This window comes from Bradyrhizobium sp. LMTR 3 (assembly GCF_001693485.1).
Taxonomy (GTDB): Bacteria; Pseudomonadota; Alphaproteobacteria; order Rhizobiales; family Xanthobacteraceae; genus Bradyrhizobium.
Window position 1 is genome coordinate 512,663 of record NZ_MAXC01000023.1, and the last position, 55,143, is coordinate 567,805.

A 55,143-nucleotide genomic window follows, 5' to 3' on the forward strand; every position below is an offset into this window, starting at 1 on the left:
ATTGAGGCTTTGAAGTCACCTCGCCCCGCTCTTCGCGGGGAGAGGTTGAGACGCCGGCGCGCGTTGCGAAGATTAAGTGAGGGACGACGACTCTATCGCTCCCTCCCCCCTTGCGGGGGAGGGTCGGGGAGAGGGGTAAGCCACGAGCACCGCCGTTGCCGCCACCCCTCTCCCTAGCCCTCCCCCGCAAGGGGGGAGGGAACGCAGCGTCAATCGCTGTGGCACCATGCAAATGCAGCGAGCTGAATCATGTTGACTCTTCCCCGCTTCTGATTCGACTCCGTCGCCCTGATCTTTTTAAGAAATTAGTCCCGAAACCGTCGCTTGTGGAGCCGCCTTAAACTTGATCTAGTGCCGCCGGGTGCGCTTCAGCGCGAGATGTTGCGGTGAACGTATCGGGTCTCGGGAGGAGTCAGCGATTCGGACGCGATTCGTTCCAGACTCGTTCCAAAGCTTAAGCCGCGACCGCATCACCGTCGCAAAGTGAAACAGAATCGGCGCAATTGACGCCGAGCCAGCAGAAAGACGTCCGTCATTGCGAGTCAACGGGTCGGCGCAAGCGCCGCCCGATGATAAACTCCGCGAAGCAATCCATCGCGCAGCATAACGGATGGCTGGATTGCTTCGTTGCGTTGCTCCTCGCAATGACGGTGGAAGCGCCGGAACTTTAAAGAAACACCTGCACAGAATGGCTTTCTCTCCTTCCACGTTCGCGACTGATCGCGCGCCCGGCGCGGGCGTTACCGCTGTCCTCGGGCCGACCAATACCGGCAAGACGCATCTGGCCATCGAGCGGATGCTGGGGCATTCGTCGGGCGTGATCGGCCTGCCGCTGCGGCTTCTGGCGCGCGAGGTCTACAACAAGATCGCCGATCGCGCTGGGACTGAGGCGGTTGCGCTCGTCACCGGCGAAGAGAAGATCAAGCCGAAGAACCCGCGCTACTGGGTCTCCACCGTCGAGGCGATGCCCAGGGATCTCGACGTGTCGTTTCTCGCCGTCGACGAAATCCAGATCGCGGCCGATCTCGAGCGCGGGCATGTCTTCACTGACCGCATCCTGCATCGTCGCGGCCGCGACGAGACGCTGCTGCTCGGTGCCGCCACCATGCGCCCGATCATCGAGCGGCTGCTGCCGGGCGCTTCCATCGTCACGCGCCCCAGGCTCTCGCAGCTCGAATTCGCCGGCGACCGCAAGATCACGCGCCAGCCGCGGCGCACCGCGATCGTCGCGTTCTCGGCCGATGAAGTCTACGCCATCGCCGAGTTGATCCGCCGCCAGCATGGCGGCGCGGCCGTCGTGCTCGGCTCGCTCTCGCCGCGTACGCGAAACGCACAAGTCGCGATGTTCCAGAACGGCGACGTCGATTATCTCGTCGCCACCGACGCCGTCGGCATGGGGCTGAACCTCGACGTCGACCACGTCGCGTTTGCCTCCGACCGCAAGTATGACGGCTATCAGTTCCGCAGGCTCAATCCGGCCGAGTTCGCGCAGATCGCGGGCCGCGCCGGGCGCGCCACCCGCAACGGCACGTTCGGCACCACGGGGCGCTGCGCGCCGTTCGAGCCGGAACTGGTGAACGCGCTGCAGAACCACACGTTCGACAGCGTCAAAATGCTGCAATGGCGGAATTCGAAGCTGGATTTTTCCTCGCTCGGCGCGCTGCAGGTCTCGCTGGCGCTGCCGCCGGGGCATGAGGCCTTGACCCGCGCGCCTATTGCCGAAGATTTGCGCGTGCTCGATCACGCGGCGCGCGACGGCGAGGTGAGGGAGATGGCCCACGGCGCAGCAGCCGTGGAACGGCTGTGGGACGCCTGCCAGATCCCGGATTACCGCAAGATCGCGCCCGCTGCCCACGCCGAGCTCGTGACCACGCTTTATGCATTCCTGATGAAGAAAGGTCGGATACCCGACGCATGGTTCGCCGCCCAGGTCGACCAGGCCGACCGCGTTACCGGCGATATCGACACGCTGTCGGGCCGGATCGCGCAAATCCGCACCTGGACCTTCGTCGCCAACCGGCCGGACTGGCTGTCCGACCCCGACCACTGGCAGGGGATCACCCGTGAGGTGGAAAATAAATTATCCGATGCGCTGCATGAACGGCTTACGGAGCGTTTCGTTGACCGGCGGACCAGTGTATTGATGCGCCGCCTGCGGGAGAACTCAGTTTTGAATACGGAAATTGGCAAGACCGGCGAAGTGATTGTGGAAGGCCACGCGATCGGCCGGCTCGATGGATTTACCTTTGCACCCGATGCGGCGGAAGCCGGCTCGGACGCGAAAGCATTGCAGGCCGCCGCCCAGCAGGTGCTGGCGAGCGAGATCAACGCGCGTGCGGAAAAGCTTTCGGCCGCGCCGGACGACCAATTCGTGCTGACCTCCGACGGCACCATCCGCTGGACCGGCGATGCGGTGGCAAAACTCGTCGCGGCTGACGATGCGCTGCATCCCCGCATCCGCATCATTTCCGATGAGCGGCTCTCCGGCGCGCCGCGCGAGGCCGTGCAAACGCGGCTCGATCTGTGGCTGAAGACGCATATCGAAAAGCTGTTGGGGCCGCTGTTCGGGCTGTCGAAGGCCGAGGACATCACCGGCATTGCGCGCGGCATCGCGTTTCAGCTCGTCGAAGCGCTCGGCGTGCTGGAGCGTTCGAAGATCGCGAGCGAGATGAAGGATCTCGACCAGGCCTCGCGCGCGACGCTGCGAAAGTACGGCGTGCGGTTCGGCGCCTATCACATCTATTTCCCAGGGCTCTTGAAGCCCGCCGCACGTGCGCTGGCTTCGCTGCTCTGGGCCGAGAAGCAGGACAATGTCGACATGTCTGCACTCTCGGGTGCACAGCATCTGGCGAGCTCGGGGCGCACCTCGTTCCCGGTCGACAAGGCGTTGCCGCGCGATGCCTATCGCGTGCTCGGCTACCGCCAGTGCGGCGAGCGCGCGGTGCGCGTCGACATCCTGGAGCGTCTCGCCGATCTCATTCGTCCCGCTTTGGCGTGGCGCGAGACGTCGCCGGGCGAAAAGCCCGCCGGTGCGTTCGACGGCCGAGGCTTCGTGGTGACGCAGGCGATGACCTCGCTGACGGGATCGGCCGGCGAAGATTTCGCCTCGATCCTGCGCGCGCTCGGCTACCGCATGGATCGCCGCCCGCCGTTGCCGCCGAAGCCGGCGCCCGAGGCCGTCGTCGAGACGGTCTCCACTGAGACGCCGCCGGTCGAGGCGAGCGCCGAGACGACCGCGGATGCGCCGGCGGAAGAAGTCGCGGCCGAAGTGCCTGTCAGCGACGAGCCCGCGCCGTCATCGGCCTCGCTGTTGCCGGAGGTGACCCCGGTGACCGCCGAAGAACCCGCTGCTGCGGTGGAGGCTGCGCCCGCCGAGACCACCCCCGCGGAAGCCGCGATCGCGGATGCGCCCCCGGAACAGGAGGCGCCGGAAGCGGTCAGCGCCGCGGAAGCGGCGGCCGAACCCGAAACCGCGAGCGAAGCGCCTGCCGAAGCAGCCGAAGCGCCTGCAGAAGCCGCTCCCGTCGAAGCTCCGGCGGCCGAAGCCAAAGCCGAGACACCGGCTGAGCCTGCACTCGTCGAAGTCTGGCGGCCCGGCGGCCGTTCCGACGAGCGCCGTCCGCATCACGACCGCAGCCGCCAGCGCCATCGCGCGGGCGAAGGTGCGCAAGCGGCAAGCAGCGAAGGAGGCGAGGGGGCGCAGCGCGAGCAGCGCCATCGCCGTGGCCGTCGCCACGAGTTCAGAAAGCCGCGCGAGGGCGCACCGGCCGATGCTACGGCAGCGCCGGCCGCAGCAGAAGGCGCGCCCGCGGCAGAAGCGCGTCAGGACCGTCCGCCGCGCGAGCGTTTCGAGGGCAAGGGCCGCGACCGCGAGGAGCGCCGCGACAAATTCGATCGCAACAAGGGCGAGCGCAAGGGTGGCCGCGACAAGGGCGAGCGCGGCGGCCGTGATTTCGGCGGACGCGACAAAGGCGGCCGCGACAAGCGCGACTCTGGCCCTTCGCATCGTCAATGGGCGACGAGCGCGAGCCCGCGCGATCGCGACCGGCCGATCGATCCGAATTCACCGTTCGCAAAACTGGCGGCGCTGAAGGAACAGCTCGCCGGCCGTAAGGAATGATCAAGAGAAACTGATTGGAGCGGCAGCGTCTCGACAAATGGCTGTGGCATGCGCGGGTGGTGAAGGCCCGCACCTCGGCTGCCGCCCTCGTCGAGGCCGGTCACGTCCGCATCAACGGCGTGCGTGAAATGGCGCCGGGACATTCGGTGAAAGTCGGCGACGTCTTGACGATCGGGCTCGACCGCACCGTGCGCATCCTGAAAGTGGTGGGATTTTCCGAGCGGCGCGGCGACGCTGCAGCGGCGCGCGTGCTCTACGATGATTTGCAGAACGACAAACAATAACTATCTGGAAAGGGCACGCAGGGACGCCTGAAAAACGGCCGCTAAGGGCCCGCTGCTTCCCTTGCGGCAGCGCACCGCATGCGCTACGCAAACCCCGGAAAACTGATCCGTTTCGGAGCGTTGGATGACTTACGTCGTCACTGAAGCCTGCATCAAGTGCAAATATACCGACTGCGTTGAGGTCTGCCCCGTCGACTGCTTCTACGAGGGCGAGAACATGCTGGTCATCCATCCCGACGAATGCATCGACTGTGGCGTCTGCGAACCCGAATGTCCTGCTGATGCCATCAAGCCCGACACCGAGCCGGGCCTTGAGAAGTGGCTCGAGGTCAACACCGAGTACGCCAAGAGCTGGCCGAACATCACCCAGAAGAAGGACGCCCCGCCGGACGCGAAAGAATTCGAAGGTGTCGAGGGCAAGTTCGAGAAATATTTTTCCAAGGAACCCGGTAGCGGCGATTAAGCCTGTGGATAAGTTTGGGGACTCTTTGAGCCTGATTTTGGCCCCAATCTGAACCGAACGCGGTGAGCGGATTTAACCCTGTTAGCGGTCTTATGACGGAAACCGCCCCGTAAGGGCCCGGAACCCGGCGTAAATCATTGATTTTTGCGGAAAATGTGCTATATTGGGCACATTCTAAGCCGATCCCGGCCATGCGTATCCTGTGGCCCCGGTGGGTTTCGTAAAAACATCGAACAGGGGCGTGGCAGTTCCGCGCGCAGGCTGTGTCACAGAAAACGCGTAAAAAGAGTGCTTCCAAGACGACGAAAAAAGCCGCTCCGGCCAGCCGCAGCGCAACCAAAGGCCGTGCCAAGGCGCCCATGAAGGACGCCAAGAAGGTTTCGGCCACAAAGTCCTCAAAGAACAAAAGAAGCGCAATGCCAGAAAAGACTGCCAAGACCGCCGCGAAAGCGACGGGTTCGAAGACCACTGCGTCGAAAGTTGCCGCCAAGCATCCCGTCAAGGCCCCTGTGAAGGCTGCTCCTCCGAAAGCCGCCGCGCCGAAGGCTGCTGCCAAGCCGGTCGCCGCCGCGCCGCGCGCCGAGGAGCCGAAGAAGGTCGTGACCCAGCGTCAGGGCTTCAAGGCCAATGAATTCGTGGTCTATCCGGCTCACGGCGTCGGCCAGATCCTGGCCATCGAGGAACAGGAGATCGCGGGCGCCAAGCTCGAGCTGTTCGTGATCAATTTCATGAAGGACAAGATGACGCTCCGCGTGCCGACCGCCAAGGTCGCCAATGTCGGCATGCGCAAGCTGTCCGAGCCGGCGCTGGTCAAGAAGGCCCTCGAAACCCTGAAAGGCCGTGCGCGCGTAAAACGCACGATGTGGTCGCGCCGGGCGCAGGAGTACGAAGCGAAGATCAATTCGGGCGACATCGTCGCGATCGCCGAAGTGGTCCGCGACCTCTATCGCTCGGAATCGCAGCCCGAGCAGTCCTACTCCGAACGCCAGCTCTACGAAGCGGCGCTCGATCGGCTGTCGCGCGAAATCGCTGTCGTGCAGCATTCGACCGAGACCGAAGCGGTCAAGGAAATCGAGAGCCAGCTCGCCAAGAGCCCGCGCCGCGGCGCCAAGGCCGAAGCCACCGAAGCTGACGCTGAGGCCGACGAGGCGGATGTCGACGCCGACGGCGACGACACGGCCGTGGCGGATGAAGCTGCCTGAAAGAATCCCAAGGATTGAACGAAAAGCCCGGTCGAGAGACCGGGCTTTTTGTTTGGGGTGAGTTCTCCACGCGTCGCGCGTCCCCTTCTCCCCTTGCGGGAAGGTGGCATAGGCGGCCGTCGGCCGCCGTTCTTAGAAAGAACGCCGATGCTTTGCATCGGCTACGGACGCTTAGCGGCAGCGAGACGGATGAGGGGTCTGCCTCCGCGGAGAGAACCCCTCATCCGGCGCTTCGCGCCACCTTCTCCCACAAGGGAGAAGGAAGAAGCGGCAGGATTGGACAGCATTTGCAACCACTTACGCGGAAAGTGGCCCAATTTTCGACTTTTTGTGACCAGAATCGGGGAAGAACCTCCCGCCCACATCCAGATCTACCGCAAGGGGGATTCGATGAAAGGGCAGGTTCAGTCAGTCTTTCTCGCCATCGTCATGGCAGCTTTCTTGGCCGCGCTGCTTCCGATCAGCGCGCCGGCCGCGCAGGTCAGGGAATGCAGCGCCGCGATGCCGTCCCATCAGTCGGGGCATTGGTCCTGGCGCCTGATCGACGGGCGCAAATGCTGGTACGCCGGCAAGACCGTGATTTCGAAATCGTTGTTGCGGTGGCCGGCCGCGGCGCCGGCACCCGCGCAAGCGAAGGCGGAGGCCGAGCCGGTAAGCATCGTTACAGAGAAGCGCAGCGAGCCCATGGATGCGCAGGCGCGGATGTTCGACGATGATAATAGCTTTGAGTCGCGGTGGCGTTCGCGTGTGACTATCGAGTAGGTACGGCCAAGCGAGCTTGATGTTCGCTTCCCTTCTCCCAGAAGGGGAGAAGGAGGGCAGCGTCACTTCATGATATGCGGCTCAAGATCCCGGGTTCGCTTCGCGCCCTCAGATGCGCGATTGCGCATCGGAGATGACGCGCTTCGCGCCTCAATCCACCACGATCTTCACGCGATCGCGCGGCTTGACCTGGGCGTGCTGGTCGAGGCCGTTGAGGATGCGGAAGCGCTCGGTGGGGCGGTCGACGCCGGTCATTCGGTGGGACAGCGATTCCACGGTGTCGCCGGGCTGCACGGTGATGACCTTGATGCGCAAGGGGCGCGCGGCCTGGATTTCTTCCAGCGTCAGACGGCGGAACGAGTTGACGGTCTCGCGCGCATTGCGCTCGCTTTCGGTGTTGCGCTGCTTGGCGGCGAAGATGAATCGGTAGACGTCGCTGCCGTAGCGCAGCGCAAAGACCTTGAACTGCCACTGATCGCCATTCGCCGAGGCCGACGCCACCGGGAAACCGTTGATCATGAGGTCTTCGGTCGAGCCCTTGTCGACACCTTCCATCCAGCCGGAATTGAGGTAATCGGCGAGCGACTGTTCGGCCGGCACGCGCACCACGTCGAAGCGCATCGCCTGCGTGCCGCCCTCGCGCACCCCGATCACGGCCTGCGCAGTGTTGTCGAGCGTGAACGTCTCGGGCGCCTGGAAGGTGAAGCCGAGTTTCGGATGCAGGAAGCGGCGCCCGCGTACAAAGCCCTCGCTGGGGTCCTCGCCATAGACGATGTTGTCGATGGCGGCGAGATAGGTCTCGCGGTCGCGCTCGCCGCTCTGCGGCGAGGTGTATTGCCGCGCGCTGGCCTGCGCGTTCTGCACGCGCTCGGGCGTTGCCGGATGCGAGGACAAAAAGTCCTGCGCACGCGGATCGAGCGAGGTCTTGCCGGCCTTCAGCGCCGCATTGCGTTCCATCGCGGCGAGGAAGCGCGCCGCGCCATAGGGATCGAAACGGGCACGGGCCGAAATGCCTACGCCGATGCCATCGGCCTCGAATTCCTGCTGCCGCGAGAAGCTCGCCATCGTCAGCTTGGTCTTCGCCAGCGCCAGCGCGGTCAGATCCGGATCGTTGCTCATGTCGGTGACGACGCGCGTCACCACCGCCGCCTGCCGCGCCTGGTCTTCCCGGATCGAGGCGTGTTTTGCGATGACATGTGCCATCTCGTGGCTCAGCACCGAGGACAGTTCCGATGTGTCGCTGGCGAGCGCCACCAGCCCGCGCGTCACATAGAGCTGGCCGGTCGGCAGCGCGAAGGCGTTGACCGCGCCGGAATTGAGGATGGTCACCCGGTACGCCTGGTCCGGACGGTCGGACGCCGCCACCAGCCGGTCGACCGTCTTGCCGATCAGGGTTGCGAGCTTTGGATCGTCATAGGCGCCGCCATAGGAGGCCAGAATGCGCTCGTGCTCGCGCTCGCTCGCCGGTGTCTGCGCGACGGTGCGGCTCGGCTTCGGCGCGGCCACCGTCGGTGCGGCCGTCTCGATCTTCCCGAGATTTCCACAGGAAGAGAGCGTGAGCGCAGCGCACAACAGCGCCGGCGCGGCCAGAAGGCGGCGGCCCGTATTTCCTTCGCCCCGTTGTGCACGATGCGTCAAATCAGCCACTAAGATCACGATCCGACCGGGATCCTTGATCTCATCCCCTCTTCTTTGCGCGTGATCCAGGCGAAGACCGATGCCCAGCCTTCGAATCAAGCGCTATTTCCCGCCCAGCACCTCGATCTGCCCCACCCGAAGCAACTCAATTCGTGGTCCTCCCCGCGACGAGACGACGCCGCGGACACGAATCCGTCGATTTTCGAGCGACTTAGGTCCAAGGCCGGCGCTCTCGAACGCCGGTATGATGCGCCTTGAAATAGTCGCAGCAAAGTCCTCTGTCCAGTTCCGCCCGAAATTCAGGTAGGTCACTGCCCCTGCCTGCCGAACGGACAACACTCTGCCCTCGACCACCATAAAGTGCCCAATCGCGGCCAGAATATCGCCCGGACTTTCCGCGTTTTTTATGGCCGTGGTTTCAGCCCAGATGCCCAATTTGGCATTTCTCGCCACGCCCTCGGCGACGGATAGCGCTGCAGCGCAATTTTTGTCGGCTATATCGCTCGAAGCCAGCGCCTCGCCGCGGCGCAGCAGCTCGCTTTGCACCGATTGTTCCGAGCCGGCCACGAACACAATTGCCGACTGCCGGCCGTAGCGATCCGGCGTGTCGTCCTCGCCATGCAGGGTCACGTCGCGGCCGGTGATGATGGCGGACAATGCGGCCCTGTCGCTGGCCGGGTCGGTTCCCGCGCGCTCGATGCCGGCGAGGCGGATTTCCCGGCCGTCCTCGAGGCGAAAGCCGCGCGCATCGACCACGGCAGCGACGCGCCCTTCGCCCTGCCGCTCAGCTAAGCAATCGGCGGCATCGGCCTGTCCGGCGATGGACGCCGGCGCGAGAAACAATGCGGCGGATGCCGCAAGCGCAGCTCTGTAACGCAATGCCGGACCGGTCATAACGCTGCTCTCTGTCCCGCTCGTTCCTGTATGCTCGATCAATGACAGCAATACTACCTGAGATTGCCACGCAGGGGGAGACAATGGAAGTCAACGGCATCGCCCATATTTTCCTCACCGCCTCGAATTACGAACGCTCCCGCGATTTCTATCGCAAGCTGTTGCCGTTTCTTGGGCTGAAGCCGGTCATCGATACAGACACGACTTACTACTGCGTCGGCGGCCGCACCGCGATCGGCATCAGCGCGCCATCGCCAGAGCACGCAGGCGCCGCCTTCGAACAGCAGCGCGTCGGCCTGCACCACCTCTGCTTCCGCGCCCGCGAGCGCGCAGATGTCGATGAGCTGCACGGCTTCCTGCAGACGCTCGGCGCCAAGATCATCCGCGCGCCGCGCGAAGATCAATGGGCGCCGGGCTATTACTCCATCCTGTTCGAGGATCCCGACGGCATCCGGCTCGAGCTCAATCATGTGCCAGGGAAGGGCTTGTTGGCGTAGACCACGCGGCTCGTAGCTTCGTAGGATGGGTGGAGCGAAAGCGATACCCATCATGTTTCCGCGTCGGGATTGATGGGTTTCGCTTCGCTCTACCCATCCTACGAGATCATTCCGCTTAGCGGAAAACACGGCGGACTCCGTCTTCCTCTGCGCGCGCTTGCCGCTGCTGACCCCATGCGGCATGATCGCGCCGACAATTTCAAAGCCGCAGGCAATGCGGCGCGTGAACAGGGAGGCCTCCGTGAAGAGAGCAATAGCAAGCGTTTTCGCCGCCGCGTTGGCGATGTCGGCGAGCGCGGCAATGGCGCAGAGCAAGCCGCCGCTCAAGCTCGGCGGCATCCTCGATATGTCCGGGCTGTACGCCGATATCACCGGGCCGGGCTCGGAGACCGCGGCGAAGATGGCGGTGGAGGATTTTGGCGGCGAGGTGCTGGGGCGCAAGGTCGAGATCGTCGCGGCCGATCATCTCAACAAGGCCGACCTTGCCGCCAGCATCGCGCGCGACATGCTCGACAACCAGGGCGTCGAGATGCTGTACGACGTCGCAGCGTCCGCGACCGCACTGGCCGCCGGCGAGATCGCGAAGGCGCGCAACAAGATCGTGATGTATAGCGGCCCCGCCTCGATCCGGCTGAGCAACGAGGCCTGCGGCCCCTACACCGTGCATTATTCCTACGACACGTTTGCGCAGGCTAACGTCACCGGGCTCGCCACCGTCAAGAGCGGCTTCGAGACCTGGTTCTTTCTCACCGCCGACTATGCCTTCGGCCAGGACCTGGAAAAGGACACCAGCAATGTGGTGGTGAAGGCCGGCGGCAAGGTGCTCGGCAGCGTCAAGCATCCGCTCAACACGTCGGACTTCTCCTCGTTCCTGCTACAGGCGCAGAGCTCGAAGGCCAAGGTCGTCGGCCTCGCCAATGCCGGCGGCGACACCATCAACGCGGTCAAGCAGGCGGCGGAATTCGGGCTGACCAGGAGCGGCGGCCAAAAGCTCTCGCCGCTGCTTGCCTTCGTCACCGACATCGACAGCGTCGGGCTGGAGACGGCGCAGGGCCTGCTGCTTGCCGAAGCCTTCTATTGGGACCTCAACGACGACACCCGCGCGTTCTCAAAGCGCTTCATGGAGCGCGTGAAGCGGCCGCCGACCGCGGCGCAGGCCAGCGTCTATTCTTCCGTCCTTCACTACCTGAAAGCCGTCAAGGCCGCGGGCGCCACGGACGCGGCCGCGGTGATGAAGGTGATGAAGGAGACGCCGGTCAACGACATGTTCGCCAGGAACGGCAAGATTCGCGACGACGGCCGCATGGTGCACGACATGTATCTGTTCGAGGTCAAGAAACCGTCCGAGTCGAAGGCGCGCTGGGATTATTACAAGCTGCTGGCGACGATCCCCGGCAGCGAGGCGTTCCAGCCGCTGGAAGCCTCGCGCTGCCCGCTGGTGAAGAAATGACTTCGTGACCTCGTCACGAAGTCATCCCGGGGCGATGCGAAGCATCGAACCCGGGATCTCGAGATTCCGGGTCTGGTGCTATCGCACCATCCCGGAATGACGGAGCCAACCAACAACAAACGAAAGCACCACCCCATGAGCGCAAACGAAATGGTCCTCCAGAAGCTCGACGCCGGGCTACTCACCATCACCATGAACCGCCCCGACCGGCGCAATGCGCTCAATCCGGACATGACGCGTGGGCTGGTGGAGGCGGCGCGGCGCGCGGCTGAGGATCACGAGGTGCGTGCGGTCTTGGTCAAGGGCGCGGGCGGCACGTTCTGCGTCGGCGGCGACGTCAAGTCGATGGCGGAAGGCCGGGCGCCGCTCGGCTTCGAGGCCAAGATGGCGAACTTGCGTCGCGGCATGGAAGTCTCGCGCATCCTGCACCAGATGCCGAAGCCTGTGGTGGCGCAGCTCGACGGTGCCGCCGCGGGCGCCGGCCTTTCGATCGCGCTGTCCTGCGACCTACGCGTTGCCAGCGCCTCCTGCAAGATCACCACCGCGTTCGCCAAGGTCGGATTGTCAGGGGATTACGGCGGCACCTATTTCCTCACCCAGATGCTCGGCAGTGCGAAAGCGCGCGAGCTCTATCTGACCTCGCCGGTGCTGAGCGCGACGGAAGCCTACAATCTCGGCATCGTGACAAAGGTGGTGCCGGACGCTGACATCGATACGGAGGCGCATGATCTCGCGATGTCGCTGGCGCAGGGTCCGTCGGTGACGCTGGGCTACATCAAGCGCAACATCAACAATGCCGAGACGATGTCGCTGGAAGCCTGTTTTGACGCCGAAGCCATCCATCATTCGCGCTCGGGCGACACCGCCGATCACAAGGAGGCCGCAAAAGCCTTTGTCGAGAAGCGTAAGCCGGTGTTTCAGGGGTATTGAGATGGTTGAATATCTCAGGCTGCGGCAGATCTGCCTGGTAGCGCCGCATCTGGAGCCGGTGATCTCGGACATCTCCGAAATCATGGGCCTCGACGTCTGTTACCGTGACGGCAACGTCGCCAAGTATGGCCTGGAGAATGCACTGCTGCCGGTCGACACGATCCTGCTCGAAGTGGTGGCGCCGATCCAGCCGGGCACCGCGGCAGGGCGTTTTCTCGACAAGACCGGCGGCCGCGGCGGCTACATGGCGATCTTCTGCTGCGACGATCCCGACGCGCGCGGCAGGCACGCCAATGCGATCGGCGTGCGCACGGCGAACGTGATCACGCACGCGCCCTATCACGGCGTGCAACTGCACCCGCGCGATTGCCGCGCTGCCTTCATCGAGTTCAATCATACCGACGGCAGCGACGACGTGCTGGGGCCTTATCCGCCGGCGGGGCCGAACTGGCAGAAGGCGATCCGCAAGGATGTGACGGTGGCGCTGACGGAAGTCGAGATGCAGAGCCCGGATCCACTGGGGTTGGCGGAGCATTGGGGGAAGATTCAGGGTATCGCCGTCAGCAATGGGGCAGGCGGTGAGCCTGAATTGAAGCTGCCCAATGCCGGCTTCCGCTTTGTCAACGGCGCGAGCGACCTGATGAGCGGATTGACGTTCAGGGTCGCCGATATCGCGAGGGTGCGAGATGCAGCGAAGGCGAAGGGCTGCAAGGTGGCGGGCGACGGGTTCGATCTGTGCGGCGTGACGTTCCGGCTTACTGCGTGACGCGGTGTCGCCTTTCCCTCTCCCCTTGTGGGAGAGGGTGGATCAATCGCGCAAAGCGCGATTGAGACGGGTGAGGGGTTCTCTCCGCAAACGCGCATCTCGTTTAGGGAGAGAACCCCTCATCCGGCGCTTCGCGCCACCTTCTCCCACAAGGGGAGAAGGGAAATCGCGCAACGGGCGCGGCCTTACCTTCCCTTGAAGTTCGCCGCCCTTCGCTCTGCGGTGGCTTTGACGCCTTCCTTGAAATCTTCCGTCGCGCGCAGCTTGGTCTGCTCCGCGAGCTCGTGGTTGGTGGCGGCCATGACGCGGTCGGCGAGGCCGGCGCGCATGGTGGCGCGGGTCGAGATCAGGCCGAGCGGAGAGCATTCGGCGATTTCGGCTGCGAGCTTCATCGCTTCTGATCGCACCTGGTCCTGCGGCACGCAGATGTTGGCAAGGCCCATGCGCGTGGCTTCCTCGCCGGTGACGCGGCGGCTAGTGTAGAAGATCAGTTCGGCATTGTTGCGGCCGACCAGTTCGGGGAGCGTGGTGGTCAGGCCGAAGCCCGGATGAAAACCGAGCTTTGTAAAGTTGGCCGCGAAGCGTGCCTCGGGGCAGGTGACGCGGAAATCGGCCGAGACGGCGAGGCCAAGTCCGCCGCCGATGGCCGCGCCATGGACGGCGGCGACGATCGGCTTCTTGTTGCGGAAGATGCGCACGGCCTGGACGTAGAGATGGTTGATCGGCAGATTGGCGGCCGGATCATTCTGCGCGCTCGCTTCCTGCTCCTGCCGTTTCGGATCGGAAAAATCGGCGCCGGCGCAGAACGCCTTGCCTTGCGCTGCGAGCACGGAGCTGCGGATTTCGATGTCGTTGTCGAACTCCTCCAGCGCATCCGCAATCTGGTTGATCAGCGAGACGTCGAAGAAGTTCAGCGGGGGTTTTCGGATCTCGATCAGGCCGACATGGCCGTGCTTCTCGACGCCGATATCAGTGTATTTGCTCATGCGGTTTCCTCGTTGAATTAGCGCAGACCAAGCCGCGCGCTAGCGCAAACCAAGCCCGCGGGCGATGATGCCGCGCAGCACTTCGGTGGTGCCGCCCTGGATCGTCAGCTTGGGCGCGGTCTTGATGGCGAAGTCGAGTTGCTTTTCCAGCGTCTCGCGGTTACCAGCGGTTTCCTCGACAAAGGCGGCGAGCTCACGCACGCGATGCGGCAATTGCTGCTCCCAGATGGTGCCGATGTCTTTCACGATAGAGGCCTCGACCACCGGCTCCTTGCCGGCCTGAAGCATGCCCGCGACCGACACCGACATGCGCCGCATCGTGTGCACCTGCGCCACCAGGCGGCCGATGCCTTCGGCGCTGCGGGTGTCCGGGTTATTGCCGACGGCGCGGACCAACTCGGTCAGCACGTAATAGGTCTCCAAAAAACGTTCGGGGCCGGACCGCTCATAGGCAAGCTCCGAAGTCGCCTGTTTCCAGGCGCCGTCGATTTCGCCGAGCACGTGATCGTCGGGAATGAAGTGATCGGTGAATACGACCTCGTTGAATTCATACTGTCCGGTGATCTGGCCGATCGGATTCACCTGGATGCCGGGCTGCTTCATCTTGACCAGAAACTGCGTCAGGCCGTGGCGGCGGTTTTCTTTGGTCGGTGGTGACGTCCGAAAAATCGCGATCATGTAATCGGCGATATGCGCCGAAGAGGTCCAGATCTTGGTGCCGTTGATCAGATAGCCGCCGTCGGTCTTGGTCGCGCGGGTCTTTGCCGCGAACAGATCGGAGCCGGAGTTCGGCTCGCTCATGCCGATCGCAAAGCAGATCTCGCCGCGGCAGATGCGCGGCAGGATTTCCATCTTGATGTGCTCGGGCGCGTATTTCAAAAGCACCGGGCCGCTCTGGCGGTCGGCGACGAAGAAGCGCCGTGTCGGCGCATTCGCCACGCGCATTTCTTCGGTCACGACGTAACGCTCGAGGAACGAGCGCTCATGGCCACCATATTTCTTCGGCCAGGTCATGCCGAGCCAGCCGCGCGCGCCGACCTTTCGGGAAAATTCCGGCACGTCGGTATCTTCGCGGTTCGGCTTGTGCGGATCGAAGGTGCCGGCGGCGATTTCTTCGGCAAGGAAGGCGCGGACTTCCTTGCGCAACTGCTCGCATTCGCTCGGCAGGCGGATCGGATCGAAACGGAGGGCTGCGGTCATTGTTGTTCTCTATGCAGGCAAATCGAGATGATCTCAGCGCGAGGCCACGAGCGGCCACAATTCATCGGCGCCTCTTTGCGCCACGAGCTTGCCGAGCTCGACCGCCCAATAACTTTCGGAGCCGAAATCGTCGCGCCAGGCCAGTGCGCGCAGGGAATAGCGATGCAGGATGTGCTCGATGGTAAAGCCGATCGCGCCGTGCACCTGATGGGCGATGCCGCCGCCTTTCTCCGCCGCCTCCGAGCAGCGGATTTTCGCCGCCACCGCTTCGAGAAACACTTCGTCGTTGAAGGCCGTGGCGTTGGCAATGGCGTCCGCGGCCGAGGTGGCCGCGGCAAGTGCGGCCGCCGACTCGCCGGCGAGCCGCGCCAGATTGTGCTGCACCGCCTGGAATTTCGAGATCTTCTTCTCGAAGGCGACACGCTCGTTGGAATAGCGCACGGAGATATCCAGCATCGATTCCAGCGAGCCGGCGATCTGCAGGGATCGGGCGACGCCGCCCATCAGCATCAGCCGGGCCTGGTCGAAACCTGTTGGCGCCGGCTTGATCGTGACCGGCTGCACCTTGTCCAGCGTCACGACATCAGAAGGATCGCCGCCGAGATTGAGGCCGCTCTCGATCCGGCACCTGCTGGCATCGACCAGCGCGACGGAGAAATTAGCCTTCGCATCGCTGGCGAGCACCGCGAAGTGTTTTGCAACCTTGGCAAACGGCACACCGCGCGCCCTGCCTGAGAGGCTGCCATCGGTGTTGACGGTAATCCGATCTTTCGGGCTCGCGGGCACTACCGTCATCTCGCCGCCGGGCGAAGCGATCTTGGCCTGCGCCAACAGCCAGCCCGCCAGCATGGTTTCGGCCAGCGGCACCGCCACCGCAAAGCGCCCTGCGGCGCTCAGCACGCTAAAGCCTTCGGCGAGAGAGGCGCCCGAACCGCCGCAATCTTCCGGCACCCAAGCCAGCGGCAGGCCGGCGTCGCTCAGCGCTTGCCAGAGCGGGGCTTTCCACTCGCCCTTGTTGTCGCGATTGATGGTTTGGGCGTCGGCGAGATCGGCGAAGATTTTCTCCGCGGTCTCGGCAACGATGTTCTCACTCTCCGCCACAGCGTTCCCCGATTTGAAATTGGCATGCCAATCCCAACTGACATGGCCGGGTCGGCTGCGGTCTTTTCTTGCGCTTTATGATGGGCAAAAGCCATAGCCGTGACAAGCGCTGTCCGCAGGGCCGCATGAGGCGGCGGCATGAAGATCATCAGGCAAAGAATAATTCCGCACAGTGGAACGTCAGCGGATTTGCACGCACATTGCGGCACGATATGGTAAGCCCGCGAGCTACGAACGGGCGGTTCGAAACTTTAATTCAAGAACACATAAGGGAATGCGGATGTCGAAGGATGGTTTGTGCGCGATTGTCACCGGTTCTGCGTCCGGCTTGGGAGCGGCGACCGCGGCCATTCTGGCGAAGGGTGGCGCGCGCATCGTCGTCAACTATTCCAACAGCAAGGCGGAAGCCGAAGCGACCGCCGATCTCTGCCGCAGCGCCGGCGCCGAAGTCGTGGTCGTGCAGGGCGACGTGTCGCGCGATGAAGACTGCAGGAAGATCGCTGCCGCTGCCGCGCCGTGGGGACGCCTCGACGTGCTGGTCAACAATGCCGGCACCACCAAGCATGTGCCGCATCAGGATCTCGACGGGCTTTCGGCCGAGGACTTTCAGCGAATCTATGCCGTCAACACGATCGGCCCGTTCCAGATGATCCGCGCGGCGCGCGGGTTACTCGAGGCCGGCGCGAAAGCCTCCAACCTGCCGTCCGCCGTGGTCAACGTGTCGTCGGTCGCCGGCATTTCCGGCGGCGGCTCGTCCGTCGCCTATGCCGCAAGCAAGGGCGCGCTCAACACCATGACGCAATCGCTGGCGCGCGCGCTGGCGCCGCTGATCCGCGTCAACACGGTATGTCCCGGCTATATCGATACGCCGTGGTTCACCAAGGGCCGCGGCGAGGCCGGCGCGAAAGCGGTGCGCGATGCGGTCGTGGCGAAGGTGCCGCTGAAGGTCGCTTCCACTGCCGAGGATATCGCGCAACTCGTCTGCTTCCTCGCTTCGCCCGCGTCGAGCAACATGACCGGCGAGTTCGTGCGCATGGATGCGGGAATGCATCTGGTGTTGTGAGGCACCGGGGCTGTCATTCCGGGATGGTGCGTTAGCACCAGACCCGGAATCTCGAGATCCCGGGTTCGATGCTTCGCATCGCCCCGGAATGACGGCCGTCACCTGTTCCCCGGATCCGAGATCACGCCGCGCGCTACCAGCCTGTTCCAGATGAACAGCACCACCAGCGCGCCGATGGTGGCGGTGATGAAGCCGGCGCCCTGATCGGGACTGTAATGCCCGATCGCCTGGCCGACGAAGGTCGCCAGGAACGCGCCGGCGATGCCGAGCACCGTGGTCAAGATGAAGCCGGTCGGGTTGTTCTGGCCCGGCGAAAGGATGCGCGCGATGATGCCGGCGACGAAGCCGACGACGATGATCCAGATAATGCCGCCCATTTCCGTCCCCTTTCCAATGCGTCGATGGTGAAGCGGCGCGGCACCTCTCGAGTGCCGCGTTAGATTCTTGTTTGACGCGTTTTCTTCACGCGAACCGGCATCCGCTTCGCTGGAAAACGCTATGGTGCGGCGTCAGATCCGCTCCGATATCTCGTTCTCGTTCGGCAGCCGTCCGTCGGGCGTCAGATGATTGACGACGTCCGGCAGATACTGGCTGAGGCCTTGCAGCAGATCGTCGCGCGACAATCCGCTTTGCGCCGATAGCTGATCGATCTGATCGGCGCCGAGCGCATTGGCGAGATCGCCGGGCGAGACCTGCTTGTTGGGACCATTGCTGACCCAGGAGTCCGCCTGATCACCGAGGCCCTTCTGCTGCAATTGATTCAGGAGATCGCCGAGGCCGCCGCTCAAAACGGTGCCGGCCGCGCCTCCCGCAAGAAGTCCGCCCAAGCCCCCTTTGAGCATGTCGCTGAGTCCGCCGCCCATGCCGCCGCCGGGCATGCCGGCATTCACATTGCCCGGCGCGGGCGCCGGTTGCGGTGCCGAGCCGGTCTGGTTGCCGCTGAAATGCTTGATGCCTTTCCAGGCCAGCAGCGCCAGGATCGCCATGGTCAAGGGCGACATTCCGCCGCTCTCGGATTGTGAGCTGGGGCGGCTCGGGCCGCGCGGCCCATTCATCATGCCGTTGAGTACGTCGAGTAAACCCATGGTTGTCTCCTCCGCGTAGCCCCGCGTGAAACATAACGGCGGCACATGACGGTTACAAGGCGCGGGCGGTGGCACCTGCGATAGGCACAGTCCGCGCGCTCTGCTATTCGAAGCCGGGTTGCAACGCGGTGGGTGTCGAATGGTTTCGCGCCAAACGATCGGTATCGCCGGCGCCGGCAGCATCGGCTGCTTCGTCGGCGGCATGCTGGCGGCCGGCGGTCGCCGCGTGGCGCTGCTGGCGCGACCGCGCGTGATCGCCGAGATCGAAGCAGGCGGCCTGCGGCCGACGAGTTTTGAAGGTTTTGACCAGACCATCACGCAAGATCGGTTCGTATTGTCGGAAAATCCTTCTATTTTGGCGGATGCCGGCGTCGTGCTGGTCACGGTCAAAAGCGCGGATACCGCTGCGATGGCCGAAATCATCGCTCACCACGCGCCGTCCGATGCCGTCGTCGTCAGCCTGCAGAACGGCGTCGGCAACGCCGCCGTATTGCGCAACCGCCTGCCGGGGCGGCGCGTGCTCGGCGGCATGGTGCCGTTCAACGTGATCGCGCTTGGCAACGGGCGGTTTCATCGCGCCACCTCGGGTGACATCGTCATCGAGCAGGACGAAGCGCGCACAGCGGAGAAATTGTCGGTGCCGGGACTGACAATGCGGCCGACCGGCAACATCGATGGCGTGCAATGGGGCAAGCTGCTGCTCAATCTCAACAACGCGCTCAACGCGCTGGCCGATCTGCCGCTGCGCCGGCAGCTCGCACGACGTCCATGGCGGCAATTGTTCGCCGATCAGCTCGCCGAAGCGCTCGCCGCGATCAAGGCCGAGGGCATCAAGCCGGTGTCGCCGACGCCGATCCCGCCCGCCTGGATGCCGGCTTTGTTGCGCCTGCCGGACCGGGTCTTCGAAGCGTTGCTGGGGCGGACGATGAAGATCGATCCCGAGGCGCGCTCGTCGATGTGGGAAGATCTGCAGCGCGGCCGCCGCACCGAGATCGATTATCTGCAGGGCGTCATCACGGAAATCGCCGAGCGCCGCGGGTTGAAGGCGCCGCTGTCGCGCCGGATCGTGGAATTGGTCCGGCAGGCTGAAAGCAGTGGCAAGGGCTCGCCCGGCCTGACGCCGGAGCAGATTCGCGCGGGTTGAGCGAACGCGTCTGCCTTGCATTACCGCCGGCGCTGCGGGATTCTAACGAGGGCGCGAAGGAGAGGCGAATGAAACGGATATGTCTGGCGCTAATTGCGGCTGCCCTGGCCGGGACGGCGTCATCGATCCCTGCCCATGCCGTACCGCCGACGGCGACGCCGTCGCCGGGCTATGAAGCGAGGCTGCAGGAACAGCGGGCGGCGTCGCGTGCTGTTGTCGCGCCGGTCATCAAGTCGCGCCGCGTCAAGCGGATGCGTGCGCATTGATTGAACGACGTCAGTCGTCATGCCCGCGAAGGCGGGCATCCAGTAATCACCGGCGGGTTTGGGGAGCAGTGCTGTATCCACGTTAGTTCTGTGGATACTGGATTCCCCGCCTGCGCGGGGAATGACGGTCAGCCCTTCTTCTGCTTGCTCGGCGGCTGCTGTTGCGGATTGAACAGCCGCTTCAGTTCGTTGATGCTCTCCGAGAGCCGCGGCCATTCACACGAGAATTGGTTCTTGGCGCATTGGGCCGCCCTGATTCGCGCGGCCTGCTTGACCGGGCTCGCCACCGGTATCGGCACTCTTTCGGTTTCGACCGGCGGAGGGGCCTGCTCCGTGTGCAGCGAGACCTGATGTATGCCTTGTTGTATTCCCTGTGCGGGCGACGGCTCGGGCTGTTGCTGCTTGGCCGCCGCCGCGGCGGCGATGTGGTTGCGCCGCTCGCGCTCGAGATAGGCAGTATATTGCTCGTCGATCCTCTTCTGCTCTTCCGGAGTCGGGTTGGGACCCGCGATGTCGAATGTCCGGTCCTGCATGAAGTCGTAGTAGGTGTAACCGCCGCCGGGCTTGCGGCGGCCGGCGAATTTCGCGTTGCATTCAGCGAGTTTCGCCGTCTTTTCTTCTTTGGTCGCAGCCTTCTCTGCCACATCGGCGCAGGATTCGAAATCGAACGGTGCGCTACGCCACCACTGCGCATCTGAAGCCACCGGCGCGAGCACGAACAGCCCTCCGATTGCGGCAAAAACCAATGACGATGCACGTGAGGCGATCACGGACGATTTGCTCCGGTCGATATTCTTGGGAACTTTGATTGAGCCGATTGTCATCATTTTGGCAGCGCTGTCACGCCGAAACTGCACGATGTTCCCGCTGGCGTTGTGATGTTACCCGGTTCATGTGACCGACGGAACACAGTGCCAGGCCGTTAAAAATCCTGAAGAAATTCAGCAGCAAGGCAAGTTCCCGCAGAGGATACTGTAGTGATTCTAAGTGCACCATCTGACGGCGAGCGGATAAGCACGTCACATTGTGGCAAGAATCAGTCAGCGCCTCTCGCGCGAGCCAGCGTGCGCGACGCCGTTTCATGGAACACCGCGCGATAGAGTCTTGCGAATTCGCCCATGTGATGGAAGCCGTTGGCCCGGGCGCAGGACGTCACGGTGATGGCGTCGGATCCCTTCACGAGTTGCGCGCGCGCCGACCAAAGCTGCTTGAGTCGCAAATAGCGATGCAGGCTCATGCCGCGGACGCTTGCCACCGCCGTGCCCAGCGTCCTGACCGACACGCCGCATTGTTCGGCGAGGTCGGCGCTGTAGATCGCCGAGGCGGCATGAAAGGCGACATACTCGTCGATCATGCGAACAAGGCGACAATAGCCTGTGCTTGCAATCTTGCCCGCCACTTCCGGCGTTCGGCTGCTGCGGAACATTTCGTCGATGGCGAGCAGCAGGCCTTCCTGGAGGGCCAGCGCCGAAGGCGGCTCCCGCAACAGTTCCGGCCTGGCGGAAGCCGTCTGCAAAATATCTATCGTGACGGATCTGACCGTTGCGAGGGTGTCGGGGTCCGGCATGAACGGGCATAGCCGGTCCGGCGCATCGAACCATTCCCGATCGCGCAGGCCGGCGCCAAGGGTGATGATCGCGTGCAGCGATCCACGGGGTTCGACGAACTGCAAATCCACATTGCCGCGCATGCCGACAAACGCCGGACGATTCACCGACATGCCGTTGACGGCCACGTCGTAGTCGTCCTCGATCTGGAAGATGACGACGCCATGCGCGGCGCGGTAGCTGACATCGACGATACGTGGAAACGAGCGGAGCATCGTGATCTGGCAGCAGGGCAACTGCACCACCGCGCGCGCGGTATGGAAGTTCGCAAGATTCAGCGGGACGCTGCGCGCGTCCGCAACAAATTCGACCGGCCGGAAGGCGTCGATGTCGGCAAACCGGATGATCGAAAGGGCCGGCGAGGGGGCAAGGTTCTTAAATAGCATTGTAAGACAACTGGGCGGTGCGAATCTTCGCAGCCAGCGTCGGCCGGTCTTGGTTAAGGCCGCATTAAGAAGTGTGGCCGAGGCGAAGATTTCGACAGCACCGACGTGACGTGCGGGGGCGCGCCGCCCCCGGACCCATCCAAATCCATTATACCAGCTCAAGCGGAATGCTAATTGTTCTGCAGCAACCCACGCCATCATGTGGCGGCCAATCTGGAGCCCTCGCGCCGGGCGGGCCGGAGCCGCAAGAGGAAGCAAGAGGAAACAGTCCCTATGACAATCACCACGACCATGCCGAGCGTGCCGAAGCCCGCGGCTGAGCTGATCGAGGCGTTCAGGAACGCGCCGACCTCGATCATCAGCGACAACCTCGCCCGGCTGCCGGGCGCCGTGGGCCTGCGGCCGTTTCATCGCGCCGGCCGGCTGGTCGGAGCTGCCTTTACGGTGCGCACGCGGCCCGGCGACAATCTTGCGATCCACCGGGCGCTGGAACTGGTCGGGCCGGGCGACGTAATCGTGGTTGATGGCGGCGGTGACGAGACGCGGGCGCTGGTCGGCGAGATCATGAAGAATATCGCCGAATACCGCGGCGCCGCGGGCTATGTGATCGACGGCGCCATCCGCGACGTCGCGGCCTTCGCTGCCTCCGACTTTCCCTGCTTTGCCCGCGCGGCGATCCACCGCGGCCCGTACAAGAGCGGGCCCGGCGAGATCAACGTGCCGGTTTCCATCGGCGGGTCGGTGATTTCTCCCGGTGACATCGTGGTGGGCGATGAGGACGGCGTGGTATCGTTCCCCGCTGCTGTGGCCGCCACATTGCTCGAGGCGGTCCGCGCCCAGATCGCGCGCGAGGAAGACACGCTCACAGCGATCCGCGAAGGCCGCTACCAGGGCAGCTACGGCAAGTCTTGATCGGGTGCGACAGCGCGCTGACGGAGGAACGATGAGTCAGAGAGAAGAATTCCACAATCTGGACAACCCAGCCGACGGCCTGCTTCGCGAACTCGCCGCCGGTGTCACCACACGCATCTTTTCCGGCGAGCACGCCATGCTGTCGGTGGTGACGCTGGCGCCGCATTCGCAAGGCACGCTGCATCATCACCCCGAAGAACAATGGGGCGTGCTGCTTGAAGGATCGGCGATCCGCGTTCAGGGCGGTGAGGAAATTCCGGTCAAAAAGGGTGATTTCTGGCGGACGCCCGGCAACGTGCCGCATACGATGCGGGCTGGACCGGAAGGTGCGCGTGTGCTTGACATCTTCAGTCCGCCGCGCCCCGAATACAAAAAGGCCGGGTCTGGCTTCGGCACTTGAGACAAGTCTGCGAACAAAAACAAAAAAATCGCGGACGATAACGGGAGGAGAGTTCTGGTGAAGATTACAAGACGCAACTTGCTTGCGGCGACAGCCGCGTTCGCGGTGACGCCGGCATTGGCGCAGCCGGCCAAGAACATGACACTGGTGGTGCCGTTCCCGCCGGGCGGATCGACCGACGCGCTGGCTCGGCTATTGCAGTCTCATCTGCAGACGAAGCTCGGCCGCACCGTGCTGGTGGAGAACAAATCCGGCGCGGCCGGCTCGCTCGGCGCCGTGCAGGTCGCCAAGAGCGCGCCTGACGGCGCGACGTTCCTGGTGACGTTCGATTCGCACGCGGTCATCCCATCGATCCTCGAAAAGCCGGGGCTGGATGTCGAGAAGGATTTGGTGCCGGTGTTCCTGGTCGGCACGGCGCCTTATGTCGTCGCCGCGAATGCCGAGCGGCCGTACAAGACCTTTGCCGACGTGGTCGCGGCCTGCAAGGCAACGCCCGGCGCGGTGAAGTATGCCTCCGTCGGAATCGGCACCCTCGGCCATCTGGCGATGACCGTGCTGAGCAAGAAGGCCGGCGTCGAGATCACGCATGTGCCGTACCGCGGCGGCGGTCCGGCGATGAACGACGTGCTCGGCGGCCATGTCGATCTCATCGTGGGATCGGCGGCGCTGATCACGGCGCAACTCGGCACCAACAGGCTGCGGCCGATCCTGCAGATGGGCCGCGAGCGGATGCCCGTGCTGAAGGATACGCAGACCGCGATCGAAGCGGGCTTTCCCGATTTCGAGACGCTGGCCTGGTGGGGCGTTTTCGCGCCGAAGGGAACGCCGGAAGATGCCGTCGCCGGCATGGCGAAATCGGTGAAGGAGATTCTCAGCGAGCCGGCGGTAGCGGCGCAGTTGCGCGATACCCAGAACATGTCGCTGCTGCTCGCCGACGGCAAGGATTTCGGCACCTTCTTCGCCAAGCAGGTGAGCATCTGGGGACAGGTGGTCCGCGAGAACAACATTAGGGCGTAGAGGCAAGCACCCGCACCGTATCCGATCATGAAAAAGGCCCCATCAGGGTGGGGCCTTCATCATCAGGTTTCGGGTGCCTCAGTTGGAGTCTGAATATTTGAACTGCGGCATTGCCTTGAGCTGTTCCTTGGTGCCGCTCATCACGGCGTGATCGGGCATCCAGTCGTTCGCATCGGCGCTGCTTGTCGTGGCGCCCGTGGCCGCGCCCGTCGTGGTCTCGCGCTGCGTGCCTGTAGTGGAGCTGGTGCGGACCGGCTCTTCGACGAATTTGAGCTTGTCCATGGAAACGGCGATGTCGTGCTCGCCGACGCCCAGGATGCCGCCGACGCCGATCACGACCGCATTGACCTTGCCCTCCTTGTCGAGAATCAGCTCGTTGACCTCGCCGAGCTTTTCGTTGGCGTCATTATAGACGTCGAGGCCCATGAGCTTGGACGCGCGCCAGTTCCCCTTGAGCATCATCTTTTCCTGCGAGCCGGCCGTCGCGGCGGGGGCGGTGGGCTGAGCCGTTTGCGCGGTCTGCGCATAGGCGGGAGCACTGAAGACGGCGGCGCTCAAAAGAGCCGCGGCTAGGAGTTTCTGCATTTTGTCCTCCTCGGAAAGTCGTCGTGTTTCCCTAGAACAGAACGCATGCGCGAACGTTCCACGGCATTCGGGCGAAGTTTCGGAATGATCTGAGGATGCGGCGTGGAGTCGGGTTTCCTCGACTGTGTCACTCCCCGGTCACGTGCGACGGGTCGAATCAGCCGAATGTTGAAGAGGTATGGCCGCGAACAAGGTAACGGCGGTACCGTAACTGGAGCCGTCGGCGGGCGGCTCCTTTTGGTTTCGGATCGACGCGGGACTCCCTTTGCGGACCCCAAAGGGTGCGGCCCGGAGGGGCTGGCGATGCCACGCCTGCTTTGCTATGAAGCGTCCCAAGCACCTGCTCTGCCATGCGGGTCCGCGGTCCCGTAGCTCAGCCGGATAGAGCGACGGTTTCCTAAACCGTAGGTCGGAAGTTCGAGTCTTCCCGGGATCGCCAGCACGCCAGGACCACAACGCAGCCGCCCGCGGGTCGAACCGGCGCATGACAGCCATTGTCACCATCACGGTCACCATCACGCTTCGAGCAGCGCCTTGAAATCCGCCCGCGCCCGCTGCGCTTCTCGCTTCGCGGTCTCCGACGCCTCGCCGAGGCCGAAATAGCCGTGGATCAGGCCGAGGCCGTCGTAATAGCTGATCGGCACGCCGGCGGCCTTTAGCGCATCGGCGTAGGCCTTGCCTTCGTCGCGGAGCGGATCGAACCACGCGGTGCAGACGATCGCCGGCGCCACGCCGGCAAGGTTGCTGGCGCGGAGCGGCGAAACGCGCCAGTCGGTGCCGTGTGTCTTGTCGGCGATGTAGTGGCCGCAGAACCACTCCATGGTGGCGCGGGTGAGGAAATAGCCGTCTGCGTTCTCGCTGCGCGAGGGGAAGCGGGCGTTTTCGGTCGCGTCCGCGAAATTTCCGGCAACGTCGGTGACGGGATAGACCAGCAACTGCGCTGATAGCCTGATGCCGGCGTCGCGGCAGGCGATCGCGGTGGTGGCCGCCAGATTGCCACCCGCGCTGTCGCCGGCGATGCCGACGCGCGCCGCATCGCCGCCGAATTCGGCGATGCGGGCGATGACGTCCTGTGTGGCCGTGAAGGCATCCTCGAAGGCGCCAGGAAAGCGCACCTCGGGCGGGCGGCGGTAATCGACCGAGATGACGACGGCGCCGGTCTCGATCGCGAGCCAGCGCGCCTGCCGGTCATGGGTTTCGAGATCGCCTGCAACCCAGCCGCCGCCGTGAAAGAACACGACCGTCGGCGATTTTTCGTTCGAGTTCCGGTAGACCCGCGCCGCAAGGAATCCGGCCGCGCCTTTCACCTTGATGTCTTCCGTAATCATCACCGGAGGCGGCGGAACTGCCGCGCGCGAGGCCGCCAATGCGCGGAGCGCATCGCGCGCGCTCTGCGGCGTCATCGTCGCGGGATCGCGCAGCGGCAGCAGCGGAATGATCTGGGCGACGACGGGATCGAGCGGCGGCATCATGCGGGGCCTCGTTGCGGAACAGGACGGCAGCATAGGTAACGGGCGCGGCCGCCGCAATTGCGGCGTTTTCCAGAGCAGACGGGGTCCGCATCCTTCAATTGATAATGATTCCTTCAAGACGATATGCGGGCGGCGTCGATAGAATCGCGGTCCGTTTACTTTTGGTTATCCCTAACCGGGCGCGCGGGGAACGGCCGGGCGCGCCGATCATTACTCCTTCCAGAGGGAGTGGTGCGATGGATCAAATTGCCGGAATGGATCGGGCGCTCGACGAAATGCTCGTGCAACTCGGCGGGATGGTGCTGAAACTGTCCAGCCCGGAAGTGACGCGGACCGCCGACGAGCGGCGCGCACTGGCGTGCTCGGTCAACCAATATTCGCTGTGCGCGGCGCGCTCGGCTGATCCGCGTGTGCACCAGCTCAAGGCCGAGCTCGAGGAAACGATCAAGCCGTATCTGCGGCTGGTGGCCAGCCGGTAAGGCAGGCCGCCTAGTCCATCTGCGAGACGCGTTGCGTCCGAAACGGCAGCGACCGGGCGATACCCGGCCGCGGCAGAGTGCTGCGTCACAGTCGTTTAAACCCTCATCCTGAGGAGCCCGCGGAGCGGGCATCTCGAAGGATGTAGGCCACGGACGGCCTCATGGTTCGAGACGCGGTTCGCGCTCCTCACCATGAGGGGCTCATGACGCAGCAGGACTAGAGCGTCTTGAGGTATTCGATCAGCGCCTTTCGATCGTCGGCGGACAACTCCGGTCCGATGACGCCCTTGATCTCCTTTTCCTGGCTGAAGTCCTTCCTGAATTCGTGGCCCCTGTTCGAGTTGCCGCGAATGGATGTATCGAATTCGAAACCGTTGGCGATCGGGTCGGCCTTGTAACCGAGCTTCACGGGGTCGTATTCGCGGCTGCCGAGATAGAATTTCGCCGGCCGCTTTTCCGGGTCGCCGAGCAGATCGTCGATGGTCGGCACCGAGCCGTTGTGCAGATAGGGCGGCGTCGCCCACACGCCGTTCAGCGGACGGACCTTGTAGGCCAGTTCGCCTCGCAGTTCGTTCGGCATGTAGCCATCCATCCGTTTCCGCTCCGGAGCGCTCACAGGCGGCTTCTGCTGATCGAAGATGGTGTTGACGGTCTTCTCGACGAGTTCGCCGAGTGCGAACGCAAAACTGCTGCTCTTGAGGCCGAGATGGTCGGGAACCGCGACCGTGCGGGCCATCATGTCCGCCGCCTGCGCGGGATCGGTTCCGATGTGCGAGATCGGAACATTCTCGACCTTGAGGATTGCCTCGCCCGCCTCGTTCCTGGTCCACCAGTCCTTGTTGTTGAAATCGTAAAACGCCTCGCTCGTCACCGGCGGCCGGTGACACTCCTGGCAATGGGTCTTGTAGAGTTCGGCGCCCTTGTCGGCCAGCTTCTGGTCGATCGGCGGCAGGATATCACCCGGCCATTTCGGGGATTTCAGGCCTGAGAATCCGTTCTTCGCGTTCGGCGGATTCTTGCCCTTGATCATCTGCTCCATTTCGTCGAGCGACTTCAGGTCGACGCTCGATTTGTACAGACCCTTTGACGGTTCGGTCAGATTGAGCTCCGCGGATACGCCGAGCGCCTCGCCGGCGTTGCGCACCATCGGCTGCATGATCGAGCCGTTGTACTGCACCCAGTCGAACCACGGCGTGTTCCAGATCCGCGGAAAATGCACCGGCGCGGAGGAGCCGGCATAGTTCTCCGGCTTCTTCAGGTCGATCGAAAATACCTGGTTGCCGATCCGGTTCAGCGCGTCGAGCCGTCCATATCCTTCCAGGATGCTCTGGGAGGCGACGCGTTCTTCCAGATTCTTGACCTGCTTGTATTGGGCAAGGACCTGGTCGAGCTGGTTCTTCAGCGTCTCGCGGTCGTCGACGGTGGAGTCCGGACCAAGGATGCGCTCGGCGAAGCGGTCGAACCGCCCAGGCCAGTAGCGCGTCAGCAACAGCGAGATGCCCATGCCCTGCTTTATTGCGAAGAGGTTGGTGAGCGCCGGTCCGCCATCGATGACGACGGCGGTGTCCTTGTAGGTGAAGCTGCCGGTGTGGCAGGCCGCACAGGTCAGGCCGACGCCGGTCATTTCCTGCTTGTTGCGCGGGTTCTTCCACGGCGCGCCGGTCGGGTCCAGCATCGGACCGCCCTGCGCGAAGCCGATCGGGAGTGCCTTCTTGCCAGGGATGACGGTATCGGCAATGAAGCCATAGCGGTCGAGATAGGCGGAATCGCTGAACAGGCCGGGGGAGGTGAACAACAGCCACGGTATGGTCGGCTGCTCCAGCGCCATGAGCCACTCGTAGGGAAAGCCGAAGGTCCGCGTTCCCTGATCGGCGTGATAGAACCAGCTCAGCTTTTCCTTAGGAATGCCCTGGTCGAGCCAGACGGTTTTCTTCGGTGTGGGATGCTCCACGATCTTGACGTGAAGATCCTGCCAGAGCTTGGCGATGTCGTCCTTGACGGCGTAACCGACGCCGACGACCGCAAGCGCGATCACAATTATTGCAATCCTTTTGCCCCGCATGGCCTGCCCCCTCGTTAAAACCGCGCCGGTGGCGCGCAATATCCGTCTGTTATCAAAAAACGCCGCAAGGCGAATCACCCTCGGCGTGCGATTGAATATGATGCCATCTTATAGTGGCGCCGTAGGTCTGTCCATAAATCCAAATCCCTGACGGCCGCGGAATGCGGTCCTCGCCGGTCATCCTTCGCCGGAGCGTTTTCCAGTATAGAGTCTCCATCATGCAGAAAAGTGTCGGACAGATCACATGACGGCAGAAGCGGCGGAACGCTTGAGACTCGAGAACGGCCCCGGCGAGGCGGTTTCGGGGCTATTGGTGCAGCCGCTACAGCCCCGTGCCTGTTACGTGTTTGCGCACGGGGCCGGCGCGGGCATGACACACAAGTCGATGGAGGCGGTTGCCACAGGCCTTGCCGAGCGCGGTATTGCGACGCTGCGCTATCAGTTTCCCTATATGGAAAAAGGCGGCAAGCGGCCCGATCCGCCTGCGGTTGCGCATGCAGCGGTGCGAGCGGCCGTGGCGGAAGCCGGGCGACGCTTTCCCTCATTGCCACTGGTCGCTGGCGGCAGATCGTTTGGCGGGCGGATGACGTCGCAGGCGCAGGCGGTTTCGCCGTTGCCGGGCGTTCGCGGGTTGGTGTTTCTCGGTTTTCCTCTGCATCCGGCTGGAAAACCTTCCAGCGAGCGGGCCGGGCATCTCGCCGATGTCACAGTCCCGATGCTGTTTTTGCAAGGCACGCGCGACGCGCTGGCCGAGTTGAGTCTGCTCGAGCCGGTCGTGAAGAGCCTGGGATCGCGCGCGGCACTGCATTTGCTTGATGGCGCCGATCATTCTTTCCATGTGCTGAAGAGTTCGGGGCGGAATGACGGTGCGGTGATGGACGAGGCGCTGGATGCGTTTGCGGCATGGGTAGACGAGGTCATCGGTTAAGCCTCCGATGTCGTCCCTGCGAACGCAGCTACGTAGGGTGGGCAAAGGCGCTTCGCGCCGTGCCCACCGTGCATCCCGGATTTCCGTGAGAATGGTGGGCACGCTTCGCTTTGCCCACCCTACCGTTGGCCGCGGCGCCGCGATGAGCGCAATTGCGCTCACGCTCGGGGTCCCTGAGTTCGCAGGGACGACGGATATGGTTGCGCTCGTCGCTTTCTGAACTACGATACGTCATGACAAAAATCCTGATCGTCAACCCGAACACGACTACCTCGATGACGGAAACGATCGGCGCCGCCGCGCGTACTGTCGCCGCACCAGGCACCGAAATATCCGCCGTGACCTCGGCGATGGGGCCGGTCTCGATCGAAGGCTATTACGACGAGGCGTTTGCCGTGCCCGGCCTGATCCAGGCGCTGATGAATGCACGGGATGCTGACGCTGGCATCATCGCCTGCTTCGACGACACCGGGCTCGACGCAGCGCGATCGGTGGCGCCCTTTCCCGTGGTAGGTATTTGCGAGGCGGCGCTGGTGACGGCCGGCCAAATCGCAAAACGCATAGCGATCGTCACAACACTGCCGCGCTCGATCGTGCCGCTCGAAGAGCTGGTACGCCGCTATGGTTTTGCGGAAAGAGTGCAAGTCACCGCTTGCGACGTCGCGGTGCTCGATCTCGAAAAGCCGGGCTCCGGCGCGGAAGCGAAGCTTGAAGCCGAGATTGCCCGCGCGCTGGAGAAGGGCGCGGAGGCGATCGTGCTCGGCTGTGCGGGCATGGCCGATCTTGCGCAAAAACTGTCGCGGAAGTTCGGCGTGCCGGTCGTCGACGGTGTGGCAGCCGCGGTGAAGCAGGCCGAGGCGCTGGCCGGTCTGAAGCTGACGACCTCCCGGCGCGGCTCGTATGCGTTGCCGGGCGTGAAGAATTATACGGGACTACTGGAACAATTCGCGCCGCCTGACCCGTCATTGCGGACGAATCCATAGCGTTTCTGGATGCAGCGCATGGGACCCGGCTCTGCAGCGCACCGCTATGCGCTGCGCTGCGTCCGGGGAACGGAGACTGGCTGCCGGCCTCATGGGCTTTCGTGTCCCGGACGCGGCGCGGCACGCAGTGACGCGACGCAGAGCCGGGACCCACGATCGCGAACTGCGGCAGTCATACCCCGACAAGTCGTCGCTTGCGCTCCTCGCAATAACAGACGCTATGCCGACTGCGGCGCGCCGTAGATCTTGTCGCGCAGTCGGCGCATGCCGGCGAGCCAGCGGTCGCGGTTGGAGGCCTTGCGCTGGATGTATTCGGCAACCTGCGGGTGCGACAGGATAAGGAAGCGTTCTTCCGCCATCGCCTCGATCACCATGCGCGCCACCTCGGGTGGCTGCAACACGCCGTCGATCCGCGCGGCGCTGGGGCCGGGCGTCGTCATGCCTGTTTGTACCGATTGCGGGCACAGCACAGAGACGCGGATGCCGCGATCGCCATACTGAATGGCGAGATGCTCGGCGAGCGCCACCGCGGCGTTCTTGGTCACGCCGTACGGCATCGAGTTCAGTGACGCCAGAAGGCCCGCCGCGGACGCGGTGTTGAGGAGATAGCCGGAGCCGCGTGCGAGCATGCCGGGCACCAGCGCGCGAGCCGCGAATACATGGCTCATGACATGGACGCGCCAGCTCACCTCCCAATCGGCGTCAGACGCGGTCTCCTGTCCCTTGCGCGAGAGCCCGGCGTTGGAGAAGAACACGTCGACCGGGCCATACTTGTCCTCGGCCGCCGCGATCAGTGCCTTGATGTCTTCCTCCAGCCCGACGTCGGCCGTGATCGGCAGTCCGTCGATGTCGCCCGCGACCTTGGCGAGCTTCTCGCGCGAGGTTTTGAGGTCGGCGACGACGACGCCACGCGCGCCGGCTTCCGCATAGGCGCGCGCCACCGCCTCGCCGATACCGCTCGCCGCTCCCGTGACGACGCAGACCTTGTCTTTAACATGCATGATGCGGCTCCCTTGCTTGTTCTCAGGTCTTGTAGAGCCCCTTGTCGCGCGCCTGTCGGATCGCCAGCGCTCCCATCATGTCGAGCATCGGTGTCGAAAGTCCGGCGGCGCGGGCGAAGGCGGCGGGCGCGCGGACCAAAACGTCGATCTCCATGGTGCGGCCGAGCTCGTAATCCTGCAGGATTGACGGCTTGTGGTCGGGAGCGGGGCCGGATCGCGACACGCGCTTGACTTGCGGAAAGCAGCTTTGCGCCACGCTGTTGGCCTCGTCGAGCAGGCGCGGCACGATGTCGGCCAGATCAGGATCGTCGCGGACGGCGCGCGCAGTCTGTCCGGTCAGCAAACACAGCACCGACATCGACATGTTGGTCAGGAGCTTTGACCAGATCGTCTCCCTGATCTGCGTGACCTCGGGCGAGTCGATCGCGGCGTCATTCAGCGCAGCGCGCAGCTTCGCGACCCGCTCGCTGGCGCGGTCGTCGCACTCGCCGATCAGGAGCCGGTTGCGCTCCGGCGACAGGTTAGCGACCACGCCCGGCGCGATGACTTCATTCGATGAGAACACCACGCCCCCGACGATGCGCTCTCTCGGGATCGCCGTGCGCAGGTGTCCGCCGGGATCGAGGAAGGCCAGATCCGGCACCGGCGGATGGCTTGGCGAGAGCCCGATATCGTACCACCAGGGAATGCCGTTCTGCGCGAACACCACGGCGGTGTCACTGCCGAGCAGCGGCTGCAGCCCAGCGGCGAGGCCGGAGAGGCCTGTCGCTTTCAACGTGCAAATCACGACGTCCTGCCGGCCTAGCGCGGCGGGATCGCTGGACGCGCTGACCTTCGCCTTGAACTCGCCATCTCCAACCCGCAGCGTCAGCCCGTTGGCTTTCACGGCATCCAGATGCGCTCCCCGCATCACGCAGGAAACGTCGTGTCCTGCCAGCGCGAGCCGCACCGCAAAATGGCTGCCGACTGCGCCCGCACCGAAAACGCAAATCCGCATGGATGGAAAATCCTGCTGAAGCGACCTCTGAAGGGTAGTTTCCACAAGCCGGCGACACTGCGCAACCGGCGATACGGTTTGCATCACTGCCATGGCCAAAAGGGATGGATCAGCTTCCGCTGTCTCGGCATAGTGCCAGCCATAACGAACAAGGCCAAAGGGAACGCCGAATGACTGCCAATCCGGTTTTATGGAATCTCGACGCGCGCGGCGTCGCAACGGTCACGCTCAATCGCCCCGAGGTGAACAACGCCTATGATGGCGGACTGATCGGCGGCGTGCTCGCGGCGATGGACGATCTCGGCAAGAAGCAAAATCTTCGCGTCGCCGTGCTCAAGGGCAATGGCAAGCATTTTCAGGCCGGCGCCGACCTGAAATGGATCAACGGCGTGCGGCCGAAATCGGCTGATGAGAACGAGGCCGTGTCGCGGGCGACATTCGAGGCCGTGCAGCGGTTGAATACGCTGCCGATCCCGACGGTCGCACTGGTGCAGGGCGGCTGTTTCGGCGGCGGCACCGGCGTGATCTCCGCCTGCGACGTCGTGATCGCCGCCGACAATGCGCTGTTCTCGATTACCGAAGTGCGCTGGGGCCTGACCGCGGCGATCATCATTCCGCAGCTCTGCGACGCCATCGGCGTCCGCCAGGTCCGCCGCTATGCGCTGACCGGCGAACGGTTCGGCGCGGAAGAGGCCCGCCGCATCGGGTTGGTGCATGAGGTGGTGCCGCTGGCGGAGCTGGAAATGGCAGGCGCGAAGGTGGTCGAGCAACTGCTCGCCAACGGTCCCGAAGCGCTGGCCGAAACCAAGCGGCTGGCGATGGAGAGCTCGTTCGGCGGCATGGGCGTCGACGACGAGGCCTACGCGCGGTTGGTGAAAATGCACTCGGCGCGGCGGCAGACGGCGGAGGCGTCGGAGGGGCTCGCGTCGTTTGCGGAGAAGCGGGCGGCGAGATGGGGAGCGACGGCAAAATAGCTGTTTCATTACCCATCTAGACAACAGTAGCAGATGCCGAAGAGTTTGCTATATTTGAGCCATGACAGCGAAAGACATCGAAGAACTTATGGAACGCGTCCGCCACTGGCCCAAGGAGCGCCAGGAGGACGCGGCGGAAGTCTTGCTAGAAATGGAACGGCAGGACGCGAGCCGCTATCGTTTGACTGATGCTCAAGCCGAAGAGGTCGCCCGCATCCAGCGCGACATCCGCGAAGGTCGAGGAAAGCTCGCAACCGATGAGCAGATGGCGGCGCTTTGGAAGTCATGCGGCCTGTAAGGTTGCGCTTCACTGCGGAAGCGCGGGAACATATTGCCGCAATTTACAGCTATGTCAGAGATCGCAATCCTGTTGCGGCCACGCAGGTAGTAGGCCGCATCCGTTTGGCTGCCGAGCGATTGGCGGAGTTTCCGCGCATGGGACACGTCGGTCGAGTAGCTGGTACCTATGAGTGGGTCGTACGCGGCTTACCCTATATTATTGTCTATCAAACCGGCGTGGCCGATCCTGACGAGGTGCTGATCCTCGGCGTCTTCCATGCGGCCCGGGATCGAGAACGCGAATGACGCCGCGATCACAGGAGCGCCACAGCTTGCCATCCAAACGTATCGCTATTGCCGGACTGGGCGAAATCGGCCGAACCGTGGCGCGCAAGCTGGCGCATGGTTTGCCGGGCCTTTCGCTCGCGGCGATCGCGACGAGGGATCAGGCGAAGGCGCAAGCATGGCTTGATCGTGAAGGCATCTCCTCTCCGCTGATCGCGCTCGACGACTTGCCCGAGTATGCCGACCTCGTTGTCGAATGCGCGCCGGCTGAAATTCTCGATCAAATCTGCCGGCCGATGCTCACCGCCGGCAAGCAGGTCATGGTACTGAGCGCCAGCGCGCTGTTGCCGCGTCCCGATCTCGTCGATCTGGCCCGGGCGTATGGCGGCCAGATCATCGTCCCGACCGGCGCCTTGATCGGATTTGATGCGGTTTCGGCGGCTGCCGAAGGGACCATCCGTTCGGTGCAGATGGTGACGCGCAAGCCGCCCCGAGGTCTCGCCGGCGCGCCTTATCTCGTCGAGAACGGGATCTCCATGGAGGGCCTGACATCGGCGCTATGTGTCTTCAAGGGCTCGGCGCGCGATGCGGCTGCCGCCTTTCCCGCCAATGTCAATGTCGTGGCGGCCTTGTCGCTGGCCGGCATCGGGCCCGACCGCACCACGATCGAAATCTGGGCCGATCCGGCGGTGACGCGGAATTGCCATCAGATCAGGGTCGAATCCGACTCGGCCTCGTTCACGATGTCGATCGAGAACATCCCCTCGGAAAATCCGAAGACCGGCCGCATCACCGCTCTCTCGGTGATCGCGGCGTTGCGCAAGCTGACTTCGCCGCTACAGGTCGGAACGTAGGCGCCTTCTGCGTTTACAACGCCGGCGAGAGCGCGCGTCTCAAATGCTGCAGCAGCGCCTGCACGGCTGCGGCATTCACCCGCCGCTCCGGTATGGCTGCCTTGACCCACAGTTCGGGAATCACAAAATCCGGCAGCACGGTCTGCAATGTGCCGCTGCGCAGCGCATCGGCTATGAGATAGTGCGAGATCAAGGCAATGCCGTTGCCTGCCATCGCACTTTTCACCAGCACATGGCCCTCGTTTGAACTCAACAGCGGGCGCACCTGGATGCTGGTTCGGCCACGCGGCCCGTCAAACGTCCATTCTGATCCGGTCGGGAGAAAACTCAGGCAATGATGATCGACCAGTTCGCGCGGGTGCTGGGGCACGCCATGGGCTGCGAGATAGGCGGGCGACGCACATAACAGCCGCTTGAGTGAGCAGAGCGGCTCGTCAACGACGCCGCCGAAAGAATGCGGGAACGCGCCGATGGCGATATCAAATCCTTCCGTTACCGGATCGACCGGCCGGTCGATCAGCACGATTTCAAGCTTCAGCCGCGGATTCTGCGTCTGGAAGGCGCTGAACGCATCGGCGAGCCGGGCAATGGTGAGCGAGGTGGGGGCCTTGATGCGAAGGTGATCGACGAGGTCGCGGTCCTTCTCGCCCATGCGCGCGAGAAGGTCGCTGGCGTCAGCCACCACGCCGCGCGCGCGATGCAGATAGCGCTGACCCGCCTCCGTCAATCGCAACTGGCGGGTCGAGCGGCGGAACAACGCGATGCCGATCTGGTCCTCGAGCTGCGTGACCCGCTTGGACACGACCGAGGTCGAAACGTTGAGCTTGCGGGCGGCCGCCGAAAAGCCACCGGCCTCGGCGGAGGCCAAAAAGGCCTGAAGATTGGTGAGCGTATCCATCCACTTTTCACGATTCGAGAAAGCTGATCGCACAATTTGCCGGATTGTAGTCCGTAACGTGTCAATTCATAGTGCCAGCAACAAGAAACAGGGACGGAAGGCGACCAGTGTCGGCCAAAACGATCGAAGAACCCGCGCGCCGGGTGCCAGTCTATGGCGAATATGATGTTGCCGTCCTCGGTGGGGGGCCCGCCGGCATTGCGGCCGCCGTGGCCGCTGCGCGCGCCGGCCGGCGCACGCTCCTGATCGAACGCTACGGCTTTCTCGGCGGCATGGGCACCGCCGCCGGCGTGACTAATTTTTGCGGACTGCATGCCAACGTGCATGGCGAGATGCGCCGGGTGGTGCAGGGGATTGCGTCCGATCTGCTCGCGCGGATCGACCGGCTCGATGGGCTCAATGCGCCGCATCTGATCCTCGGCAAGATTTTTGCGCAGGCCTATGACACCGCGGCCTACAAGATCGCCGCCGACGATCTATTGGCCGCGCACAAGGTCGATATCCTCTTTCACGCCCTTGGCGCCGGTGTGGTGATGGATGACGAGAGGCGCATCCACGCGCTGATGGTGGAAACCAAGGCGGGGCGTCAGGCGGTACGCGCCGGCATGTTCATCGATTGCTCAGGCGATGGCGATCTCGCGGCCTGGGCGGGCGCACCCTTCGAAGTCGGCGACAATGCCGGCAGCATGCTTTACCCATCGATGATGCTGCGCCTCAACGGCATCGATCCCGAAAGGGCGGGCGAGGCTTGGCGGACTATCCCGGCGCTGATGGAAAAGGCCGAAGCCGCGGGCACGCATCGTTTTCCGCGCAAGTCCGCGATCGTGCGGCCGCAGCGTTCCGGCATCGAGTGGCGGGTGAATTTTACCCAGCTCGCGCGCGAGGACGGCACGGCGGTCAGCGGCATCGACCCCGACCAGATGACACGCGGCGAGATCGAAGGCCGCCGTCAGGCGGTGCAGGCGTTCGAATTCCTGCGCACCGTGCCCGGTTTCGAAAAATCCTACATCGTCGACCTGCCGCCGCAGCTCGGCATCCGCGAGACGCGCCGGGTGGTCGGCGGCTACATGCTGTCGGGCAAGGATGTGCTCGGCTGCGCCTCGTTCGAGGATTCCATCGGCGTCAATGGCTGGCCGATGGAGCAGCATGTCGCCGGCGACGTCGTCTTCAAGTTTCCGCCGATCCCGGAATTGCGCGGCTTCAACGAATTGCCGTATCGCATGCTGGTGCCTGAGGGCATCGACAATCTGCTGATGGCCGGGCGCTGCGCCTCGATGACCCATGAGGGCCAGTCGGCGGCGCGGGTCTCCGGCGCCTGCTTTGTGATGGGGGAGGCGGCCGGTCTCGCCGCGGTATTGGCGCTGTCCGGAAATACGATTCCGCGCGACATTGCAGTTGAAAAGTTGCAACAAACGTTGAAACAACAGGGTGCGTTCATCGGGCGGGATCAATCCGTGCCCGAGGGCCTATAGAGGCGTTACGGAGGAGACCGGATGAAAGGATTTGCGCGGCTCGCGCTGGCGGGCCTGTTGGCGATGGCGGCGGGCGGGATTGCACGGGCCGATGATGCGCTGAAGGCGAAAATCGGCGTACTGCGGCTGTCATCCTCGGCGCCGGTGTTCATCGCGCAGGACAAGGGCTATTTCCGCGAGGCCGGGCTCGACATCGAGCTGAAATTCTTCGATGCGGCGCAGCCGATCGCGGTGGCGACCACCTCCGGCGACGTCGATTTCGGCATCACGGCATTTACCGCCGGTCTCTACAATCTCGCCGGCAAGGGCACGCTGAAGGTGATCGGCGGCATGAGCCGCGAGAAGGCCGGCTATCCCCTGATCGGCTATTTCGCCAGCAACGCCGCCTATGCGGCCGGGCTGAAGACGCCGAAGGATCTCGCGGGAAAACGCATTGCGGTTACCCAAGTCGGATCGAGCTTTCATTATTCGCTCGGCCTGCTCGCCGATAAATATGGCTTCAAGCTTGCGGACGTGAAGATTATGCCGCTGCAGTCGCTGTCCAATGCCGCCGCGGCGCTGAAGGGCGAAACCGTCGATGCGGCCTTGCTGCCGATCTCGACCGCACGTGCGCTGGTGGATTCCGGCGGCGCCAAGCTACTTGGTTGGGTCGGCGATGAGACGCCGTGGCAGTTAGGCGCGGTGTTCGCTTCACCGAAGACGCTTGCCAACAAGGCGCTGGTGACGAAGCTGCTGGGCGCGCTGGTGCGCGCCGACCGCGAGTATCACGACGTGATCCTGGCCTCCGTGAAGGGCGGCAAAGCCGAGATCAACGACAAGACAAAGCCGCTACTCGAGATCATCGCCAAATACACCAATCTGCCGGTCGAGCAGGTGGTCGGCAATTGCGCCTATATCGACCCGGACGGCAAGCTCGACGTCAAGAACGTCGATAACCAGATCGCGTGGCTGCAGGAGCAGGGCTTTGTCGACAAGGGATTTGCCGCGGATGCGATCATCGCGAAGGAATATGTGAAGGCGGATTGATGGCGTTCTTACCTCTCCCGCTTGCGGGGGAGGTCGACGCGCTCGTAGAGCGCGGCGGGAGGGGGTCTATCCCTCGGCGAATACTCTTTATGCGGAAACACCCCCACCCCAGCCCTCCCCCGCAAGCGGGAGAGGGAGCGCAGCGGAGCAAGAGGTTGAATACAGGAGCCACATGGACCTGATCGCCGACCATATCAGCCACCGCTTCGGCGGCCTCGACGTGCTCGATGACGTCTCCTTCACCGTGGCCTCCGGCGAGGTGGTCGCGATCGTCGGGCCTTCCGGCTGCGGCAAGAGCACGTTGCTGTCGATCCTGGGCGGGCTGTTGCGGCCGAGCGAGGGGCGGGCAGAGCTGCGCGGCGCGCCGCCGGACAATAGTTTCAATCCGCTGACCTTCGTGTTCCAGGATTTCGCACTACTACCTTGGTGCACGGTGGAAGCGAATGTGAAATTTCCACTGGTTCATACCGCGCTCGATGCCGCCGCACGCCAGGCCGTCGTCGATGATGCGCTGCGCCGCACCGGCCTGTCGGATTTTCGTAGCGCCTATCCGAAGCAATTGTCCGGCGGCATGCGCCAACGCGTCGGCATCGCGCGGGCGCTTGCGGTGCGTCCAGCGCTTCTTCTGATGGACGAGCCGCTGTCGGCGCTGGATTCGCAGACCCGCGAATTGCTGATGGAGGATTTTGTCCGCCTGCTGGCCGACGGCGCGATGGGCGCGGTCTACGTTACGCATAATCTGGAAGAGGCGGTGCGGCTTGCCGACCGCGTGGTGGTGCTGTCGCGCCGGCCCGGCCGCGTGCGCGAGGTCGTGAGCATTCCGATGACGCGCACTGAGCGCGGCGGCATCGATGCCCGCGGCAAGTTGCTGACGTTGCAGAACCAGTTGTGGTCGCTGATCCGCGAGGAGGCGATCGATGCCGAACGCGAGGTGCAGCATGCTTGAGCGCGCACCCTCGCAGGATACCCGACAGGACGGGAGCGTTCCGCGGCCGGTCGCCTTCCGCGGCGCGGGTTTTATGCCGGGCGGTGGCCGCGCTTCCGGGTGGATCGCGCTCGTGCTGGTGATCGCGTTCTGGCAGCTCGCCGGCAGCGCCGGCTGGGTCAATCCGCTGTTCCTGCCGGCGCCATCAGCGATTGCGGTCGCGATCTACAAGCTCGCCGTCAGTGGCGCACTCTGGCAGCACGTTTCCGCATCGGTCGTTCGCATCGGCTCAGGCTGGCTGATCGGCACGGTGGCCGGCGTGATCGTCGGTTTTGCAATCGGCCTCTCGACACTGGCGCGCGGCGTCGGCATTACCTTCATCTCCGCGCTGTTTCCGATCCCGAAGATCGCGCTGTTGCCGCTCCTGATCCTCTGGCTCGGGATCGGCGAAGAGCCGAAGATCGCAACCATTGCGTTAGGGGTGTTCTTCTCTACGGCGATTTCGGTCTATAGCGGCGTCGACGCGGTGCCGCGCAACCTGATCCGAATGGCGCAGAGTTTTAACGTGCCGTTCCATGCCATCGTCATCAGAGTGATCTGGCCCGGCGCGCTGCCCTCGATTCTTGCGGGTTTCCGCATCACGGCGTCGGTGGCGCTGCTCCTGGTGGTGAGCGCGGAAATGATCGGCGCGCAGTTCGGCATCGGCGCCTTCGTGCTGCAGGCCGGCAATCTCATGCAGACCGATCAGCTCCTAGCCGGCGTCGTGATCCTGTCGCTGTTCGGGCTTGCGGTGGGGAAGGCAATCAACGTGCTGGAGATGAGATTGCTGCATTGGCGGTAGATGTGGGAATCGTAGGGTGGGCAGAGCGCAGCGTGCCCACCATCACGTGCGGAGTGCCCGATGGTGGGCACGTCGCTTACGCTCCTTTGCCCACCCTACAATTCTGCGCAAACCTCACGCATTCCCGCGATCTTCGCGGAATAGGTCGATCTTCTGCTGCACCGGGCGATCCGAAAAACTGAACAGCACTGAATCAACATCCGCCTCGAGCGTGACCCAGTGCCAGCTCGGCACCACGAACAGGTCGCGCGCGCCCCACTCGAACGTCTGGTCGCCGATCCGGGTGCGACCTTTGCCTTCGATCGCGGCGAACACGGTGGCATCGGTCGAGCGGTAGCGCGCGGTCTTGAAACCCTTCGGCAATAACTGGATGAAGGTGCCGATGGTCGGCATGGCGAAATCGCCGGTTTCAGGGTTGGAGAACTTCAGCTTCAGCCCGTGACAGGCGTCCCATTCGTCGCGCGCCTTGGCCCGCTCCAACGCCTCGCGGGTGTAGCTGTAGGGATAGTTGAAGATCGGCGAGGTCTTGGATTTGCGCTTCTCGTCGACCGGCAGCAGATTGTGGCCGTAGCGCGCAAAACTGTCGCCGGCGGGCTTGGAGATCTTCTGCTGGTCCTCGTTTGACCCTTCAGCAAACGAAGCATCGAAGAACTGCACCATCGGGATATCGAGACCGTCGAGCCAGAACATCGGCTCATTCGTCTCGTTGGAATGATCGTGCCAGGTCATCGACGGCGTGATGATGAAATCGCCGGGCTCCATCGCCGTGCGCTCGCCGTCGACGGTGGTATGGGCGCCCTTGCCTTCGAGCACGAAGCGCAGGGCCGACTGGCTGTGCCGATGAGCGGGCGCGACATCGCCGGGGACCACCATCTGCACGCCGGCAAACAGCGAGGTCGTGACCTTCGACTGGCCGCGCAGCCCCGGATTTTCCAGCACCAACACCCGCCGCTCGGCTTCCTTGGCGGTGATCAGCTTGCCGGCCTCGGTCATGTAGTCGCGGATCGAATCGAATTTCCAGAGATGCGGCCGGCAGGCGCTGCGCGGCTCCGGCGTGACGAGATCGCCCAGCACGTTCCACAGCGCGGAGAGATTGTCGCCGTCGATCTTCTTGTAGAACGCTTCGCGTTCCGGCGTCTTCTGCACGGCTTCCATGGCAAGCCTCCCGTCATTCTTTATCGTGTAGATTGACAGTATACTTACAATATCGGTAGCGTCAATGTGGTAAACCCGTACAGGCCGGAAGAATCAGGGAGGTTCCGATGAAGCTGCATGGCTATTTCCGCAGCAGCGCGGCATACCGCGTCAGGATCGCGCTCAACCTCAAGGGGCTCACGGCAGAGCACCTGCCGCATCACCTTCGCAAGGGCGAACAGATTGCGCCGGACTATCTCGCCCTCAACCCGCAGGGGCTGGTGCCGACGCTGGAGGGCGTCGATGGCGCGGTGCTGACCCAGTCGCTGGCCATCATCGAATGGCTGGACGAGACCCATCCCAACCCGCCGCTGTTGCCAAAAGATCCGCTGCGCCGCGCCAAAGTGCGCGCCTTTGCGCTCGCCATCGCCTGCGACATCCATCCGGTGCAGAATCTGAAGGTGCTGGCCCGGCTGCGCCAGCTCGGCCTGCCGGAAGAGAAAGTGACGGAATGGGCGGCCTGGGCCAACCGCGAAGGTCTTGCCGCCTGCGAGGCCCTGATCAAGGGCGAGAAGGGGCCGTTCTGCTTCGGGCCGACGCCGACGATCGCGGACCTCTGCCTGGTGCCGCAGCTTGCGAATGCGCGGCGCTTCGGCGTCGACGTTTCGGCGTTCCCCCGCCTGCTGGAGGCGGAAGCCGCGGCCAAGGAAATGAAGGCGTTCGCGGACGCCGCACCGGACAGGCAACCAGATGCCGAGTAAGCCAGCTCCCATCACCATGGACGCGGTCTATACCGCGCCCGGCTATCTGTTCCGGCGGATGCAGCAGATCGCGGTCTCTATCTTCGTCGAGGAATGCAGTGCGTTCGACCTGACGCCGGTGCAATATGCGGCGCTGGTGGCGATCCACACCCATCCGGGCATCGATGCCACCCGCCTGTCGGCGGTGATCGCGTTCGACCGCTCGACGCTCGGCAACGTCATCGAGCGGCTGGAGAGCAAGGCGCTGATCGAGCGCAAGCCCTCGCGCGAGGACAAGCGCGTCAAGCTGCTCTATCTCACGAAATCGGGCGCAGCCATGCTGCGCGACATCATGCCGTCGGTCGAGCGCGCGCAGGTCAGGATGCTGCAGCCGCTGAAGCCTGCGGACCGCAAGACCCTGCTGACGCTCCTGACGCAACTCGTCGATCTCAACAATGAAGCCTCGCGCGTGCCGCTGCGCGCGGAAGATGCGCTGGAGCATTTGGGGAAGGCGGGGTGAGGGGTGTTAGGGAAGGGAGGTTAGCGTCAAGAACACCGCCGTCGTCCCGGCCTTGAGCCGGGACCCATAACCACAAATCTCGATTGTTGAAATACGCTGGAGCTCCAGCGAGGCATAATTACAGACACCCGTGGTTATGGGTCCCTGCGTTCGCAGGGACGACGTCGAGTTTGCGGATGTGGCTACATCTTCATCAACGCCTGCCGGTCGATCTTGCCTGTGCCGGTCTTCGGCAGTTCCTCGATGAACCGGATCTCGCGCGGATATTTGTAAGGCAATAGCTTTGCCTTGACGTAATCCTGCAATGCCTTGGTCGCGTTCTTCGTGTCAAACTCGCGCTTGTTCATCACCACCACCGCTTTCAGGGTCATGCGCCGATCGGGCAGTTCGGCCGCAAACACCGCGCATTCCCTGATGTCGGGATGCTCGGCAAGACAGAGCTCGACCTCCAGCGGGTAGACCCATTGGCCTGATATCTTGACCAGGTCGTCGGCGCGACCGCGGAAGAAGTGGAAGCCATCGGCATCGCGCACGAAGCGGTCGCCGGTGTAGATCCACCCCTCCTCGCGAATGGTCTCGGCGGATTTGTCCGGCCGGTTCCAGTACAGCGGTGTGTTGGAATCGCCGCGTACCCACAAGATTCCCTCTTCGTTGTCGGCGACTTCGCGGCCGTCCTTGTCCCTGAGCAGGATTTCATAGCCGGGCACGCGCAGGCCTGCGGCGCCGAGTTTTTTCTTCTCGGGAAGGTTGGAGAGATAGATGTGCAGGACTTCCGTCGAGCCGAGCCCTTCGATGATCTCGAGCCCCGTCAGCTTTTTCCAGCCGTTGAACACTTCCGCCGACAGCACTTCGGCCGCCGACAGCGCCATCCGCAGCGACGAGAAATCGGTTGTCGACGCACCCTCGGCCTTGGTCAGCGAGGTATAGAGCGTCGGCAATCCATAAAACACGGACGGTCGATACTCTTCGATCGCCTGGAAGATCGTGACCGGCTTCGGTTGTCCCGGCAGCAGCAGCGTCGCCGCACCGACCGAGAACGGGAAGGTGATGGCGTTGCCGAAACCGTAGGCGAAGAAAATCTTCGGCACCGAGAAGCAGATATCGTCGGGCCCGAGCTTGAGCACGCTGCGGGCAAACGCCTGCTCGCTATAGGCCATGTCGTGCTGCAGATGCACGATGCCCTTGGGGCGGCCGGTCGAGCCCGACGAATACATCCAGAACGCCATCTCGTCACGGTGGGTGTCGGCTTCCGGCAGATCGGTGGCGTAGCCTTGCAACCACTTTGCCGCGTCGACCGCGTTCGGCACGGCGTGTTCGCCCGCTACGCCATTGACCACAATGAGGGTTTGCAGCGGCGTATCCTTGCAGGCCTCCGCGTTGAACCGCGAGGTAAACTCGGCCTCCGCGACCGCTACCGTTGCGCCGGCGTCCGCGAGATAGAACTGCAAGAGGTCCGGCGGCGTCAGCGTGTTGATCAACAGCGGCACGAATCCGGAGCGCACCGCGCCGAAAAATGCCGCCGGGTAGGCCGGCGTGTCGTCGAGGAACATCAGGATGCGGTCGCCACGCTTCAAGCCCAGCGACTGAAAGCCGTGGCCCCATTGCGCGGCTTCAGTGCAGAGCTCTGCATAGGTGCGCGTGCCGCCGGGGCCGGTCAGCGCCAGCCGGCCGCCGCGACCGGCCGCGAGATTATCGAACAGGATGCGGCTCGCGTTATAGCGTTCCGGGATTGCAAAGCCGATCTCGCGGGCGCCCGGATTGTCGCGGGGGACCCAATCGGAAACTTCGGACGTCATGCCTGGCTCCCAATTTTCTTCGCCGCCTCGTAACGCGTCATGAATTCCGGCGACATCGCGCGCAGCCGCGCGTCGGCGATCCGCCCGGAGCGGGTGATGTAGCTGTAGGCAAAATCCATCAGGTCGAGCTTCATGTGTTCGGGGAAATGTTCGTACCAGTCGGCGCTGGTGCGTGCCGCGGTCACCAGCTTCTGCACGATCGGCTTGCGTTCGGCCTGATAGCGGGCGAGGCCTGCGGGAATATCGTTTTCCGCCTCCAGCGCCTTGGTCAGCGCGATCGCGTCTTCGATGGCGAGCCGCGTGCCTGAGCCGATCGAGAAATGCGCGGTGTGCAAGGCGTCTCCGATCAGCACCATGTTGCGGTGGGACCAATTCTCGTTCCAGATCCAGGGGAAATTGCGCCACACCGATTTGTTCGAGACCAGCGAATGGCCGTCGAGGGTATCCGCGAATATTTCCTCGCAGATCGCCTGCGACTGTTCGATCGTCTTGTGCTCGAAGCCATACGCCTGCCAGGTCGCCGCATCGCATTCGACCAGGAACGTGCTCATGGCGGACGAATAGCGATAGTGATGCGCGTTGAAGAAGCCCATATCGGTCTTCACAAACGTCTGCGACAGCGTGGCAAAGCGTTTGCTGGTGCCGTACCAGGCGAATTTGTTGGTCGAGTGCGAAACCGAGGCGCCGAATTCCTTCTCAAACCCACGGCGCACCAGCGAGTTCAGCCCGTCGGCGGCAACGATCAGGTCGTATCCGCCGAGTTCGTCGATCGACTGGATCGTGATGTCGTATCGCGCCGTCACGCCTGCCCCGCGCACGCGTTGCTGCAGGATGGTGAGCAGTTCGAGCCGGCCGATCGAGGAGAAGCCGACCCCGTCGATCTCGACGCTCTCACCACGCAAATTGAGCGTGATGTTCTTCCAGCTCTCCATCAATGGTGTGATGGCGTCGACCGTCTCGGGGTCGTCGGCGCGCAAGAATTCCAGCGCCTGTTCGGAGAACACCACGCCAAACCCCCAGGTCGCGCCTTCGGGGTTCTGTTCGAACAGGTCGATTTGCGCGTCCGGATGACGGCGCTTCCAGAGATAGGCGAAATAGAGGCCGCCGGGGCCTCCGCCAATGACGGCGATACGCACGTCTTCCTCCCAATCGACAGTATACTTACTAATTTGGGGTGGAGACTAATCGGTGCCGGAAACTTGCGCCACAGAAAAATTGTCAGGGAACGCGGCTCGGGCCTGGTCCCGAACGCGTCAGGACCGGCCCCGCAGCCTGTTTCAGCCTCGTCGGTTCTATCCGCGAACGGTTGTCCGCTCTGCGGCAGCCGTGGCGACGGGCGTCCAGAGGCTCAGGTGCAGCGGCGAACCTTCGCGCCGTTCACCCACACGGTCCTGCAAACCACGGCCGGCTTGCGGACGACGACCGCGCCGCGTGCTCCGGCGCAGCCGGCGCGATAGACGCCCTTGGCGCATACCGCTGCGTTGGCATCGGCCGACTCAAGGGTCACGGTGGCACCGAAGGCGAAGAGGGCGGATGCAATGATCAGCAAGTAACGCATGTCGGTCTCCCGGACTGGTACTGGTTGATGTTCTGGTCCTGAAAGTTTCCTGTCTCTAACGTCTTTTTCGGAAGGTTCTGCGGATGCTGTCGCGTCGGCATTTGCGTGCCGATCTCGTTTCGGTTGCCGGCCGATCGTCGAGGTGAGTATCCGCGTATCGGGCTGGCCGGCCTTCTTGCTTCCCGATCGCGGACCCGCTGTAGTGAAGCTCCCACTCATCGTCGCAAGGAAAACCCAAGGAGAATCCATGGCGCAGGTCAGAGCCAAATGGCTGGCGTTCTATTCCGAACATGTCGAGCCGGTCTCCAAGGAAATATTCTCTCACGTCGAGAAGATGATCATCGGCACATTGATCGTTTCGGCGGGCGCCCACGTCTCGAGCAACGAGCCGGCAGTGGTCCTGTTCGGTTATCTGCGCCACGGTCTCGTCGGCCGCGGCGTCATGCTGTTTGGCGTCATTCTCCTGCTGCTGAACTTCGTCGACGGTCTCTACAAGCTGGCCAAGCTCAATTGGCACCTCGCCTACCAACTCCTGATGACGATCCTTTACATTGCGCTGTCGGTCCGGCTCATTCAGCTCATCCTCGCCTTTCGCGGAGGTGAGTGACCGGCGATCCACGAGGCAACGGAGGATCGCCGAAGGCGCGTGACTATCGTGCCGCGAACTGGGACAAAACGTCCTTGCACGCCGGTGAAAGCTGGGCGGCGTTGGTCGCAAGACACTGCACGATCCGGCCGCCGCCGGCGGGCACGCCGCCGCAAATCGTGCGGACGTCAACGCCGCAGGCCGAGCGTAGCACCAACAGTTCTTCGCGCGGCCGCATCGGTCGCAGCACGATGACAGTGGGCGCTGTTGCCGCGGCCGGTGCTGCGCCGGCCGTAGCCGCGGGAGCTGCTCCAGCCGCGGCCGGCGCCGTGTCTGCCGCGGGAGCCACCGCAGCACCGCCAGTGACGGCGGCGACTGCCTTCTCGCAGCCAGGGGAGAGTTTTGTCTTGTTCTTTTCCAGGCATTGCACCGCGGGCGCGCCACCGGTCGGCACACCCGCGCAGACCTTCGGATAGTCGGAGCGGCACGCGCTGCGGATCGCGGAGGTCTGTGCGCTGGTCGGCTGCCCGGCAGTAGCGCCGGCCGCAGCCTTTGGCTCGGCGGATTTTGCCGGCGCTGCTGTTGCGGTTGGAGACGCTGCGGATTTCGGCGCCGCGGTCTCGGCCGGCTTGGCGGGTTCGGCGGGCTTGGCCGTCTCCGCCGGCTTGGCAGGCGCTGCCGCCGGTGCTTCCACCGCGCGCACGGCGCCCTGACAGCCCGACGAGAGACCCGACATGTTCTTCTGCAGGCATTGCAGCGCGGCCTCGCCGCCCGGCGGCACGCTGGAGCAATGCGCGATGTAATCGGAACTGCACTGCGACTTGATCGCGTCGCGCTGTGCCTGGCTCGGCGCTTGCGCAAACGCCGGCGCTGCAATTGCGAATATCGCGGCCGCCAATAACGGCCCAAGCTTTCTCGCACGCGTCAACGTGTTGATCATTTGAATAAATCCTTCTGTCGTCGCCGGAAGCCACCGCTTCAACCGAAGTGAAATTTTGAATGCGTCTGCTGAAAAAATCGGGTCGCATCATTTTCTCTTTCCGGTTCCGCCGCAAGCGGATTGTTGCTATTTTCATGGGGTGGCGGAAAGCCGATTTCTGAATAAAGCCTTTTCCAGAACAAATCCTATTGGGGTGCCAAAAATGAAGGCTTCGCGTTCGCCTGCACGCTTGAGATCACACGGCGCCGCCGCGCAGAAAGGCGGTGCCGCCTGCCGTGCAGCTTTCGCCGTTGCTGCGATGGGCATCTTAAGTGCCTGCGAACAAAATACTTTTGTCCCCCCACCGCCGCCGAAGGTCGAAGTTGCGCCGCCCCTGCAGCGGCCTTTCACGCGCTATCTGGAAGCGACCGGCAATACGGCGGCGATCAAGAATGTCGATCTGGTCGCGCGCGTGCAGGGCTTTCTGCAATCGATCAACTATAAGGACGGCGCCTACGTCAAAGAAGGCACATCCCTGTTCACGATCGAGCCCGACACCTACAAGCTGAAGCTCGAACAGGCGCAGGCAGCGGAATCCGGCGCGCAGGCCTCGGTGCGACAGACCGAGGCGGATTTCAAGCGCCAGCAGGAGCTGGTGCAGCGGCAGGCCGTCTCCCAGGCCACGCTGGATACTTCCACCGCTAACAGAGACAATGCGCAGGCGAGCCTACTGCAGGCCCAGGTCAATACCAAGATCGCGGCGGTCAATTATGGTTACACCAATGTGGTCGCGCCGTTCGACGGCGTCGTCAGCGCGCATCTCGTCTCCGTCGGCGAACTCGTCGGTGCATCGTCGCCGACGCAACTCGCCACCATCGTGGCGCTCGACCCGATCTATGTGAATTTCAACGTCAACGAGCAGGACGTGCTGCGGATCCGCGAGGAAGCGCGGCGGCGCGGCTTGACGCCCGATGATCTCAGGCAAGTGCCGATCGAGATCGGACTGCAGACCGAGACCGGCTTTCCGCACAAGGGCAACCTCGACTATGCCGCCACGACGCTGAACCAGTCGACCGGCACGCTTGCCGTGCGGGGCGTGCTGCCCAATGCGGACCGCGCGCTGCTGCCGGGATTCTTCGTCCGAATCCGCGTGCCTTTGGACCAGGTGCAGAACGCACTGCTCGTGCCCGACGTCGCGCTCGGCAGCGATCAGTCCGGCCGCTATGTGCTGGTCGTGAACGGCGAAAATGTCGTCGAGCAGCGCAAGGTGCGCGTCGGACCGCTGGAAGGCGAGCTGCGCGTCATCGAGGAGGGCCTCAAGGCCGACGACCGCGTGATTACCGCCGGGCTGTTGCGCGCTATCCCCGGCCAGAAGGTCGATCCGCAACTGAAGACAGTCGAAGCGCAGCCGGCGTCGGCCAAGTAGGAGCCGGCCATGATTTCAAAATTCTTCATCGAGCGTCCCGTTCTTTCCAACGTCATCGCGATCCTGATGATCCTGATCGGCGGCGTCAGCCTGTTCCGGCTCGCGGTTGCGCAGTATCCCGATGTCGTGCCGCCCACGGTGCAGGTCACCACCCGCTACCCCGGCGCCAGCGCGAAAACCGTGATCGACACGGTGGCGCTGCCGATCGAGCAGCAGGTCAACGGCGTCGAGGACATGCTCTACATGCAGTCCTACAGCGGCGCCGACGGCTCCTACTCGCTGACGGTCACCTTCAAGATCGGCACCGACCTCAACTTCGCGCAGGTGCTGGTGCAGAACCGGGTGTCGAGCGCGCTGTCGCAACTGCCGCAATCGGTACAGAACCAGGGCGTCACCGTGCAGAAGAGGTCGACGGCGATCTTGCTGTTCGTGACGCTGACCTCGCCGAAAGCGACCTATGACAGCCTGTTCCTGAGCAATTACGCCACCATCAACATTCGCGACGAGCTGTCGCGCCTGCCGGGCGTCGGCAACGTCACCGTGTTCGGCGCCGGCCAGTATTCGATGCGGGTCTGGCTCGATCCGAACAAGCTGCAGGCGCGCAACCTGATGCCGCAGGACGTGATTTCGGCGATCCAGCAGCAGAGCCAGCAGGTCACCGCCGGCCAGGTCGGCGCGCCGCCGGCGCCCGCAGGGCAGGCGTTTCAATATACGCTGAACGTCAGCGGGCGGCTCGACGACGTCAGCGAGTTCGCGAACGTCATCGTCAAGACCGGCAGCAGCGGCGACGTCACCCGTGTGCGCGATGTCGGCTGGGTGGAACTCGGCGCCCAGACCTACAGCCAGATGTTCTCGCTCAACAACAAGCCGGCCACCGGCATCGGCGTGTTCCAGTCGCCGGGTGCCAACGCGCTGGAGGTCGAGCAGGCCGTCAAGAAGAAGATGGAGGTGCTGGCGAAGTCGTTCCCACAGGACGTGGTCTACGATACGCCGTTCGACACAACCAAGTTCGTTAAGGAGTCGATCAATGAGGTCTACAAGACGCTGATCGAGGCGGGCCTGCTGGTGCTGGTGGTGATCCTGATCTTCCTGCAGGACTGGCGCGCGATGCTGGTGCCGGCGACGACGGTGCCGGTGACCATCATCGGCGCCTTTGCGGCGATGGCGGCGCTCGGCTTTACCGTCAATATCTCGACGCTGTTTGCGATCGTGCTGGCGATCGGCATTGTGGTTGACGACGCCATCGTCGTGGTCGAAGGCGCCGCTCATAACATCGAGAAGGGGATGTCCGGCCATGACGCGGCGATCAGTGCGATGGATGCGCTGTTTGCGCCGATCGTCGGCATCACGCTGGTGCTGGTTTCGGTGTTCCTGCCGTCGGCGTTCCTGCCGGGATTGACGGGGCGGATGTATGCCCAGTTCGCGCTGGTCATCGCCGCAACGGCGCTGCTCAGCGCTATCAATGCGGCAACGCTAAAGCCGACGCAGTGTGCCCTGTGGCTGCGACCGCCCGCGCCGCCGGAACGGCGCAACTTCTTCTACCGCGGTTTCAACGCGGTCTATAACCGCCTAGAGGCCTGGTATGGCCGGCTGATCAGCCGGCTGGTCGCGCACAGCAATATCTCGGTGATCTGCGCGCTGATCCTGATCGCGATCGGCGGCTACGGCCTGTCGCGGGTGCCGACCGGATTTATCCCGATCGAGGATCAGGGCTATCTGTTGGTGGCCGTGCAACTACCCGACGGTGCGTCGCTGGATCGGACCCAGAGCGTGCTGACACGGGTAAGCGATATCACCAGCAAATCGCCGGGCGTCGATCAGGTCATTACCATCGCCGGCATTTCCGCCCTCGACAATTCCTCCAGCCTCGCCAATGCAGGCGTGGCATATCTGATCCTCAAAGAATGGAGTGCGCGCGGCGAGGGCGAGGATCTGCGGTCGCTGTTCGTCGGCTTGAACGAAAAACTGTCTGTGATCGAGGAGGCGCGGATCCTGGTGGTCCCGCCGCCGCCGATCCAGGGCATCGGCAATGCCGCCGGCTTTGCGATGCAGGTGCAGCTCCGCGACGGCAATTCCGATTTCAGCAAGCTGCAGGCAATCACGGGCGCGATGGTTTCCAATGCGGCGTCGCAAAGCGCGCTGCAGCGGGTCAGCTCGCCGTTCCGCTCGATGGTGCCGCAGTTCGACGTCGAGGTGGATCGGGTCAAGGCCCAGACCATGCATGTCACGACCGACCAGGTCTTCTCGACATTGTCATCCTACATGGGGTCGAGCTACGTCAACCAGTTCAACAAGTTCGGCCGCACCTTCCAGGTCTATGCGCAGGGAGATGCGCAATTCCGCCTGACCCCGCGCGACATCGAAAGGCTGACGGTGCGCAACAGCCAGGGCGACATGATCCCGCTCGGCGCGGTGGCGAAGATCACGCCGGCGGTCGGGCCGTCGCTGATCAGCCTGTATAATCTCTATCCGTCGGCAACCATCATCGGACTGCCGGCCACGGGTTACAGCTCCGGCCAGTCGATGAATTTGATGGAAGAGATCGCCGCGAAGACGCTGCCGCCGGGCACCGGCTTCGAGTGGACGGCGATGTCGTACCAGGAAAAGGTCGTCGGCGGCCAGATCTACTGGGCGTTCGGCTTGGCCCTGCTGCTGGTGTATCTCGTGCTGGCCGGACAATATGAGAGCTGGTACGCGCCGATCTCGGTCATTCTCGCGGTGCCGCTGTCGCTGCTCGGACCGATGCTGGTGCTGAGCGGACTGAGGATCGAGAATAATCTCTACACCCAGATCGGCATTATCCTGTTGATCGCGCTGTCGGCCAAGAACGCCATCCTGATCGTCGAGGTGGCGCTCGAGCTCCATGTGCGCGACCGCAAGCCGCTGTTGGAATCCGCGGTCGAGGCGGCGCGGGCCCGCTTCCGCCCGATCCTGATGACGTCGTTCGCCTTCATCCTCGGCGTCGTGCCCTTGGTGCTCGCCACCGGCGCCGGCGCCAATGCGCGAAAATCGATCGGCATCACCGTGTTCTCGGGCATGCTGGCGTCAACGTGCCTGGCGGTGCTGTTCGTGCCGACGTTCTTCGTCGTGATCCAGCGGTTCGAGAACTGGCTGAAGGAGCGGAAGCAGAAGAAGGCCGGCGTGCAGGCGACGGCGGCGACGCATTAAGGTCCGGTAGGGTGGGAAAAGGCGCAACGCGCCGTGCCCACCATCTATCCACTCGCTTGGGACATGGTGGGCACGCTGCGCTTTGCCCACCCTACAAATGCAGCACTATACCCTCACCATGCGCTTGCCGCGGTTCTCGCCGGCGAGGAGGCCGATCAGTGCTTTCGGCGTGTTCTCAATTCCGTCGATCACGTCCTCCTGCACCTTCAATTTGCCGGAGGCGACCCAGGACTGCAGATCGGCAAGTGCTGCCGCGCTCTGGTCCATGAAGTCCATCACGATGAAACCCTGCATGACGAGGCGCTTCACCACGATCAGGCCGGGCACGCCGCGCGGACCGTGGGCCGACGGCACGCCGTCATACTGCGAAATCGCGCCGCAGCAGGCGATGCGGCCGCGGTTGTTCATCAGCGAAAGGCAGGCTTCGAGAATCTCGCCGCCGACATTGTCGAAATAGACGTCGATGCCCTTCGGCGCGGCGGCGCGTAACGCCTTGAAGGTGGCGCCGTCCTTGTAATCGACCGCGGCGTCGAAGCCGAGTTCGGACGTGAGCCACTGGCACTTGTCCTTGCCGCCGGCAATGCCGATGACGTTGCAGCCCTTGATCTTGGCGATTTGCCCGACGATCGATCCGACCGAGCCGGCGGCAGCCGACACGACGACGGTCTCACCTTGCTTCGGCTTGCCGACATGCAGGAGACCAAAATAGGCGGTGAGGCCGGCGATGCCGTAGACGCTGAGCAGATGCGTCATCGGCTCCATTTTCGGCATCTTGTTCAGATGCTTTGCCGGCACGGCGGCATAATCCTGCCAGCCGGTATCGCCGAATACGATATCGCCCGGCGCGAGGCTTGAAGCCTTCGAGGCGACGACCTCCGCGATGCTGCCACCGGCCATCACCGTGTTGGCCTCGACGGCGGCGCGATAGGTCGCACCGTGCATCCACGCGCGGTTGGCGGCATCAAGCGAAATATAGCGCGTCCGCACCAGCGCCTCGCCATCTTTCGGCTCGGGCACCGCGCCCTGGACCATCTTGAAATGTTCCGGCCCGAGCTTGCCGGCGGGCTTTTCGACCAGCAGGATCTGACGATTGACGGTGTCGCTCATGGTGCTCTCTCCCCTCGGTGTCGCATTCTGACGCTTTCCAGTGCACTGTCCGCGGAATAGCCGCTCGACTGCACGGAGTGTGCGCCACGTTCAGAAAAACTCCAAATCCTCCGCGCGGCCGCCCTTTGCGACGGTTGCGTATTCGATCGCCAGGAATAACCCACCCGCCACATACACTCTGCGCTTTTGTTCCAGAGCCATCTCCTGCGAGAGCCGTACGGCATCCGCGATTGTCGCCGCGACATGAAGGGTTGCGTTGGAATTGCCAAGTCGCGCGGCGGCGGCGATGGCTTGCGGGTCCGCGCCCTTGTGGCGTGCCGCCGTGCAGATGATCGTATCGAACGAAGGCGCCAGCACGCCGACGATCTCGTCGGCCTTCTTGTCGCGCGAGGCGCCAGTGACGAGAATCCAATCGTCGCGGCCATGAATAGCCATGAGGCTGGCGAGCGATTGCCGGATGCCGTCTGGCGTATGGCCGACGTCGATCACCATGAGCGGGTCTTGCTCGATGACCTCGAGGCGGCCGGGCCAGCGGACATTGCGCAGGCCCGAACGGATGGCAGCTTCGATCCGCTCGGGAGCCTTGCGCGGTTGCTCGCGTTGCAGCCAGAGCAGGAACAGCGTCACGGCGATGGCCGCGTTGTTGAACTGGAACGCGCCGGGCAGGTTAAGCTCAAGGCGGCGAAAATCATGATAACCGAACTGGAAATCGAAATGCTGCCCCGACGCGGATTGGGCCTCGTTGTCGACACTGATCTCGTCACGGACGAACAGTGGGGTACAGCCCCGCGAGCGGTTGTATTCCAGGAGGTGGAGCCGAAGCTGGCGACAGTTTTCGCCATACACGATCGTGCCGCCGGCGGCGCAGGCGTCGCTTTTGTCGGAAGCGATCAGTTCAAGCGAGTTGCCGAGCAGATCGACATGCTCGAAATCGACCGAGGTAACGCAAGTCTCGCGCGCGCCGATCAGGCGGACCGGATCATAGCGGCCGCCGATGCCGGCCTCGAACACCGCGAGATCGCATTGGCTGTCCTGAAAGTACAGGCAGGCCAGCGCAAACAGCGCCTCGAACGCGCCGAACCTTTCGCCGTGGCGCTTCGAGACGTCGGCGATGGCGGCGTCGACGAGCCGCTTGCACTGGGCGAAGGCGTCGTCGCCGATCTCGATCCCGCCGACCTGGATCCGCTCGTTGAAGCGAAAGAGATGCGGGGAAGTGAAGAGGCCGGTTCGGAGGCCGTAGTCGCGCCCGATGCTGGCAACCATCGCCGCCGTGCTGCCCTTGCCGTTCGAGCCGGTCACCACGACCGAGACGCGCTGCAGCCACACGCGATCGATCCTGAGCGCATTCAACAGCTCGGCCATGCGGGCGAGGCAAACGCCGTCACCATATTTCGGCAGGTCGAACACTAGAGCAATCCCATCGTCGAGAAGGTGTGATGCCAGATCTTCAGGATTAGGTCGCCGCGGTCGGAATCCTCCAGCAGCCGGATCGCCGGGTTGGAGTTGACTTCGATGACTTGCATGGAATCCGGTTGGCCACCGATACCTACGAACATGTCGATGGCCGCCACGCGAAGTCCGATCGCGCGCGCCGCCTGCCGCGCCAGCACGATGGCCTCCTCGGACGGTGCACCCGCCAACACCATCGTGCCGCCAGCACTGAGATTCATCCGTCCGGGGATTTCGCGCCGTTCGCCGTTTGCCGGCACAGTGTCGAGTGACGGATCGTGATCGGGCAGCGAAGCCGGCGAAAGGCCACGGGCCCGCAAAGCGTCATTATGGGCCGTCAGCAGTTCGCGGAACGTGCGCACGCCATCGCCCGAGATGAACGGCGGGCGTTTTCGCGCGCAGTAGAGCGCGTCATCGTCGAGCAGGAAAACGCGATACTCGGTGCCATCGACGATCGGCTGGATCAGAACGGCGTCATAATACTTCATCACCGCATCGAGATAGCG

Annotated in this window: 55 protein-coding genes and 1 tRNA gene (2 of these 56 only partly in view); 33 read left to right on the top strand and 23 right to left on the bottom strand. The window is 63.7% G+C overall.

Annotated features, from left to right (window positions below):
* The 6 genes from LMTR3_RS19495 to LMTR3_RS19520 all read left to right on the top strand — a co-directional run.
* A protein-coding gene (locus LMTR3_RS19495; RefSeq protein WP_245319946.1) for a DUF3108 domain-containing protein crosses the window boundary here: on the top strand, positions 1–5 show its 3' portion. It extends 778 nt beyond the left edge of the window; the window shows 5 of its 783 coding nt (coding positions 779–783); the start codon falls outside the window, past its left edge; the stop codon is at positions 3–5.
* A gap of 683 nt (positions 6–688) precedes the next feature.
* Positions 689–4,120, top strand: a complete 3,432-nt coding sequence (locus LMTR3_RS19500; protein ID WP_065746633.1) for a helicase-related protein — start codon at positions 689–691, stop codon at positions 4,118–4,120.
* A 14-nt stretch (positions 4,121–4,134) separates the two neighbouring features.
* Positions 4,135–4,404, top strand: coding sequence for an RNA-binding S4 domain-containing protein (locus tag LMTR3_RS19505; RefSeq protein ID WP_057842041.1), 270 nt, complete (start codon positions 4,135–4,137; stop codon positions 4,402–4,404).
* Between the two features lie 124 nt (positions 4,405–4,528).
* The gene (fdxA, locus tag LMTR3_RS19510; RefSeq protein WP_057842040.1) at positions 4,529–4,867 is read left to right on the top strand and encodes a ferredoxin FdxA; all 339 of its coding nucleotides are present in this window, start codon (positions 4,529–4,531) and stop codon (positions 4,865–4,867) included.
* 416 nt (positions 4,868–5,283) lie between these two features.
* On the top strand, positions 5,284–6,069 hold the full coding sequence (locus LMTR3_RS19515) for a CarD family transcriptional regulator (RefSeq protein WP_084029714.1): 786 nt from the start codon (positions 5,284–5,286) through the stop codon (positions 6,067–6,069).
* A gap of 276 nt (positions 6,070–6,345) precedes the next feature.
* Positions 6,346–6,831 carry a hypothetical protein gene (locus LMTR3_RS19520; RefSeq protein WP_141686683.1) on the top strand — a complete coding sequence of 162 codons (486 nt, stop codon included), beginning with the start codon at positions 6,346–6,348 and terminating at the stop codon, positions 6,829–6,831.
* A gap of 150 nt (positions 6,832–6,981) precedes the next feature.
* Here the strand turns inward: LMTR3_RS19520 and LMTR3_RS19525 are convergent, their stop codons facing one another.
* Both LMTR3_RS19525 and LMTR3_RS19530 read right to left on the bottom strand, forming a co-directional pair.
* Positions 6,982–8,469 (bottom strand): M48 family metalloprotease, encoded by a 1,488-nt coding sequence (locus tag LMTR3_RS19525; RefSeq protein ID WP_084029715.1) that lies wholly within the window; start codon positions 8,467–8,469, stop codon positions 6,982–6,984.
* A gap of 102 nt (positions 8,470–8,571) precedes the next feature.
* Entirely contained in the window at positions 8,572–9,312 is a 741-nt protein-coding gene (locus tag LMTR3_RS19530) for a thermonuclease family protein (RefSeq protein WP_245319938.1), read from the bottom strand.
* 134 nt (positions 9,313–9,446) lie between these two features.
* On the opposite strand from LMTR3_RS19530, the gene LMTR3_RS19535 reads away from it, so the two are divergent.
* From LMTR3_RS19535 to LMTR3_RS19550, 4 genes are all read left to right on the top strand, one after another.
* Positions 9,447–9,860 carry a VOC family protein gene (locus tag LMTR3_RS19535; protein WP_065746635.1) on the top strand — a complete coding sequence of 138 codons (414 nt, stop codon included), beginning with the start codon at positions 9,447–9,449 and terminating at the stop codon, positions 9,858–9,860.
* A gap of 283 nt (positions 9,861–10,143) precedes the next feature.
* Positions 10,144–11,310: an ABC transporter substrate-binding protein gene (locus LMTR3_RS19540; protein WP_502686651.1), complete on the top strand. Its 1,167-nt coding sequence runs from the start codon at positions 10,144–10,146 to the stop codon at positions 11,308–11,310.
* A gap of 135 nt (positions 11,311–11,445) precedes the next feature.
* Entirely contained in the window at positions 11,446–12,240 is a 795-nt protein-coding gene (locus tag LMTR3_RS19545) for an enoyl-CoA hydratase (protein WP_065746787.1), read from the top strand.
* A 1-nt stretch (position 12,241) separates the two neighbouring features.
* Entirely contained in the window at positions 12,242–13,006 is a 765-nt protein-coding gene (locus tag LMTR3_RS19550; protein ID WP_065746636.1) for a VOC family protein, read from the top strand.
* A 185-nt stretch (positions 13,007–13,191) separates the two neighbouring features.
* Here LMTR3_RS19550 and LMTR3_RS19555 read toward each other — a convergent pair whose 3' ends face one another.
* The 3 genes from LMTR3_RS19555 to LMTR3_RS19565 are packed head-to-tail and all read right to left on the bottom strand — an operon-like array spanning position 13,192 to position 16,293.
* Complete coding sequence (locus LMTR3_RS19555; protein WP_065746637.1) at positions 13,192–13,992, bottom strand: enoyl-CoA hydratase/isomerase family protein; 801 nt, start codon at positions 13,990–13,992, stop codon at positions 13,192–13,194.
* 39 nt (positions 13,993–14,031) lie between these two features.
* Positions 14,032–15,192, bottom strand: a complete 1,161-nt coding sequence (locus tag LMTR3_RS19560; RefSeq protein WP_065746638.1) for an acyl-CoA dehydrogenase family protein — start codon at positions 15,190–15,192, stop codon at positions 14,032–14,034.
* 33 nt (positions 15,193–15,225) lie between these two features.
* Positions 15,226–16,293 carry an acyl-CoA dehydrogenase family protein gene (locus LMTR3_RS19565; protein WP_065746639.1) on the bottom strand — a complete coding sequence of 356 codons (1,068 nt, stop codon included), beginning with the start codon at positions 16,291–16,293 and terminating at the stop codon, positions 15,226–15,228.
* 280 nt (positions 16,294–16,573) lie between these two features.
* Here LMTR3_RS19565 and LMTR3_RS19570 point away from each other — a divergent pair, with 280 nt between their 5' ends.
* Positions 16,574–17,356 carry an SDR family NAD(P)-dependent oxidoreductase gene (locus LMTR3_RS19570; protein WP_065746640.1) on the top strand — a complete coding sequence of 261 codons (783 nt, stop codon included), beginning with the start codon at positions 16,574–16,576 and terminating at the stop codon, positions 17,354–17,356.
* Positions 17,357–17,454: 98 nt separating this feature from the next.
* On the opposite strand, the gene LMTR3_RS19575 is transcribed toward LMTR3_RS19570, so the two are convergent.
* Both LMTR3_RS19575 and LMTR3_RS19580 read right to left on the bottom strand, forming a co-directional pair.
* Entirely contained in the window at positions 17,455–17,733 is a 279-nt protein-coding gene (locus LMTR3_RS19575; protein WP_065726443.1) for a GlsB/YeaQ/YmgE family stress response membrane protein, read from the bottom strand.
* Between the two features lie 132 nt (positions 17,734–17,865).
* Positions 17,866–18,441 (bottom strand): YidB family protein, encoded by a 576-nt coding sequence (locus tag LMTR3_RS19580; RefSeq protein WP_065746641.1) that lies wholly within the window; start codon positions 18,439–18,441, stop codon positions 17,866–17,868.
* A gap of 139 nt (positions 18,442–18,580) precedes the next feature.
* On the opposite strand from LMTR3_RS19580, the gene LMTR3_RS19585 reads away from it, so the two are divergent.
* Together LMTR3_RS19585 and LMTR3_RS19590 are read left to right on the top strand one after the other, a co-directional pair.
* Positions 18,581–19,585: a 2-dehydropantoate 2-reductase gene (locus LMTR3_RS19585; protein ID WP_065746642.1), complete on the top strand. Its 1,005-nt coding sequence runs from the start codon at positions 18,581–18,583 to the stop codon at positions 19,583–19,585.
* Between the two features lie 68 nt (positions 19,586–19,653).
* On the top strand, positions 19,654–19,851 hold the full coding sequence (locus LMTR3_RS19590) for a hypothetical protein (protein WP_065746643.1): 198 nt from the start codon (positions 19,654–19,656) through the stop codon (positions 19,849–19,851).
* 128 nt (positions 19,852–19,979) lie between these two features.
* Here LMTR3_RS19590 and LMTR3_RS19595 read toward each other — a convergent pair whose 3' ends face one another.
* Positions 19,980–20,675, bottom strand: coding sequence for a hypothetical protein (locus LMTR3_RS19595; RefSeq protein WP_065746788.1), 696 nt, complete (start codon positions 20,673–20,675; stop codon positions 19,980–19,982).
* Positions 20,676–20,887: 212 nt separating this feature from the next.
* Positions 20,888–21,844, bottom strand: a complete 957-nt coding sequence (locus tag LMTR3_RS19600) for a helix-turn-helix domain-containing protein (RefSeq protein WP_065746644.1) — start codon at positions 21,842–21,844, stop codon at positions 20,888–20,890.
* 273 nt (positions 21,845–22,117) lie between these two features.
* Between LMTR3_RS19600 and LMTR3_RS19605 the strand changes: the two genes are divergently transcribed.
* From LMTR3_RS19605 to LMTR3_RS19615, 3 genes are read left to right on the top strand one after another with little or no spacing between them, the layout of a single operon-like run.
* Positions 22,118–22,756: an RraA family protein gene (locus LMTR3_RS19605; RefSeq protein ID WP_065746645.1), complete on the top strand. Its 639-nt coding sequence runs from the start codon at positions 22,118–22,120 to the stop codon at positions 22,754–22,756.
* A 31-nt stretch (positions 22,757–22,787) separates the two neighbouring features.
* Positions 22,788–23,156 (top strand): cupin domain-containing protein, encoded by a 369-nt coding sequence (locus tag LMTR3_RS19610; RefSeq protein ID WP_065746646.1) that lies wholly within the window; start codon positions 22,788–22,790, stop codon positions 23,154–23,156.
* 57 nt (positions 23,157–23,213) lie between these two features.
* A complete protein-coding gene (locus LMTR3_RS19615; RefSeq protein ID WP_065746647.1) occupies positions 23,214–24,173 on the top strand; it encodes a Bug family tripartite tricarboxylate transporter substrate binding protein in 960 nt (319 codons plus the stop codon).
* A 78-nt stretch (positions 24,174–24,251) separates the two neighbouring features.
* Here LMTR3_RS19615 and LMTR3_RS19620 read toward each other — a convergent pair whose 3' ends face one another.
* Positions 24,252–24,758 carry a PRC-barrel domain-containing protein gene (locus tag LMTR3_RS19620; RefSeq protein ID WP_065746648.1) on the bottom strand — a complete coding sequence of 169 codons (507 nt, stop codon included), beginning with the start codon at positions 24,756–24,758 and terminating at the stop codon, positions 24,252–24,254.
* A gap of 362 nt (positions 24,759–25,120) precedes the next feature.
* On the opposite strand from LMTR3_RS19620, the gene LMTR3_RS19625 reads away from it, so the two are divergent.
* Positions 25,121–25,197: transfer RNA gene (locus LMTR3_RS19625), tRNA-Arg, on the top strand.
* Positions 25,198–25,273: 76 nt separating this feature from the next.
* Here the strand turns inward: LMTR3_RS19625 and LMTR3_RS19630 are convergent.
* Entirely contained in the window at positions 25,274–26,230 is a 957-nt protein-coding gene (locus LMTR3_RS19630) for an alpha/beta hydrolase (protein WP_065746789.1), read from the bottom strand.
* A 236-nt stretch (positions 26,231–26,466) separates the two neighbouring features.
* On the opposite strand from LMTR3_RS19630, the gene LMTR3_RS19635 reads away from it, so the two are divergent.
* Positions 26,467–26,709 (top strand): hypothetical protein, encoded by a 243-nt coding sequence (locus tag LMTR3_RS19635; RefSeq protein ID WP_065746649.1) that lies wholly within the window; start codon positions 26,467–26,469, stop codon positions 26,707–26,709.
* A 217-nt stretch (positions 26,710–26,926) separates the two neighbouring features.
* Here the strand turns inward: LMTR3_RS19635 and LMTR3_RS19640 are convergent, their stop codons facing one another.
* Positions 26,927–28,771 (bottom strand): di-heme-cytochrome C peroxidase, encoded by a 1,845-nt coding sequence (locus LMTR3_RS19640; RefSeq protein WP_065746650.1) that lies wholly within the window; start codon positions 28,769–28,771, stop codon positions 26,927–26,929.
* 244 nt (positions 28,772–29,015) lie between these two features.
* Here LMTR3_RS19640 and LMTR3_RS19645 point away from each other — a divergent pair, with 244 nt between their 5' ends.
* Together LMTR3_RS19645 and LMTR3_RS19650 are read left to right on the top strand one after the other, a co-directional pair.
* Positions 29,016–29,699, top strand: a complete 684-nt coding sequence (locus tag LMTR3_RS19645; protein WP_065746651.1) for an alpha/beta hydrolase family protein — start codon at positions 29,016–29,018, stop codon at positions 29,697–29,699.
* Positions 29,700–29,932: 233 nt separating this feature from the next.
* Positions 29,933–30,682, top strand: coding sequence for an aspartate/glutamate racemase family protein (locus LMTR3_RS19650; protein ID WP_065746652.1), 750 nt, complete (start codon positions 29,933–29,935; stop codon positions 30,680–30,682).
* Positions 30,683–30,900: 218 nt separating this feature from the next.
* On the opposite strand, the gene LMTR3_RS19655 is transcribed toward LMTR3_RS19650, so the two are convergent.
* Both LMTR3_RS19655 and LMTR3_RS19660 read right to left on the bottom strand, forming a co-directional pair.
* Positions 30,901–31,683 carry an SDR family oxidoreductase gene (locus LMTR3_RS19655; protein WP_065746653.1) on the bottom strand — a complete coding sequence of 261 codons (783 nt, stop codon included), beginning with the start codon at positions 31,681–31,683 and terminating at the stop codon, positions 30,901–30,903.
* Positions 31,684–31,705: 22 nt separating this feature from the next.
* Positions 31,706–32,680: a ketopantoate reductase family protein gene (locus tag LMTR3_RS19660; protein ID WP_065746654.1), complete on the bottom strand. Its 975-nt coding sequence runs from the start codon at positions 32,678–32,680 to the stop codon at positions 31,706–31,708.
* 170 nt (positions 32,681–32,850) lie between these two features.
* Here LMTR3_RS19660 and LMTR3_RS19665 point away from each other — a divergent pair, with 170 nt between their 5' ends.
* The 4 genes from LMTR3_RS19665 to LMTR3_RS19680 all read left to right on the top strand — a co-directional run bounded on the left by LMTR3_RS19665 (position 32,851) and on the right by LMTR3_RS19680 (position 35,072).
* Positions 32,851–33,654 (top strand): enoyl-CoA hydratase-related protein, encoded by an 804-nt coding sequence (locus LMTR3_RS19665; protein WP_065746655.1) that lies wholly within the window; start codon positions 32,851–32,853, stop codon positions 33,652–33,654.
* Between the two features lie 61 nt (positions 33,655–33,715).
* Positions 33,716–33,952, top strand: a complete 237-nt coding sequence (locus LMTR3_RS19670) for a hypothetical protein (protein WP_065746656.1) — start codon at positions 33,716–33,718, stop codon at positions 33,950–33,952.
* Between the two features lie 2 nt (positions 33,953–33,954).
* Positions 33,955–34,239: a type II toxin-antitoxin system RelE/ParE family toxin gene (locus LMTR3_RS19675; RefSeq protein ID WP_176721936.1), complete on the top strand. Its 285-nt coding sequence runs from the start codon at positions 33,955–33,957 to the stop codon at positions 34,237–34,239.
* Positions 34,236–35,072 carry an aspartate dehydrogenase gene (locus LMTR3_RS19680; protein WP_065746658.1) on the top strand — a complete coding sequence of 279 codons (837 nt, stop codon included), beginning with the start codon at positions 34,236–34,238 and terminating at the stop codon, positions 35,070–35,072. Before LMTR3_RS19675 ends, LMTR3_RS19680 begins: the two co-directional genes overlap by 4 nt.
* Positions 35,073–35,085: 13 nt before the next feature.
* Here LMTR3_RS19680 and LMTR3_RS19685 read toward each other — a convergent pair whose 3' ends face one another.
* A complete protein-coding gene (locus LMTR3_RS19685; protein WP_065746659.1) occupies positions 35,086–35,970 on the bottom strand; it encodes a LysR family transcriptional regulator in 885 nt (294 codons plus the stop codon).
* 107 nt (positions 35,971–36,077) lie between these two features.
* On the opposite strand from LMTR3_RS19685, the gene LMTR3_RS19690 reads away from it, so the two are divergent.
* From LMTR3_RS19690 to LMTR3_RS19705, 4 genes are all read left to right on the top strand, one after another.
* Complete coding sequence (locus LMTR3_RS19690; protein WP_065746660.1) at positions 36,078–37,442, top strand: FAD-dependent oxidoreductase; 1,365 nt, start codon at positions 36,078–36,080, stop codon at positions 37,440–37,442.
* Between the two features lie 21 nt (positions 37,443–37,463).
* A complete protein-coding gene (locus LMTR3_RS19695; RefSeq protein ID WP_065746661.1) occupies positions 37,464–38,468 on the top strand; it encodes an ABC transporter substrate-binding protein in 1,005 nt (334 codons plus the stop codon).
* A 172-nt stretch (positions 38,469–38,640) separates the two neighbouring features.
* Complete coding sequence (locus LMTR3_RS19700; protein ID WP_065746662.1) at positions 38,641–39,414, top strand: ABC transporter ATP-binding protein; 774 nt, start codon at positions 38,641–38,643, stop codon at positions 39,412–39,414.
* On the top strand, positions 39,407–40,234 hold the full coding sequence (locus tag LMTR3_RS19705; RefSeq protein WP_065746663.1) for an ABC transporter permease: 828 nt from the start codon (positions 39,407–39,409) through the stop codon (positions 40,232–40,234). Before LMTR3_RS19700 ends, LMTR3_RS19705 begins: the two co-directional genes overlap by 8 nt.
* 114 nt (positions 40,235–40,348) lie before the next feature.
* Here LMTR3_RS19705 and gtdA read toward each other — a convergent pair whose 3' ends face one another.
* Positions 40,349–41,389: a gentisate 1,2-dioxygenase gene (gene gtdA / locus LMTR3_RS19710; RefSeq protein ID WP_065746664.1), complete on the bottom strand. Its 1,041-nt coding sequence runs from the start codon at positions 41,387–41,389 to the stop codon at positions 40,349–40,351.
* A gap of 107 nt (positions 41,390–41,496) precedes the next feature.
* Here gtdA and maiA point away from each other — a divergent pair, with 107 nt between their 5' ends.
* Together maiA and LMTR3_RS19720 are read left to right on the top strand one after the other, a co-directional pair.
* On the top strand, positions 41,497–42,129 hold the full coding sequence (maiA, locus tag LMTR3_RS19715) for a maleylacetoacetate isomerase (protein WP_065746665.1): 633 nt from the start codon (positions 41,497–41,499) through the stop codon (positions 42,127–42,129).
* Positions 42,119–42,628: a MarR family winged helix-turn-helix transcriptional regulator gene (locus LMTR3_RS19720; protein WP_065746666.1), complete on the top strand. Its 510-nt coding sequence runs from the start codon at positions 42,119–42,121 to the stop codon at positions 42,626–42,628. The genes maiA and LMTR3_RS19720 overlap by 11 nt, the downstream gene beginning before the upstream one ends.
* Before the next feature lie 182 nt (positions 42,629–42,810).
* Here LMTR3_RS19720 and LMTR3_RS19725 read toward each other — a convergent pair whose 3' ends face one another.
* The 3 genes from LMTR3_RS19725 to LMTR3_RS19735 form a co-directional block, all read right to left on the bottom strand.
* Positions 42,811–44,424 (bottom strand): benzoate-CoA ligase family protein, encoded by a 1,614-nt coding sequence (locus tag LMTR3_RS19725; protein ID WP_065746667.1) that lies wholly within the window; start codon positions 44,422–44,424, stop codon positions 42,811–42,813.
* On the bottom strand, positions 44,421–45,560 hold the full coding sequence (locus LMTR3_RS19730; protein WP_065746668.1) for an FAD-dependent monooxygenase: 1,140 nt from the start codon (positions 45,558–45,560) through the stop codon (positions 44,421–44,423). The genes LMTR3_RS19725 and LMTR3_RS19730 overlap by 4 nt, the downstream gene beginning before the upstream one ends.
* A 212-nt stretch (positions 45,561–45,772) precedes the next feature.
* A complete protein-coding gene (locus tag LMTR3_RS19735) occupies positions 45,773–45,982 on the bottom strand; it encodes a hypothetical protein (protein ID WP_065746669.1) in 210 nt (69 codons plus the stop codon).
* A 247-nt stretch (positions 45,983–46,229) separates the two neighbouring features.
* Between LMTR3_RS19735 and LMTR3_RS19740 the strand changes: the two genes are divergently transcribed.
* Positions 46,230–46,589 (top strand): hypothetical protein, encoded by a 360-nt coding sequence (locus LMTR3_RS19740; protein ID WP_065746670.1) that lies wholly within the window; start codon positions 46,230–46,232, stop codon positions 46,587–46,589.
* Positions 46,590–46,632: 43 nt separating this feature from the next.
* On the opposite strand, the gene LMTR3_RS19745 is transcribed toward LMTR3_RS19740, so the two are convergent.
* On the bottom strand, positions 46,633–47,508 hold the full coding sequence (locus LMTR3_RS19745) for a hypothetical protein (RefSeq protein WP_065746671.1): 876 nt from the start codon (positions 47,506–47,508) through the stop codon (positions 46,633–46,635).
* Positions 47,509–47,710: 202 nt separating this feature from the next.
* On the opposite strand from LMTR3_RS19745, the gene LMTR3_RS19750 reads away from it, so the two are divergent.
* A complete protein-coding gene (locus LMTR3_RS19750; RefSeq protein ID WP_065746672.1) occupies positions 47,711–48,913 on the top strand; it encodes an efflux RND transporter periplasmic adaptor subunit in 1,203 nt (400 codons plus the stop codon).
* Between the two features lie 9 nt (positions 48,914–48,922).
* Positions 48,923–52,081 carry an efflux RND transporter permease subunit gene (locus tag LMTR3_RS19755; protein WP_065746673.1) on the top strand — a complete coding sequence of 1,053 codons (3,159 nt, stop codon included), beginning with the start codon at positions 48,923–48,925 and terminating at the stop codon, positions 52,079–52,081.
* Between the two features lie 105 nt (positions 52,082–52,186).
* Here LMTR3_RS19755 and LMTR3_RS19760 read toward each other — a convergent pair whose 3' ends face one another.
* From LMTR3_RS19760 to LMTR3_RS19770, 3 genes are all read right to left on the bottom strand, one after another.
* The gene (locus LMTR3_RS19760; RefSeq protein ID WP_065746674.1) at positions 52,187–53,188 is read right to left on the bottom strand and encodes an NADP-dependent oxidoreductase; all 1,002 of its coding nucleotides are present in this window, start codon (positions 53,186–53,188) and stop codon (positions 52,187–52,189) included.
* A gap of 90 nt (positions 53,189–53,278) precedes the next feature.
* Complete coding sequence (locus LMTR3_RS19765) at positions 53,279–54,595, bottom strand: bifunctional folylpolyglutamate synthase/dihydrofolate synthase (protein WP_065746675.1); 1,317 nt, start codon at positions 54,593–54,595, stop codon at positions 53,279–53,281.
* Positions 54,595–55,143 carry the 3' portion of an ATP-grasp domain-containing protein gene (locus LMTR3_RS19770; protein ID WP_065746676.1) on the bottom strand. The gene runs 450 nt beyond the window's last position, so 549 of the gene's 999 nt are visible here — the last part of the coding sequence; the start codon falls outside the window, past its right edge — the gene reads right to left on this strand; its stop codon occupies positions 54,595–54,597. Before LMTR3_RS19770 ends, LMTR3_RS19765 begins: the two co-directional genes overlap by 1 nt.

Bases quoted from the DNA above. Each gene is read 5' to 3' on its own strand.
- LMTR3_RS19500 (WP_065746633.1), top strand. From the start codon at position 689: ATGGCTTTCTCTCCTTCCACGTTCGCGACTGATCGCGCGCCCGGCGCG.
- fdxA (WP_057842040.1), top strand. From the start codon at position 4,529: ATGACTTACGTCGTCACTGAAGCCTGCATCAAGTGCAAATATACCGAC.
- LMTR3_RS19515 (WP_084029714.1), top strand. From the start codon at position 5,284: ATGCCAGAAAAGACTGCCAAGACCGCCGCGAAAGCGACGGGTTCGAAG.
- LMTR3_RS19535 (WP_065746635.1), top strand. From the start codon at position 9,447: ATGGAAGTCAACGGCATCGCCCATATTTTCCTCACCGCCTCGAATTAC.
- LMTR3_RS19540 (WP_502686651.1), top strand. From the start codon at position 10,144: ATGTCGGCGAGCGCGGCAATGGCGCAGAGCAAGCCGCCGCTCAAGCTC.
- LMTR3_RS19545 (WP_065746787.1), top strand. From the start codon at position 11,446: ATGAGCGCAAACGAAATGGTCCTCCAGAAGCTCGACGCCGGGCTACTC.
- LMTR3_RS19550 (WP_065746636.1), top strand. From the start codon at position 12,242: ATGGTTGAATATCTCAGGCTGCGGCAGATCTGCCTGGTAGCGCCGCAT.
- LMTR3_RS19555 (WP_065746637.1), bottom strand. From the start codon at position 13,992: ATGAGCAAATACACTGATATCGGCGTCGAGAAGCACGGCCATGTCGGC.
- LMTR3_RS19560 (WP_065746638.1), bottom strand. From the start codon at position 15,192: ATGACCGCAGCCCTCCGTTTCGATCCGATCCGCCTGCCGAGCGAATGC.
- LMTR3_RS19570 (WP_065746640.1), top strand. From the start codon at position 16,574: ATGTCGAAGGATGGTTTGTGCGCGATTGTCACCGGTTCTGCGTCCGGC.
- LMTR3_RS19575 (WP_065726443.1), bottom strand. From the start codon at position 17,733: ATGGGCGGCATTATCTGGATCATCGTCGTCGGCTTCGTCGCCGGCATC.
- LMTR3_RS19580 (WP_065746641.1), bottom strand. From the start codon at position 18,441: ATGGGTTTACTCGACGTACTCAACGGCATGATGAATGGGCCGCGCGGC.
- LMTR3_RS19585 (WP_065746642.1), top strand. From the start codon at position 18,581: ATGGTTTCGCGCCAAACGATCGGTATCGCCGGCGCCGGCAGCATCGGC.
- LMTR3_RS19590 (WP_065746643.1), top strand. From the start codon at position 19,654: ATGAAACGGATATGTCTGGCGCTAATTGCGGCTGCCCTGGCCGGGACG.
- LMTR3_RS19595 (WP_065746788.1), bottom strand. From the start codon at position 20,675: ATGACAATCGGCTCAATCAAAGTTCCCAAGAATATCGACCGGAGCAAA.
- LMTR3_RS19600 (WP_065746644.1), bottom strand. From the start codon at position 21,844: ATGCTATTTAAGAACCTTGCCCCCTCGCCGGCCCTTTCGATCATCCGG.
- LMTR3_RS19605 (WP_065746645.1), top strand. From the start codon at position 22,118: ATGACAATCACCACGACCATGCCGAGCGTGCCGAAGCCCGCGGCTGAG.
- LMTR3_RS19610 (WP_065746646.1), top strand. From the start codon at position 22,788: ATGAGTCAGAGAGAAGAATTCCACAATCTGGACAACCCAGCCGACGGC.
- LMTR3_RS19620 (WP_065746648.1), bottom strand. From the start codon at position 24,758: ATGCAGAAACTCCTAGCCGCGGCTCTTTTGAGCGCCGCCGTCTTCAGT.
- LMTR3_RS19630 (WP_065746789.1), bottom strand. From the start codon at position 26,230: ATGATGCCGCCGCTCGATCCCGTCGTCGCCCAGATCATTCCGCTGCTG.
- LMTR3_RS19635 (WP_065746649.1), top strand. From the start codon at position 26,467: ATGGATCAAATTGCCGGAATGGATCGGGCGCTCGACGAAATGCTCGTG.
- LMTR3_RS19640 (WP_065746650.1), bottom strand. From the start codon at position 28,771: ATGCGGGGCAAAAGGATTGCAATAATTGTGATCGCGCTTGCGGTCGTC.
- LMTR3_RS19645 (WP_065746651.1), top strand. From the start codon at position 29,016: ATGACGGCAGAAGCGGCGGAACGCTTGAGACTCGAGAACGGCCCCGGC.
- LMTR3_RS19650 (WP_065746652.1), top strand. From the start codon at position 29,933: ATGACAAAAATCCTGATCGTCAACCCGAACACGACTACCTCGATGACG.
- LMTR3_RS19655 (WP_065746653.1), bottom strand. From the start codon at position 31,683: ATGCATGTTAAAGACAAGGTCTGCGTCGTCACGGGAGCGGCGAGCGGT.
- LMTR3_RS19660 (WP_065746654.1), bottom strand. From the start codon at position 32,680: ATGCGGATTTGCGTTTTCGGTGCGGGCGCAGTCGGCAGCCATTTTGCG.
- LMTR3_RS19665 (WP_065746655.1), top strand. From the start codon at position 32,851: ATGACTGCCAATCCGGTTTTATGGAATCTCGACGCGCGCGGCGTCGCA.
- LMTR3_RS19670 (WP_065746656.1), top strand. From the start codon at position 33,716: ATGACAGCGAAAGACATCGAAGAACTTATGGAACGCGTCCGCCACTGG.
- LMTR3_RS19680 (WP_065746658.1), top strand. From the start codon at position 34,236: ATGACGCCGCGATCACAGGAGCGCCACAGCTTGCCATCCAAACGTATC.
- LMTR3_RS19685 (WP_065746659.1), bottom strand. From the start codon at position 35,970: ATGGATACGCTCACCAATCTTCAGGCCTTTTTGGCCTCCGCCGAGGCC.
- LMTR3_RS19695 (WP_065746661.1), top strand. From the start codon at position 37,464: ATGAAAGGATTTGCGCGGCTCGCGCTGGCGGGCCTGTTGGCGATGGCG.
- LMTR3_RS19700 (WP_065746662.1), top strand. From the start codon at position 38,641: ATGGACCTGATCGCCGACCATATCAGCCACCGCTTCGGCGGCCTCGAC.
- LMTR3_RS19705 (WP_065746663.1), top strand. From the start codon at position 39,407: ATGCTTGAGCGCGCACCCTCGCAGGATACCCGACAGGACGGGAGCGTT.
- gtdA (WP_065746664.1), bottom strand. From the start codon at position 41,389: ATGGAAGCCGTGCAGAAGACGCCGGAACGCGAAGCGTTCTACAAGAAG.
- maiA (WP_065746665.1), top strand. From the start codon at position 41,497: ATGAAGCTGCATGGCTATTTCCGCAGCAGCGCGGCATACCGCGTCAGG.
- LMTR3_RS19720 (WP_065746666.1), top strand. From the start codon at position 42,119: ATGCCGAGTAAGCCAGCTCCCATCACCATGGACGCGGTCTATACCGCG.
- LMTR3_RS19725 (WP_065746667.1), bottom strand. From the start codon at position 44,424: ATGACGTCCGAAGTTTCCGATTGGGTCCCCCGCGACAATCCGGGCGCC.
- LMTR3_RS19735 (WP_065746669.1), bottom strand. From the start codon at position 45,982: ATGCGTTACTTGCTGATCATTGCATCCGCCCTCTTCGCCTTCGGTGCC.
- LMTR3_RS19740 (WP_065746670.1), top strand. From the start codon at position 46,230: ATGGCGCAGGTCAGAGCCAAATGGCTGGCGTTCTATTCCGAACATGTC.
- LMTR3_RS19745 (WP_065746671.1), bottom strand. From the start codon at position 47,508: ATGATCAACACGTTGACGCGTGCGAGAAAGCTTGGGCCGTTATTGGCG.
- LMTR3_RS19750 (WP_065746672.1), top strand. From the start codon at position 47,711: ATGAAGGCTTCGCGTTCGCCTGCACGCTTGAGATCACACGGCGCCGCC.
- LMTR3_RS19755 (WP_065746673.1), top strand. From the start codon at position 48,923: ATGATTTCAAAATTCTTCATCGAGCGTCCCGTTCTTTCCAACGTCATC.
- LMTR3_RS19760 (WP_065746674.1), bottom strand. From the start codon at position 53,188: ATGAGCGACACCGTCAATCGTCAGATCCTGCTGGTCGAAAAGCCCGCC.